Annotated in this window: 59 protein-coding genes and 1 tRNA gene (1 of these 60 cut by a window edge); 32 read left to right on the top strand and 28 right to left on the bottom strand. The window is 71.2% G+C overall.

The window, feature by feature from the left end:
- A protein-coding gene (locus ABT324_RS17505; RefSeq protein WP_351177991.1) for a TetR family transcriptional regulator crosses the window boundary here: on the bottom strand, positions 1-239 show its start. Its footprint begins 358 nt before the window's first position; only the first 239 of its 597 coding nucleotides appear in the window; it begins with the start codon at positions 237-239; its stop codon lies off the left edge, out of view.
- Between the two features lie 142 nt (positions 240-381).
- Complete coding sequence (locus tag ABT324_RS17500; RefSeq protein ID WP_351177988.1) at positions 382-621, bottom strand: hypothetical protein; 240 nt, start codon at positions 619-621, stop codon at positions 382-384.
- Positions 622-1,209: 588 nt separating this feature from the next.
- Here ABT324_RS17500 and ABT324_RS17495 point away from each other — a divergent pair.
- Entirely contained in the window at positions 1,210-1,677 is a 468-nt protein-coding gene (locus ABT324_RS17495) for a hypothetical protein (RefSeq protein ID WP_351177985.1), read from the top strand.
- Positions 1,678-1,775: 98 nt separating this feature from the next.
- Here the strand turns inward: ABT324_RS17495 and ABT324_RS17490 are convergent, their stop codons facing one another.
- The 3 genes from ABT324_RS17490 to ABT324_RS17480 are packed head-to-tail and all read right to left on the bottom strand — an operon-like array spanning position 1,776 to position 6,630.
- Positions 1,776-2,933 (bottom strand): acyl-CoA dehydrogenase family protein, encoded by a 1,158-nt coding sequence (locus ABT324_RS17490; RefSeq protein WP_351177982.1) that lies wholly within the window; start codon positions 2,931-2,933, stop codon positions 1,776-1,778.
- Positions 2,933-4,993 (bottom strand): ATP-binding protein, encoded by a 2,061-nt coding sequence (locus ABT324_RS17485; RefSeq protein ID WP_351178131.1) that lies wholly within the window; start codon positions 4,991-4,993, stop codon positions 2,933-2,935. The genes ABT324_RS17490 and ABT324_RS17485 overlap by 1 nt, the downstream gene beginning before the upstream one ends.
- A gap of 23 nt (positions 4,994-5,016) precedes the next feature.
- Positions 5,017-6,630: a carboxyl transferase domain-containing protein gene (locus tag ABT324_RS17480; protein WP_351177979.1), complete on the bottom strand. Its 1,614-nt coding sequence runs from the start codon at positions 6,628-6,630 to the stop codon at positions 5,017-5,019.
- Between the two features lie 87 nt (positions 6,631-6,717).
- On the opposite strand from ABT324_RS17480, the gene ABT324_RS17475 reads away from it, so the two are divergent.
- From ABT324_RS17475 to ABT324_RS17465, 3 genes are all read left to right on the top strand, one after another.
- On the top strand, positions 6,718-7,293 hold the full coding sequence (locus ABT324_RS17475) for an SACE_7040 family transcriptional regulator (protein WP_351177977.1): 576 nt from the start codon (positions 6,718-6,720) through the stop codon (positions 7,291-7,293).
- A 547-nt stretch (positions 7,294-7,840) separates the two neighbouring features.
- Complete coding sequence (ctaD, locus tag ABT324_RS17470; protein ID WP_502949753.1) at positions 7,841-9,541, top strand: aa3-type cytochrome oxidase subunit I; 1,701 nt, start codon at positions 7,841-7,843, stop codon at positions 9,539-9,541.
- Between the two features lie 34 nt (positions 9,542-9,575).
- The gene (locus ABT324_RS17465; RefSeq protein ID WP_351177974.1) at positions 9,576-10,037 is read left to right on the top strand and encodes a MarR family winged helix-turn-helix transcriptional regulator; all 462 of its coding nucleotides are present in this window, start codon (positions 9,576-9,578) and stop codon (positions 10,035-10,037) included.
- A 4-nt stretch (positions 10,038-10,041) separates the two neighbouring features.
- Here ABT324_RS17465 and ABT324_RS17460 read toward each other — a convergent pair whose 3' ends face one another.
- Complete coding sequence (locus ABT324_RS17460; RefSeq protein ID WP_351177971.1) at positions 10,042-11,448, bottom strand: arylsulfotransferase family protein; 1,407 nt, start codon at positions 11,446-11,448, stop codon at positions 10,042-10,044.
- Between the two features lie 391 nt (positions 11,449-11,839).
- Here ABT324_RS17460 and ABT324_RS17455 point away from each other — a divergent pair, with 391 nt between their 5' ends.
- Together ABT324_RS17455 and ABT324_RS17450 are read left to right on the top strand one after the other, a co-directional pair.
- Positions 11,840-13,036, top strand: a complete 1,197-nt coding sequence (locus ABT324_RS17455) for an MFS transporter (protein WP_351177968.1) — start codon at positions 11,840-11,842, stop codon at positions 13,034-13,036.
- Between the two features lie 181 nt (positions 13,037-13,217).
- Positions 13,218-14,048, top strand: coding sequence for an aldo/keto reductase (locus tag ABT324_RS17450; RefSeq protein ID WP_351177965.1), 831 nt, complete (start codon positions 13,218-13,220; stop codon positions 14,046-14,048).
- A gap of 60 nt (positions 14,049-14,108) precedes the next feature.
- Here the strand turns inward: ABT324_RS17450 and ABT324_RS17445 are convergent, their stop codons facing one another.
- Entirely contained in the window at positions 14,109-15,260 is a 1,152-nt protein-coding gene (locus ABT324_RS17445) for an FAD-dependent monooxygenase (protein WP_351177962.1), read from the bottom strand.
- 171 nt (positions 15,261-15,431) lie between these two features.
- Between ABT324_RS17445 and ABT324_RS17440 the strand changes: the two genes are divergently transcribed.
- Entirely contained in the window at positions 15,432-16,553 is a 1,122-nt protein-coding gene (locus tag ABT324_RS17440) for a 5-methyltetrahydropteroyltriglutamate--homocysteine S-methyltransferase (RefSeq protein WP_351177959.1), read from the top strand.
- Between the two features lie 139 nt (positions 16,554-16,692).
- On the opposite strand, the gene ABT324_RS17435 is transcribed toward ABT324_RS17440, so the two are convergent.
- On the bottom strand, positions 16,693-16,890 hold the full coding sequence (locus tag ABT324_RS17435) for a KOW motif-containing protein (protein ID WP_351177956.1): 198 nt from the start codon (positions 16,888-16,890) through the stop codon (positions 16,693-16,695).
- 152 nt (positions 16,891-17,042) lie between these two features.
- Here ABT324_RS17435 and ABT324_RS17430 point away from each other — a divergent pair, with 152 nt between their 5' ends.
- Complete coding sequence (locus tag ABT324_RS17430) at positions 17,043-17,666, top strand: YigZ family protein (protein ID WP_351177953.1); 624 nt, start codon at positions 17,043-17,045, stop codon at positions 17,664-17,666.
- A gap of 32 nt (positions 17,667-17,698) precedes the next feature.
- Here the strand turns inward: ABT324_RS17430 and ABT324_RS17425 are convergent, their stop codons facing one another.
- Positions 17,699-18,304 (bottom strand): TetR/AcrR family transcriptional regulator, encoded by a 606-nt coding sequence (locus tag ABT324_RS17425; protein WP_351177950.1) that lies wholly within the window; start codon positions 18,302-18,304, stop codon positions 17,699-17,701.
- Positions 18,305-18,482: 178 nt separating this feature from the next.
- Here ABT324_RS17425 and ABT324_RS17420 point away from each other — a divergent pair, with 178 nt between their 5' ends.
- Complete coding sequence (locus ABT324_RS17420; protein ID WP_502949752.1) at positions 18,483-19,556, top strand: DUF418 domain-containing protein; 1,074 nt, start codon at positions 18,483-18,485, stop codon at positions 19,554-19,556.
- On the opposite strand, the gene ABT324_RS17415 is transcribed toward ABT324_RS17420, so the two are convergent.
- Positions 19,557-20,345, bottom strand: a complete 789-nt coding sequence (locus tag ABT324_RS17415; protein ID WP_351177947.1) for a helix-turn-helix transcriptional regulator — start codon at positions 20,343-20,345, stop codon at positions 19,557-19,559.
- 101 nt (positions 20,346-20,446) lie between these two features.
- Between ABT324_RS17415 and ABT324_RS17410 the strand changes: the two genes are divergently transcribed.
- A complete protein-coding gene (locus ABT324_RS17410) occupies positions 20,447-20,857 on the top strand; it encodes a nuclear transport factor 2 family protein (protein WP_351177944.1) in 411 nt (136 codons plus the stop codon).
- Complete coding sequence (locus ABT324_RS17405) at positions 20,854-21,684, top strand: NmrA family NAD(P)-binding protein (protein ID WP_351177941.1); 831 nt, start codon at positions 20,854-20,856, stop codon at positions 21,682-21,684. Before ABT324_RS17410 ends, ABT324_RS17405 begins: the two co-directional genes overlap by 4 nt.
- On the opposite strand, the gene ABT324_RS17400 is transcribed toward ABT324_RS17405, so the two are convergent.
- Complete coding sequence (locus tag ABT324_RS17400) at positions 21,596-22,144, bottom strand: phosphatase PAP2 family protein (RefSeq protein WP_351177938.1); 549 nt, start codon at positions 22,142-22,144, stop codon at positions 21,596-21,598. The genes ABT324_RS17405 and ABT324_RS17400 overlap by 89 nt on opposite strands.
- A gap of 83 nt (positions 22,145-22,227) precedes the next feature.
- On the opposite strand from ABT324_RS17400, the gene ABT324_RS17395 reads away from it, so the two are divergent.
- A complete protein-coding gene (locus ABT324_RS17395) occupies positions 22,228-22,773 on the top strand; it encodes a chorismate mutase (protein WP_351177935.1) in 546 nt (181 codons plus the stop codon).
- A gap of 57 nt (positions 22,774-22,830) precedes the next feature.
- Complete coding sequence (locus tag ABT324_RS17390; RefSeq protein WP_351177932.1) at positions 22,831-23,730, top strand: LLM class flavin-dependent oxidoreductase; 900 nt, start codon at positions 22,831-22,833, stop codon at positions 23,728-23,730.
- Between the two features lie 246 nt (positions 23,731-23,976).
- On the opposite strand, the gene ABT324_RS17385 is transcribed toward ABT324_RS17390, so the two are convergent.
- Positions 23,977-25,134: a serine hydrolase domain-containing protein gene (locus ABT324_RS17385; protein ID WP_351177929.1), complete on the bottom strand. Its 1,158-nt coding sequence runs from the start codon at positions 25,132-25,134 to the stop codon at positions 23,977-23,979.
- A gap of 186 nt (positions 25,135-25,320) precedes the next feature.
- Between ABT324_RS17385 and ABT324_RS17380 the strand changes: the two genes are divergently transcribed.
- Positions 25,321-25,863, top strand: a complete 543-nt coding sequence (locus tag ABT324_RS17380; protein ID WP_351177926.1) for a flavoprotein — start codon at positions 25,321-25,323, stop codon at positions 25,861-25,863.
- 177 nt (positions 25,864-26,040) lie between these two features.
- Here the strand turns inward: ABT324_RS17380 and ABT324_RS17375 are convergent, their stop codons facing one another.
- The 7 genes from ABT324_RS17375 to ABT324_RS17345 form a co-directional block, all read right to left on the bottom strand.
- Complete coding sequence (locus ABT324_RS17375) at positions 26,041-26,502, bottom strand: hypothetical protein (protein ID WP_351177923.1); 462 nt, start codon at positions 26,500-26,502, stop codon at positions 26,041-26,043.
- Between the two features lie 124 nt (positions 26,503-26,626).
- Positions 26,627-27,562 carry a PDR/VanB family oxidoreductase gene (locus ABT324_RS17370; protein ID WP_351177920.1) on the bottom strand — a complete coding sequence of 312 codons (936 nt, stop codon included), beginning with the start codon at positions 27,560-27,562 and terminating at the stop codon, positions 26,627-26,629.
- Between the two features lie 13 nt (positions 27,563-27,575).
- A complete protein-coding gene (locus ABT324_RS17365; RefSeq protein WP_351177917.1) occupies positions 27,576-28,307 on the bottom strand; it encodes an SDR family NAD(P)-dependent oxidoreductase in 732 nt (243 codons plus the stop codon).
- Positions 28,304-28,807 (bottom strand): aromatic-ring-hydroxylating dioxygenase subunit beta, encoded by a 504-nt coding sequence (locus tag ABT324_RS17360; protein ID WP_351177914.1) that lies wholly within the window; start codon positions 28,805-28,807, stop codon positions 28,304-28,306. Before ABT324_RS17360 ends, ABT324_RS17365 begins: the two co-directional genes overlap by 4 nt.
- Positions 28,800-30,062, bottom strand: coding sequence for an aromatic ring-hydroxylating oxygenase subunit alpha (locus tag ABT324_RS17355; RefSeq protein ID WP_351177911.1), 1,263 nt, complete (start codon positions 30,060-30,062; stop codon positions 28,800-28,802). Before ABT324_RS17355 ends, ABT324_RS17360 begins: the two co-directional genes overlap by 8 nt.
- Positions 30,063-30,076: 14 nt before the next feature.
- Positions 30,077-30,457 (bottom strand): hypothetical protein, encoded by a 381-nt coding sequence (locus ABT324_RS17350; RefSeq protein ID WP_351177908.1) that lies wholly within the window; start codon positions 30,455-30,457, stop codon positions 30,077-30,079.
- 21 nt (positions 30,458-30,478) lie between these two features.
- Positions 30,479-31,603, bottom strand: coding sequence for an acyl-CoA dehydrogenase family protein (locus ABT324_RS17345; RefSeq protein ID WP_351177905.1), 1,125 nt, complete (start codon positions 31,601-31,603; stop codon positions 30,479-30,481).
- A gap of 234 nt (positions 31,604-31,837) precedes the next feature.
- Here ABT324_RS17345 and ABT324_RS17340 point away from each other — a divergent pair, with 234 nt between their 5' ends.
- The 4 genes from ABT324_RS17340 to ABT324_RS17325 all read left to right on the top strand — a co-directional run bounded on the left by ABT324_RS17340 (position 31,838) and on the right by ABT324_RS17325 (position 35,425).
- On the top strand, positions 31,838-33,301 hold the full coding sequence (locus ABT324_RS17340; RefSeq protein WP_351177902.1) for a PAS domain-containing sensor histidine kinase: 1,464 nt from the start codon (positions 31,838-31,840) through the stop codon (positions 33,299-33,301).
- A 114-nt stretch (positions 33,302-33,415) separates the two neighbouring features.
- Positions 33,416-33,925, top strand: a complete 510-nt coding sequence (locus ABT324_RS17335) for a flavin reductase (RefSeq protein WP_351177899.1) — start codon at positions 33,416-33,418, stop codon at positions 33,923-33,925.
- Positions 33,926-33,935: 10 nt separating this feature from the next.
- Positions 33,936-34,205: a hypothetical protein gene (locus ABT324_RS17330; protein ID WP_351177896.1), complete on the top strand. Its 270-nt coding sequence runs from the start codon at positions 33,936-33,938 to the stop codon at positions 34,203-34,205.
- Positions 34,202-35,425 carry an amidase family protein gene (locus ABT324_RS17325; protein ID WP_351177893.1) on the top strand — a complete coding sequence of 408 codons (1,224 nt, stop codon included), beginning with the start codon at positions 34,202-34,204 and terminating at the stop codon, positions 35,423-35,425. The genes ABT324_RS17330 and ABT324_RS17325 overlap by 4 nt, the downstream gene beginning before the upstream one ends.
- Before the next feature lie 843 nt (positions 35,426-36,268).
- On the opposite strand, the gene ABT324_RS17320 is transcribed toward ABT324_RS17325, so the two are convergent.
- A complete protein-coding gene (locus tag ABT324_RS17320) occupies positions 36,269-36,892 on the bottom strand; it encodes a response regulator transcription factor (protein WP_351177890.1) in 624 nt (207 codons plus the stop codon).
- A 37-nt stretch (positions 36,893-36,929) separates the two neighbouring features.
- Positions 36,930-37,487: a nuclear transport factor 2 family protein gene (locus ABT324_RS17315; RefSeq protein WP_351177887.1), complete on the bottom strand. Its 558-nt coding sequence runs from the start codon at positions 37,485-37,487 to the stop codon at positions 36,930-36,932.
- 311 nt (positions 37,488-37,798) lie between these two features.
- Between ABT324_RS17315 and ABT324_RS17310 the strand changes: the two genes are divergently transcribed.
- The 6 genes from ABT324_RS17310 to ABT324_RS17285 all read left to right on the top strand — a co-directional run bounded on the left by ABT324_RS17310 (position 37,799) and on the right by ABT324_RS17285 (position 43,292).
- A complete protein-coding gene (locus ABT324_RS17310; RefSeq protein WP_351177884.1) occupies positions 37,799-38,899 on the top strand; it encodes a mandelate racemase/muconate lactonizing enzyme family protein in 1,101 nt (366 codons plus the stop codon).
- Positions 38,900-38,931: 32 nt separating this feature from the next.
- The gene (gene catA / locus ABT324_RS17305; RefSeq protein ID WP_351177881.1) at positions 38,932-39,789 is read left to right on the top strand and encodes a catechol 1,2-dioxygenase; all 858 of its coding nucleotides are present in this window, start codon (positions 38,932-38,934) and stop codon (positions 39,787-39,789) included.
- A 2-nt stretch (positions 39,790-39,791) separates the two neighbouring features.
- Positions 39,792-40,073: a muconolactone Delta-isomerase gene (catC, locus tag ABT324_RS17300; RefSeq protein ID WP_351177878.1), complete on the top strand. Its 282-nt coding sequence runs from the start codon at positions 39,792-39,794 to the stop codon at positions 40,071-40,073.
- Between the two features lie 102 nt (positions 40,074-40,175).
- Positions 40,176-41,414, top strand: coding sequence for an NUDIX hydrolase (locus ABT324_RS17295; RefSeq protein ID WP_351177875.1), 1,239 nt, complete (start codon positions 40,176-40,178; stop codon positions 41,412-41,414).
- Between the two features lie 9 nt (positions 41,415-41,423).
- Entirely contained in the window at positions 41,424-42,524 is a 1,101-nt protein-coding gene (locus tag ABT324_RS17290) for a tetratricopeptide repeat protein (RefSeq protein ID WP_351177872.1), read from the top strand.
- 420 nt (positions 42,525-42,944) lie between these two features.
- Complete coding sequence (locus tag ABT324_RS17285) at positions 42,945-43,292, top strand: helix-turn-helix domain-containing protein (protein WP_351177869.1); 348 nt, start codon at positions 42,945-42,947, stop codon at positions 43,290-43,292.
- Between the two features lie 2 nt (positions 43,293-43,294).
- Here ABT324_RS17285 and ABT324_RS17280 read toward each other — a convergent pair whose 3' ends face one another.
- Positions 43,295-43,885: a ClpP family protease gene (locus ABT324_RS17280; RefSeq protein ID WP_351177866.1), complete on the bottom strand. Its 591-nt coding sequence runs from the start codon at positions 43,883-43,885 to the stop codon at positions 43,295-43,297.
- Positions 43,882-44,505, bottom strand: coding sequence for a ClpP family protease (locus tag ABT324_RS17275; RefSeq protein ID WP_351177863.1), 624 nt, complete (start codon positions 44,503-44,505; stop codon positions 43,882-43,884). The genes ABT324_RS17280 and ABT324_RS17275 overlap by 4 nt, the downstream gene beginning before the upstream one ends.
- Before the next feature lie 168 nt (positions 44,506-44,673).
- On the opposite strand from ABT324_RS17275, the gene ABT324_RS17270 reads away from it, so the two are divergent.
- Both ABT324_RS17270 and ABT324_RS17265 read left to right on the top strand, forming a co-directional pair.
- Positions 44,674-45,141 carry a hypothetical protein gene (locus ABT324_RS17270; protein WP_351177860.1) on the top strand — a complete coding sequence of 156 codons (468 nt, stop codon included), beginning with the start codon at positions 44,674-44,676 and terminating at the stop codon, positions 45,139-45,141.
- On the top strand, positions 45,138-45,443 hold the full coding sequence (locus ABT324_RS17265; RefSeq protein ID WP_351177857.1) for a winged helix-turn-helix domain-containing protein: 306 nt from the start codon (positions 45,138-45,140) through the stop codon (positions 45,441-45,443). The genes ABT324_RS17270 and ABT324_RS17265 overlap by 4 nt, the downstream gene beginning before the upstream one ends.
- Positions 45,444-45,482: 39 nt before the next feature.
- Here ABT324_RS17265 and ABT324_RS17260 read toward each other — a convergent pair whose 3' ends face one another.
- Complete coding sequence (locus ABT324_RS17260) at positions 45,483-45,872, bottom strand: hypothetical protein (RefSeq protein WP_351177854.1); 390 nt, start codon at positions 45,870-45,872, stop codon at positions 45,483-45,485.
- Between the two features lie 148 nt (positions 45,873-46,020).
- Here ABT324_RS17260 and ABT324_RS17255 point away from each other — a divergent pair, with 148 nt between their 5' ends.
- Positions 46,021-47,856: a caspase, EACC1-associated type gene (locus ABT324_RS17255; protein WP_351177851.1), complete on the top strand. Its 1,836-nt coding sequence runs from the start codon at positions 46,021-46,023 to the stop codon at positions 47,854-47,856.
- A gap of 363 nt (positions 47,857-48,219) precedes the next feature.
- A complete protein-coding gene (locus ABT324_RS17250; protein WP_351177848.1) occupies positions 48,220-48,705 on the top strand; it encodes a hypothetical protein in 486 nt (161 codons plus the stop codon).
- A gap of 166 nt (positions 48,706-48,871) precedes the next feature.
- Here ABT324_RS17250 and ABT324_RS17245 read toward each other — a convergent pair whose 3' ends face one another.
- Together ABT324_RS17245 and ABT324_RS17240 are read right to left on the bottom strand one after the other, a co-directional pair.
- On the bottom strand, positions 48,872-49,498 hold the full coding sequence (locus ABT324_RS17245) for a hypothetical protein (protein WP_351177845.1): 627 nt from the start codon (positions 49,496-49,498) through the stop codon (positions 48,872-48,874).
- Between the two features lie 374 nt (positions 49,499-49,872).
- Positions 49,873-49,948: transfer RNA gene (locus tag ABT324_RS17240), tRNA-Lys, on the bottom strand.
- Positions 49,949-50,212: 264 nt separating this feature from the next.
- On the opposite strand from ABT324_RS17240, the gene ABT324_RS17235 reads away from it, so the two are divergent.
- Positions 50,213-50,809, top strand: a complete 597-nt coding sequence (locus tag ABT324_RS17235; RefSeq protein WP_351177842.1) for a DUF4232 domain-containing protein — start codon at positions 50,213-50,215, stop codon at positions 50,807-50,809.
- Between the two features lie 779 nt (positions 50,810-51,588).
- Here ABT324_RS17235 and ABT324_RS17230 read toward each other — a convergent pair.
- Together ABT324_RS17230 and ABT324_RS17225 are read right to left on the bottom strand one after the other, a co-directional pair.
- On the bottom strand, positions 51,589-52,173 hold the full coding sequence (locus ABT324_RS17230; RefSeq protein ID WP_351177839.1) for a tetratricopeptide repeat protein: 585 nt from the start codon (positions 52,171-52,173) through the stop codon (positions 51,589-51,591).
- Positions 52,174-52,329: 156 nt separating this feature from the next.
- On the bottom strand, positions 52,330-53,256 hold the full coding sequence (locus ABT324_RS17225; RefSeq protein ID WP_351177836.1) for a DMT family transporter: 927 nt from the start codon (positions 53,254-53,256) through the stop codon (positions 52,330-52,332).
- 165 nt (positions 53,257-53,421) lie between these two features.
- On the opposite strand from ABT324_RS17225, the gene ABT324_RS17220 reads away from it, so the two are divergent.
- The 3 genes from ABT324_RS17220 to ABT324_RS17210 all read left to right on the top strand — a co-directional run.
- The gene (locus tag ABT324_RS17220; protein WP_351177833.1) at positions 53,422-54,051 is read left to right on the top strand and encodes a superoxide dismutase family protein; all 630 of its coding nucleotides are present in this window, start codon (positions 53,422-53,424) and stop codon (positions 54,049-54,051) included.
- An 87-nt stretch (positions 54,052-54,138) separates the two neighbouring features.
- The gene (locus tag ABT324_RS17215; protein ID WP_351177830.1) at positions 54,139-54,747 is read left to right on the top strand and encodes a TetR/AcrR family transcriptional regulator; all 609 of its coding nucleotides are present in this window, start codon (positions 54,139-54,141) and stop codon (positions 54,745-54,747) included.
- Positions 54,744-54,940: YqeB family protein (locus ABT324_RS17210; protein ID WP_502949751.1), on the top strand; the 197-nt coding region annotated here is incomplete at its 3' end. The genes ABT324_RS17215 and ABT324_RS17210, both read left to right, overlap by 4 nt.

The following is a 54,940-nucleotide window of genomic DNA, read 5'->3' as shown; positions in this document are numbered from 1 at the left end:
AGGCCGCGCCCCAGCCATTCCCGCCGCAGGGCGGCGAGTCCGGCCGCGTGGTCCTCGACCAGCGCTTCGGCCACCGCTCCCTTGGAGGTGAAGTGGAAGTAGAACGCGCCCTTGGTGGTCCCGCTGCGCCGCAGGATCGCGTTCAGCGCGGCGGCTTCGTAACCGACCAGGTCGAACTCCGTCGCCGCCGCGGTCAGGATCGCGCGGCGGGTGAGCTGCGCCCGGCGCTGCTGTGGCATGGCTCGGCTCCGGCGGGCATTCGTTCGCCGACCTAGCTCTTCCGAGCGATGAGACCCACGAACGGTTGATCAACATTGCCACCGGAAGTTACTCCGGTTCGGAGTGTCGCGCCCGCCGGGCGACGCCTCCGCGCAGCCCCGGTCAGCGCGTCACCGGCGGCTGCCCGTCGTCGTCGGGAGCCAATCCCAACATGTCCAGCAGGAGTCTGCAATCCTCGGCGCTCTCCGCGCTGCGGGCGACCGCCATCCTCGCCTTGTGCACCTGCTCCGGCGAAATCCGCGAGGGCTCACCGGCCCGCGGGGCGGGCACCGCGGGCGACTGCCGCGAGGTCCCGTCTTCCTGCTGCCACAAGAACTTCCGCACATCCAGCGACCCGTACATGACGCCTCCCCGGCCTCGGGTTCCCGGCGCAGGCTATCCACAGGTTGTCCACACCCGCAGCCCCCCAGAGAGTGATTTGAGTTCGACTCTGAGTAATCACCCGCTGGGGGCACGATCCACTTCGGAGAGCCGCGCGGCGGACTGGATCATCCACACTGGACCTCGCCGCAACTCGCCCTGCGCGGTCCGCAAGATCAGGAGGCGGGCACGCCGCCCACGATCTGCGGCGGCCGACCACCGGGCCAGGTCGGCCACCGCGGCGAGCACCGGGCGGACGAGCGCGAGCGGGGCCCGTGCGAGGGCTCCCACCAGGCAATTAGCACGGCGAACCGTTGCGCGAGACCGCCGACCGGGCCTGCCCGAGCAGCGCCGGACGCACGAATCATGCGTCGAAAGCTCCCCAAAGCGGCTAGTCGCGTGCCACAATCGGGGCGCTGACACACCCCCGGTCAGCACCTGTGGAGATCCCCTCCGGCCCCCGCGTTCGTCCCCCTGACGCGGGGGCCCTCCGCACTTCAGGCCACCCGCGGGCCGGTGACAGCCCTCACAGCGATTCGCGCATCGCAACCTGACCGTTATCGTGGGCGCGTGGCTCTAGGACGAACCAAGACCAGCCGTCGGCAGAAGGCGGAAGAACCGGCCGAACCCGATCACGAGTTCGAGTCGTACCTCGCTGCGCTGGCCCCGGAGGAAGACGTCGAGTCCACCGGGTCCGGTCGGCGCTTCGGCGCGGCGCAGGTCCACCAGCTCCGGCTGCCCCTGATGGCCAACGAGCGGCTCAAGGAGCTCGCCGCCAAGCAGGGCACCTCACCGGCCTCGCTCGCCCGCGACTGGGTGCTGCAGCACCTCGCCATGGAGGACGAGCCGGCGCCGGTCGCCCCCGCTGCCCCGCAGGCAGCACCGATGCCGCACGCGGCTCCGCAGGACGCGCCGCTGTGGCCCGACCAGGACACCCAGCAGGACTTCCGGCCGGTGGGACCGGTCCAGCACGGCGCGTACGGCGACGTCGAGCAGACCGAGGAGATCACCGTGCCGCAGAACCGCTTCCGGCACTGACCGGCGCAAACGCGAGTTCGCGAGGAACCGACCGGTGGCGGTCGACCCCTCGCGAACCCGTCGAACCACCGGCCCCGCCCCCCTGGGGCCGGTGGGGATCAGGCCGGTAGGCCGAGCTCCCGGGCGATCAGCATCCGCTGGACCTCGCTGGTGCCCTCGCCGATCTCCAGGATCTTGGCGTCCCGGTAGAACCGGCCGACCGGCGTCTCGTTCATGAACCCGTAGCCGCCGAAGATCTGGGTCGCGTCGCGGGCGTTGTCCATCGCCGCGTTCGACGACGCCAGCTTCGCGATCGCGGCCTGCTTCTTGTACGGCTCCCCGCGCAGCATCCGCGACGCCGCGTCGTAGTAGGCCAGGCGCGCGGTGTGCGCGCGCAGCTCCATGTCGGCCAGCTTGAACTGCATCGCCTGGTACTCGCCGATCTTGCGGCCGAACGCCTCGCGCTCGTCGAGGTAGCGCACGCACTCGTCCACGCAGCCCTGGGCGAGGCCGACGCCGAGCGCCGCGATCGCCACCCGGCCCTCGGTGAGGGTGGCGAGGAACTGCGCGTAGCCGCGGCCCCGCTCGCCGAGCAGGTTCGCGGCGGGCACCCGGCAGTCGTCGAAGGACAGCTCGTGGGTGTCCGAGGCGTTCCAGCCGACCTTCGAGTACTTCTTGGCGACGGTGAACCCGGGGGTGCCCGAGGGCACGATGATCGTGGAGATCTCCTTGCCGCCACCCGGCTTCTCGCCGGTCACCGCGGTGACCGTGACCAGGCCGGTGAGGTCGGTGCCGGAGTTGGTGATGAACGCTTTGGAGCCGTTGATCACCCACTCGTCGCCGTCGAGCACCGCCGTGGTGCGGGTGGCGCCCGCGTCGGAGCCGCCGCCCGGCTCGGTCAGGCCGAAGGCACCGAGGACCTCGCCGCGGGCCAGCTTCGGCAGCCAGGTGCTGCGCTGCTCGTCGTTGCCGAAGCGGTAGATCGGCATGACGCCCAGCGACACGCCCGCTTCCAGGGTGATGGCCACTGAGGAGTCGACGCGGGCCAGCTCCTCCAGGGCCAGGCAGAGGGCGAAGTAGTCGCCGCCCATGCCGCCGTGCTCCTCCGGGACCGGCAGGCCGAACAGACCCATCTCGCCCATCGTGCGCACCAGCGGGTACGGGAACTCCTCGCGCTCGTAGTACTCGCCGATGACCGGGGCGACTTCCTTGCGGGCGAACGTCTGCACGCTCTCGCGCAGCGCTTCGTGCTCTTCGCTGAGCCGGTGGTCCACCATCACTGGGCCTCCTTCGTAGTCCCGGTCTCGTCAGACGGGGTGGTGAGGACAGCCAGCGGCTGGTCGAGCCCGACCGACTGCCCCTTCCTCGCGTGCACTTCGGCGACGACGCCGTCGATCGGGGCGGTGACGGTGTGCTCCATCTTCATCGCCTCGACCACGAACAGCCGCTGCCCGGCGGTCACGTGCTGACCTGCGGAAACCTCGGCGACCAGCACCGTGCCCGGCATCGGGCTGGTCACCACGCCGTCGGAGCGGCCGCCGGCGGCGCCGCGGTCGGCGAGCAGCTGGTGCTCGGCGAGCGCCCAGGTGCGGCCGTCGGCGGCCAGCCAGGTGGTGCCGTCCACGTGCGCGTACCGGTAGCGGCGGGACCGGCCCCGGTAGGAGACGACCAGCTCGTCGCCGCGCACCTCGGCCGCGGCCCGGGCGGGCGCGACCTCCACCGGAGCCGCATCACCGGAGCCCGTCAGGACGGAGACCTCGGCGGCGTGGGCACGGCCTCGGACGCGCACCTCGACCTCTCCGCCGTCGGCCGCGAAGCGCCAGGTGCTCCACGCCGGTTCGCCGAGCCGCCAGCCGTCCGGGACGTCCCACGGGTCGACGGCGGGGCCGGTGGGCTCCGCCGCGATCAGGCGCTCCAGGGCCGCAGCGACGTGGACCTCCTCGGGGATGTCCTCGGTGACCAGCGCGTCGAGGTCGCGCTCGACCAGGCCGGTGTCGAGGTTGCCCGCCTGCACCTGCTCGTGGTGCAGCAGTGCGCGCAGGAACGCGACGTTGGTCTGCAGGCCGAGGACCGCGGTGTCGGCCAGGGCCTTGTCCAGGCGGCGCAGCGCGTCGGCGCGGTTCGGGCCCCAGGCGATGACCTTGGCCAGCATCGGGTCGTAGTCCGAGCCCACCCGGGCCCCCGGGCGGACGCCGGAGTCCACCCGCACGCCGGGGCCGGACGGCTCGTGGACGGCGAGCACGTCGCCGCCGGTGGGCAGGAAGCCGCGGGCCGGGTCCTCGGCGTAGACGCGGGCCTCCACCGCGTGCCCGTCGAGGGAGAGGCTTTGCTGGGTCCAGGGCAGCGGTTCGCCCGCCGCGACCCGGACCTGCTGCTCGACCAGGTCGATGCCGCGCTGCCCGGCGGCGGTGGCGACCAGCTCGGTGACCGGGTGCTCGACCTGCAGGCGGGTGTTCATCTCCATGAAGAAGAACTCGTCCGGCCGGTCCGCGGACACGATGAACTCCACCGTGCCCGCACCGACGTAGCCCACCGCGCGGGCGGCGTTCACCGCGGCCGACCCGATGCGGGCGCGGGTCCCGGCGTCCAGCAGCGGCGACGGTGCCTCCTCGATGATCTTCTGGTGGCGCCGCTGCAAGCTGCACTCGCGCTCCCCGAGGTGCACGACGTTGCCGTGCGCGTCGGCCAGCACCTGGACCTCGATGTGCCGGGGGCGGGACACGAAGCGCTCCACGAACAACGTGTCGTCGCCGAACGCGGCACGGGCCTCCCGCCGCGCCGAAGCGATCTGGTCGTCCAGGGTGGACTCGTCGGGCACCAGCCGCATGCCCTTGCCGCCGCCACCGGCGGAAGGCTTGAGCAGCACCGGGAAACCGATCTCCAGCGCCGCCCGGTGCAGGTCGGCGTCGGTCATGTCCGGCTCGCTGCGGCCGGGCACCACCGGGACGTCGGCGGCCGAGACCGTCCGCTTGGCGCGGATCTTGTCGCCCATCGACTCGATCGCCGCCGGTGGCGGGCCGATGAACGCGATGCCCGCCGCGGCGCACTCCTCGGCGAAGGCCGCGTTCTCGGCCAGGAAACCGTAGCCGGGGTGGACCGCCTGGGCACCGGTGCTGCGGGCGGCGTCCAGGATCCGCTTGCTGTTGAGGTAGCTCTCGGCGGCCGCGCTCGGCCCGATGTGGACGGCCACGTCGGCCTCGCGGACGTGCCGGGCGTCGCGGTCGGCGTCGCTGAACACCGCCACCGAGCGGATGCCCAGCTCGCGCAGCGTCCGGATCACCCGGACCGCGATCTCGCCCCGGTTCGCCACCAGCACCGCGTCGAAGTGCTGCATCATCATCCCTTCGCCTGGCACGCCACTCACATCCGGAAGACGCCGTAGGAGATGTCCTCCAGCGGGGCGTTCGCCGAAGCGGAGATCGCCAGGCCGAGGACCGCGCGGGTCTGCCTGGGGTCGATGACCCCGTCGTCCCAGAGCCGGGCCGTCGCGTAGTACGGGTGGCCCTGGTGCTCGTACTGGTCGCGGATCGGCTGCTTGAACGCCTCCTCGTCCTCGACCGACCAGTGCTCGCCGCGCGCGTCGAGCTGGTCGCGGCGGACCGTGGCCAGCACCGAGGCCGCCTGCTCGCCGCCCATCACCGAGATCCGCGCGTTCGGCCACATCCACAGGAACCGCGGCGAGTACGCCCGGCCGCACATCGAGTAGTTGCCCGCGCCGAAGGAACCGCCGATGACCACGGTGAACTTGGGGACGCGGGCGCAGGCCACCGCGGTGACCATCTTCGCGCCGTGCTTGGCGATGCCGCCCGCCTCGTACTCCTTGCCGACCATGAAGCCGGAGATGTTCTGCAGGAACACCAGCGGGATGGAGCGCTTGTCGCACAGCTCGATGAAGTGCGCGCCCTTGAGCGCCGACTCGCTGAACAGGATGCCGTTGTTGGCGATGATCCCCACCGGGTGCCCGTGAATGCGGGCGAACCCGGTGACCAGCGTCTGGCCGTAGTCCTGCTTGAACTCGGCGAACCGGCTGCCGTCGACGATCCGCGCGATGACCTCGCGCACGTCGTAGGGGGTGCGGCTGTCGGTGGGGACCACGCCGTAGAGCTCGTCCGGGTCGACCGCGGGCTCCTCGACCGGCGCGACGTCCCAGGGCCGGGGCGCGCGCGGTCCGAGGGTGCTGACGATGGAGCGGACGATGCGCAGCGCGTCGGCGTCGTCGGCGGCCAGGTGGTCGGTGACGCCGGAGGTGCGGGAGTGCAGCTCGCCGCCGCCGAGCTCCTCGGCGGTCACCTCGGCGCCGGTCGCAGCCTTCACCAGCGGCGGTCCGCCCAGGAAGATGGTGCCCTGCTCGCGGACGATCACCGCCTCGTCGCTCATCGCCGGGACGTAGGCACCGCCCGCGGTGCACGAACCGAGCACCGCGGCGATCTGCGGGATGCCGCGGGCGGACATGGTCGCCTGGTTGTAGAAGATCCGGCCGAAGTGCTCGCGGTCCGGGAACACCTCGTCCTGCCTGGGCAGGAACGCGCCGCCGGAGTCGACCAGGTACAGGCAGGGCAGGTTGTTGTGCAGCGCGACTTCCTGCGCGCGCAGGTGCTTCTTGACGGTGACCGGGTAGTAGGTGCCGCCCTTGACCGTGGCGTCGTTGGCCACCACCACGCACTCGCGGCCGGACACCCGTCCGACGCCGGTGATGATGCCCGCCGACGGCGCTTCGTCGTCGTAGAGGCCGTGCGCGGCCAGCGGCGAGAGCTCCAGGAACGGCGAGCCGCGGTCGAGCAGCGCGTCCACCCGGTCGCGGGGCAGCAGCTTGCCGCGCTCGACGTGCCGGATGCGGGCCTTCTCCGGGCCGCCGAGGCGGGTGCGGGCGAGCTGGGCGTTGAGGTCCTCGACGAGCTTCGCGTGCTGCTCGGTGTTGCGGGCGAACTCCGCCGAGTCCGGATCCGCGGTCGTGCGCAGGGCGGGCGCATCCATGCGGGGCACACCTTCCACCGGAGTTAGTCATCGTTAACGCGACCGATGTTAACGACGGCTAACGCGTTTCGTCTAGTATCGACTGCGATGCCCACCGACCCAGCCAAGCCGTCCCGCCGCGAGCAGATCCTGGCCGCGGCGGCGGAGAAGTTCGCCCGCGCTGGCTTCCACGGAGTCGGCATCGACGACATCGGCAGCGCCGTCGGCATCTCCGGGCCCGCGCTGTACCGGCACTTCCGCAGCAAGGACGCGATGCTGGCCGAACTGCTCACCGGCATCAGCGACCGGCTGCTGCGCGGCGGGCAGGACCACGTCGGCAAGGCCTCCGACCCGCACGACGCGCTGGACCGCCTGGTGCGCTGGCACGTCGAGTTCGCCCTGGGTAACCCGGCGCTGATCACCGTGCACATGCGCGACCTGGACAGCCTCGCCGAGGCCGATCGGCACAAGGTCCGCGAGCTGCAGCGCAGCTACGTGGAGGTCTGGGTGGACGTGCTCTGCCAGGCCCGCCCGGAGCTGCCGCGCCCCACGGCCCGAGCTGCGGCGCACGCGGTGTTCGGGCTGATCAACTCCACGCCCTTCAGCGCGCACCTGGACGTCGAGGCGATGTCCCGCCTCCTGCGCTCCATGGCCCTCGGCGCCCTCGACCGCGCCACGACCTGACATCCCCGCCCGGCCCGACCACGACCCGAGCTCCCGCCCCGGGATGAGCAGCCGCTGCGCACTCCCCCTGCGCGGTCTGGCCCACCGCCGTGCGACCTCCGCTCGGCCTGTCTCCGCATCCCGTTGCGCAACCTCCCCGAGGCGCGACCTGAGGCGCTCGACTTCCACCGAACTGGTGACGGGTGCCCGTTGTGCACCGGCGCGGTGGAGGGCGACACGCCCGTGAAGTCGCAGTTCCAATTGAAACTGCCGATGCACGCCCCGTCCGAGATCGTGTTCCGATGCGAGCACTTCATCGGAATCGCATCGCAGGCCCGACCCCTTCCTAGGCAGCCGCTCCGAGCCCGGCGCTTGACCGAGGTCCGTGGTCCGGCTCGGGCGGAGGCCGCAGTTTCAATTGAAACTGCGATCCGTAGCCACGACGAACCGCAGTTTCAATTGAAACTGCGAACCCGCCGGGTGGTGGGTGGTTGCTCGGGTTTGGGGGTGGGTACCGAGAGGGGCACGGTCGGCTGTGCGGTGTTCGGTTGGGGAGCTGGAGGCGGAGATGGCCACGACCCGGATCCAACCCGGTCCGATCCCCACGCGGGCCCGGACGACGCGGCGGATGCGCAAGGGCGAGCACCTGGTGCCCTGGCTGCGCACCACCGACCCCAAGCAGATCGGGATCATGTACCTGCTCGCCTCGTTCTTCTTCTTCGTCGTCGGCGGGGCGATGGCGCTGCTGGTCCGCGGCGAGCTCGCCGTGCCGGGACTGCAGTTCCTCTCCCAGGAGCAGTACAACCAGCTGTTCACCATGCACGGCACGGTGATGCTGCTGCTGTTCGCCACCCCGGTCATCTTCGGCTTCGCCAACGTCATCCTGCCGCTGCAGATCGGGGCACCGGACGTGGCGTTCCCGCGGCTGAACGCGCTGTCGTTCTGGCTGTTCCTGTTCGGCGGGCTGACCGTGCTCAGCGGGTTCCTGCTGCCCAACGGCGCCGCCGACTTCGGCTGGACCGCCTACCCGCCGCTGTCGCGGGCGGAGTTCAGCGCGGGCCCCGGCGGGGACCTGTGGGCGGCCGGGTTGATCGTCAGCGGGCTGGGCACCATCCTCGGCGCGGTCAACATGATCACCACGCTGGTGTGCCTGCGCTGCCCGGGCATGACGATGTGGCGGCTGCCGATCTTCTGCTGGAACATCCTGGCCACCAGCCTGCTGGTGCTGATGGCCTTCCCGATCCTGACCGCGGCGCTGTTCGGGCTGCTGGTCGACCGGCACCTCGGCGGGCACGCGTTCGACCCGGCCAACGGCGGCGCGATCCTGTACCAGCACCTGTTCTGGTTCTTCGGCCACCCGGAGGTCTACATCGTGGCGCTGCCGTTCTTCGGCATCGTCACCGAGATCCTGCCGGTGTTCAGCCGCAAGCCGCTGTTCGGCTACACCGGGCTGGTGTTCGCGACGCTGATGATCATGGGGTTGTCCATGCTGGTGTGGGCGCACCACATGTTCGCCACCGGCGCGGTGCTGCTGCCGTTCTTCTCCTTCGCCACCTTCCTGATCGCGGTGCCGACCGGCATCAAGTTCTTCAACTGGATCGGCACCATGTGGCACGGGCAGGTCACGTTCGAGACGCCGATGCTGTTCTCCTGCGGGTTCCTGGTGACGTTCCTGCTCGGCGGGCTGACCGGGGTGATCCTGGCGTCGCCGCCGCTGGACTTCCACGTCACCGACACCTACTTCGTGGTGGCGCACTTCCACTACGTGCTGTTCGGCACCATCGTGTTCGCGGTGTTCGCCGGGGTGTACTTCTGGTTCCCGAAGATGACCGGCCGGATGCTCGACGAGGTGCTGGGCAAGCTGCACTTCTGGCTGACCTTCGTCGGGTTCCACCTGACTTTCCTGGTGCAGCACTGGCTGGGCGCCGAGGGGATGCCGCGCCGCTACGCCGACTACCTGGTCTCCGACGGGTTCACCACGCTGAACGTGGTGTCCACCATCGGCGCGTTCGTGCTGGGCGGCTCGATGCTGCCGTTCCTCTACAACGTGGCCAAGAGCTACCGGTTCGGCGTGGTGGCCGGGGTGGACGACCCGTGGGGGCACGGCAACTCGCTGGAGTGGGCGACGTCCTGCCCGCCGCCGCGGCACAACTTCACCTCGCTGCCGCGGGTCCGGTCGATCCGACCGGCGTTCGAGCTGCACTACCCGCACATGTCCGAGCGGATGAAGGTGGAGGCGCACGCCGGTCTGCGGCGCGCCCGGCAGTGATCGGCAGCCACCCAGCTGGTGGTTAGATGCTCGCGTGGCCGCAGAGTCCATGGGGATCGGTTTCCTGCTCAGCCAGCTGGGCGCGCACGCCGCGGCGCAGTTCGGCACGCGCGTCGAGGCGCTGGGGTTGACACCGCCGCTGGTCGGCGTGCTCCGGATGATCTCGGTCCAGCCGGGCCTCAGCCAGCAGCAGCTGGCCGGGGAGCTCGGCTTGCTGCCGAGCAGGGTGGTGGCCTTCGTCGACGAGCTGGAGGACCGCGGCCTGGTCACCCGCACGCGCGGCACCCGCGACCGCCGCGTCCAGCACCTGACGTTGACCAGCGGGGGCACCGCGCTGCTGGAGGAGGTCCGCTCGGTGGCCGCCGAGCACGAGGCCGCCTTCTTCGAAGCCCTGGGGCCGGATGAGCGCGCGCAGCTCGAGGACTTCCTGGAGCGGTTGGCCCGCAGCCACCAGCTGACCCCGGGCGTCCACCCCGGCTATCGCACCCTGCGCTGACCCGTCACGACTCCGGCTCGACCGGCTCCGAGCGGGCCAGGACCTGGCCGTTGGCGTCGAGGGCTTCGACCGCGGCGTAGGCCTCGGCGGCCGGGAGGTCGGCGGCGGTTTCGAAGCCGGTCTTCGGGACGTCCAGGACCGGGGTGAGCTGGTCCGGGGTCGGGCCGGTCAGGACCCGCCAGGAGCGGACCTCGGTGGATCCGTTCCAGCTCGCGTACACCGCCGGCGTCCCGTCGTCGCGCAGCGCCGCCACCGGGGGTTCGGTGGGCGTGCCGGTCCAGGGCAGGCGGAAGGCCCGGTAGGAGGGCATGTCGTCGCCGAAGGAGCCGTGCAACGCGACCTCGCCGGTCTCGTCGAACTCGGTGAACTCGGGTTGCGATCCCCAGCCGACGAAGCTGTTGCCGCCCGGCAGCACCTGGTGGTTGCCCTGGCTGACGCTCGTGGGGCTGCCCGGGTTCGGGTGCTCGCGCACCACGTGGGCCGTGCGCGCCTGCTGGTCGACGGCGAGCACCAGCGCCCGGGAGGTCGGTCCGGGCTCGCTGGCCGCGTTGTCGAACAGGCTCATCGTGCCGTCCGGGTGCCAGCGCGCGTCGTGCTGGCGGGCGAACACCGCGCCCGGGTCCACGGCGAAGTCGCTGCGCTTGCCGCCCAGCCGCCACCGCACCTGGCCGGTGGCGCGGTCCAGCTGGTAGATCGCGTCGGTGTGCCGCGCGGAGATCAGCAGGTTGCCCGCCGCGTCCTCGGTGACCGAGTTGAGGTGGAAGTAGTCGTAGGGCTTGGCGGGGTCCTCCGGGAGCGGCGCCGTGGACTCGTCGACCGCCACGTGGTCCAGGCTGCGCCAGTCGAACAGGACCTCGCCGGTGGCGATGTCGACCTCCTGCACGACGCCCTCCACCACGGGCCGGTCCAGCTGCGCCGTGCGGTAGGCGATGAGCAGCGCGGTGTCGCGCGGCGTGATGACCATCTCGTGCAGGTCGGCGCGCAGGCCGCCACCTGCCCGGACCGCGGCGATCTGCTGGTAGGAGCGGTCCAGGACCACGTACTCGCCCTCGCCGTAGCCGGGGTGCGGCTCGCCCTGCCACCAGGTCAGCACCGGCTGGCCCTGGTAGGTCTGGGCCTTGAAGTCCATGGTGAACAGCCCGGCGCCGTCGCCGACCGGTTGGAACCAGACCGGTTCCCCGGTGTCGTCGATGATCATCGGGCCGCTCTGGGTGGCCGTGCCGTGCGGGGCGAGGAAGATGCTGCCGGGCTCGGTGCCGTGGGCCGGGGTGTCGATGCGCACCACCGGCGGGCTCAGGTCCGGCCTGGTGACGAACTGGTCCGGTTCCGGTGGTGCGGACGCGCCGGGCAGGGCGGTCGCCACCAGCAGTGCCAACGCCGCGAACACGACCGCGACGACCTTCGAGCGCATCGGCCCCTCCGTCCACCGGGGATCGGTCGCGTCGAGGGCTATCACCGATCAACTCGCGGCGAACAGACGGTTGCGAGAAGTTTCCACGTTTCACCGTTTGCCAGACCGCACAACGGCGGCGCCCGACCACTGTGCGCACCGCACCGCTTGAGTCCACAGAGGACGGAGAAGTTCCACGGCTGCACGGCTGGACTGGCGAAGCGGACGTGGCGCGCTTCATAACCAGTTCGGGAACAGCGGTGCGGCGGGATACTGTTGAACACGTCTGGGAGCGCCTGCGCCGCCGTCTCCTGAATCGTTTCCCCAGCCTGCAACGCAGCGAGCCGCTACGGCGTGCGCGCGGCTGGGGGCAGACCGCACACCGTCCGGCACGTCCGTCTGGGGGACTTCCTTGCCCATTGCCCTGTTGGCCCTGGCCATCGCCGCATTCGGCATTGGAACGACCGAGTTCGTGATGATGGGCCTGCTGCCCGAGGTCGCCACCGACCTGCAGGTGTCCATCCCGGACGCCGGTGGCTACATCTCGCTCTACGCGCTCGGCGTGGTGATCGGCGCGCCACTGCTGACCATCCTCGGCATGCGGGCCCGCCGCAAGGTGATGCTGCTGAGCATGCTGGTGCTGTTCACCGTCGGGAACCTGTTCTCCGCGTTCGCCCCGACGCACGAGCTGCTGCTGGCCGCCCGGTTCGTGGCCGGTCTGCCGCACGGCACGTTCTTCGGCATCGGCGCCGTCGTCGCGGCCGGTCTGGTCGCCGCCGACAAGCGCGCGCAGGCCATCTCGATGATGTTCATCGGCCTGACCGTGGCCAACATCGTCGGCGTGCCGATCGGCACGCTGCTCGGCCAGCAGCTCGGCTGGCGCTGGGCGTTCGGCCTGGTCGCGGTGATCGGCGTGGTCGCGCTGGCCGCGGTCGCCGCGCTGGTGCCCAACCAGCCCAAGCCCACCGACGTCAGCCTGCGCGGCGAGCTGCGCGCGTTCCGCCGCCCGCAGGTGTGGCTGGCCTTCGCGGTGGTCGTCTTCGGCTTCGCCGCGACCTTCTCCTTCTACAGCTACATCAAGCCGGTGCTCACCGACGTGACCGGCTACTCGCCGACCGCCGTCACGCCGCTGCTGGCGCTGTTCGGCGTCGGGATGACCGTCGGCACCGCGGTCGGCGGGCGGCTCGCGGACCGCAACCCGATGCGGACGCTGCACGTCTTCCTCACCGCGCTCGCCGCCTCCCTCGGCCTGTTCGTGCTCACCTCGCACAGTCCCGTGCTGGCGCCCGTCACGGTGTTCCTGATCGGCGCGACCGGCTTCGCGGCCATCCCCAGCATCCAGGCGCGCATCCTGGACCAGGCCAAGGAGGCCCCGGCGCTGGGCTCGGCGAGCATCCAGTCCACGTTCAACATCGCCAACTCGCTGGGCGCCTACCTCGGCGGCCTGGTCATCGCGGGTGGGCTGGGCCTGACCGCGCCGAGCTGGGTCGGTGCTCTGCTGGCCCTCGTCGGCCTCGGCTTCGCGCTGCTGTCCGGCTGGTTGGACCGGGGGCCGCGGACCGCCGCGACCCCCGCCGCGCAGCCGAGCGAGCACGCCGAAGTCCGCTGAGCCGCCACACGGGTCACACGCGGAACACTCCTTGGGCGACCACTCGGCGGGTCACATACGGTGGCCTGCGGCAAGGGCCACACCGCGGGGCGGGAATCCGGGATCAACTGGATCGGTTCCACCAGGTGCCGGTCCCGCGCGACCGGCGACGAACGCGATTTCGGCGGAGGACAACACCCACATGACACAGGTTCCGAACATCACGCTGAACACCGGCGCAGCGATGCCGCAGCTGGGCTACGGCGTCTTCCAGGTGCCGGCCGACGAGGTCGTCGAGCCGGTCAAGGCGGCGCTGGAGGCGGGCTACCGGAGCATCGACACCGCCGCCGTGTACGGCAACGAGGAGGGCGTGGGCCGGGCGATCGCCGAATCGGGCATCGCGCGCGAGGACCTGTTCGTCACCACCAAGCTCTGGAACGACGAGCAGGGCTACGACAACGCGCTGAAGGGCTTCGACAGGAGCCTGGAGCGGCTCGGCCTGGAGTACGTCGACCTGTACCTGATCCACTGGCCGGTCGCGGCCAAGGACCAGTACGTGGACACCTGGAAGGCCTTCCAGAAGCTGCACGCCGACGGCCGCGCCAAGGCGATCGGCGTCTCGAACTTCCAGATCCCGCACCTGCGGCGGCTGTTCGAGGAGACCGACGTGGTGCCGGCGGTCAACCAGGTCGAGCTGCACCCGAACCTGCCGCAGGCCGACCTGCGCGCCTTCCACGCCGAGCACGGCATCGCCACCGAGGCGTGGAGCCCGCTGGGCCAGGGCAAGGGCCTGCTGGAGGACGCGACGCTGGCCTCGCTGGCCGAGAAGTACGGCAAGAGCCCGGCGCAGGTCGTGCTGCGCTGGCACCTGCAGCTGGGCAACATCACGATCCCGAAGTCGGTCACTCCGTCGCGGATCAAGGAGAACATCGAGGTCTTCGACTTCGAGCTGGCCGACGACGACGTCGCGGCGATCACCGCGCTGGAGACCGGCATCCGCGTCGGCCCGGACCCGGACGCCTTCGGCGCCTGAGCCGACCTGCGACGGCCCGCCCCGCCACCACCGGCGCGGCGGGCCGTCGCGCGTCGCGGGTCAGGCGGCCTGGACCGCGGGGTGCGGGGAGCCGCCGCGCAGGACGTTGCTGCCGGAGCGCAGGGAGACCACCTGGCTGCGGGTCGCCAGCCAGCTCGGGAACTTCGCCAGCCGCTGCAGCGGCGTGCTGCGCTGGGCCGAGGTCAGGGCCGCCGTGCGGGAGACCTTGAGGGCGCGCGGACGCCGCTCCTGCTCGTAGGCGCGCAGCCGCGTGGCCAGGTCGCCATCCACATCGGACAGGTACTGGGTGAGCAGCCAGGCGTCCTCGAGCGTCTGGTTGGCCGCCTGCGCCACTGCGGGCGGCATCGCGTGCACCGCGTCGCCCAGCAGCGTGCTGCGCGGGCCGCCCCAGACGTGCGGGACCTTGTGCCGGACGTGCGGGAAGAAGCCCAGGTCGTCGTCACTGACCGAGGCCAGCAGCTGCTCCACCGGCTCCGGCCAGCCGCGAAAAGCCGCGCGCAGGTCGGCGACCGAGAGCACCGGGTCGCCCTCCCGCCACGGCATGTCGAACCACCAGTGCAGCAGCCCACCGCCGGTCGGGATCAGACCGCAGTGCGCGTTGCGGCCCGCGATGTTCACCGTCTGGTGACCGCGCGCGACGGGCAGGTCGCTGCGGGTCAGGCCCTGCCAGCTGGCCCAACCGGTGGGTTTGGCCGGCTCGCCGCCCACCAGCTCCCGCCGCACCACGGAGCGCTGCCCGTCCGCCCCGATCAGCAGGTCACCGGTGGCCCGGCTGCCGTCGTCGAACTCCACGACGACGCGGTCCGGGTGCTCCACGACGCGCACGCAGCGGCGGCCGAAGTGCAGCACGCCCGGCGGCAGCGCGGCGGCCATCTCGGCGATCAGCGCGCGGCGCGGGATCTGCACGGTCGGCGAGCCGAGGCGCTCGGTGACCTCGTCGAGGTCGGCCTCCCACAGCAACCGGCCGGTCTCGGTGAGCGAGCGCAGGCTGTGCAGCCGACGGCCGGACGGTTCGATGTCGATGCCGAGGTCGCGCAGCGCGGCGGTGCCGTTGCTCCACACCGTGATGCCCGCGCCGGAGGTGCGCAGCGAGTCGGCGTGCTCGAAGACCTGCACTTCGTGGGCCTTGCCGAGCAGCCCGTTGGCGATGGCGAGTCCCCCGACTCCGGCTCCGATCACGAGAACTCGCATCGTCTCCATCCGTCAGCCCCGACGTCAGTTGTCCTGGTCGATTTTATCCAGCAGCGCAGATGTACCGATTTGTCCTTGCTCACAGCTGCCACCCACGGCAGCGGCCGGAACTGGCGAAATGACCACCCGGATGGCTAGGCACGATCGCAATCGCAAACTATCTTGCTTCGCATGAGCCCTCGCGTCACACCACCGTTCCGCGCCGACCACGTCGGCAGCCTGCTCCGCCCGCAAGCCCTGCTCGACGCCCGCGACGAGCACGCCGCCGGGCGCATCGACGACGCCGAGCTGCGGCGCGTCGAGGACGAGGCGATCGCGCAGGTCGTGGCCATGCAGGAGGAGGTCGGGCTGCACAGCGCCACCGACGGCGAGTTCCGGCGCAGCTCCTGGCACATGGACTTCCTGTACCAGCTCGACGGGGTGGCGAAGGTCGAGGACTCCAGCCTCACGGTCCAGTTCCACAACGAGCAGGGCGACGTCGAGTTCGCCACACCGGACCTGCAGGTCACCGGCCGGATCGGGCTGAGCCGGACGATCTTCGAGGACGCCTTCACCGCGCTGGCCGAACGGGTCACCACCGCCACGCCGAAGCTGACCATCCCGTCGCCGGGCATGCTCTACTACCGCGGCGGCCGCGCCGCCATCGACCAGCACACCTACCCGGACCTGGCCGACTTCCGCGCCGACCTGGCCGCGGCCTACCGCGCCGAGGTGCGCGCCCTGGCCGACCTCGGCTGCCACTACCTGCAGCTCGACGACACCAGCCTGGCCTACCTCAACGACCCGGCGCAGCGCGCCCAGCTGACCGCGCGCGGCGACGACGCCGAGCGGGCCCACCTGCAGACCATCGAGCTGATCAACGAATCGCTGCGCGGGCGGCCGGACACCCTGGCGGTGACCACGCACATGTGCCGGGGCAACTTCCGTTCGTCGTGGGTCGCCGAAGGCGGCTACGACTTCGTGGCCGAGGCGCTGTTCAACGAGCTCGAGGTGGACGGGTTCTTCCTGGAGTTCGACGACGAGCGCTCCGGGGGCTTCGAACCGCTGCGGTTCGTGCCCAAGGGCAAGGCCGTGGTGCTCGGCCTGGTCACCACCAAACGCGGCGCGCTGGAGTCAAAGGACGCGCTCAAGCGCCGCATCGAGGAGGCCAGCCGGTACATCGACCTGGACCAGCTGTGCCTCTCGCCGCAGTGCGGCTTCGCCTCGACCAAGGACGGCAACGCCCTGACCTACGACGAGGAGGTCGCCAAGCTCCGCCTGGTGGTCGAAACCGCCACCGAGGTCTGGGGCTGATCCCTCGGGCGGGTGCGACTGCAGTGGAGGTCGGACGTCTGATGTCCACTGCGATCGCGAGACCCCCCGCGGTCGGGCGTGTCGGGCGCGTTGGAGGGGCACAGCTTCGGAGGAGGCTGCGCCGTTCGTGCTCGGCGGCTCAGGCGGCTTCGAGGAAGCGGCCCGCCACCAGGCCGGGTTCTTCCGCGTCGTCGAAGCGCACCCACAGGACGGGACCGTCGAAGACTTCGGGAAGACCGGTGGCGGTCTCCACCACCGTGCCGACCTTGTCGCGGAACCGGCCGAACGTGGCGCGGACCCGCGCGCCTGGTTCAAACGGGCTCGAGGACTGCTCCATGAGGGGGGACGTTACGTGCCAGCGGGCCGCAACGGAAATCGCCATCCCCCGATCGTCGCCGCACCGCGCTGACCTGCACCATTGCTGCAATGGGAGGATGGCGGGAGCGGACCCGCGGGGCCGTGAGCAACGCCACCTTCCGAAGGGACCAGATGCGCACCATCAAGCAGTCCGGTGAGCACGAGCTCGAGGTGAAGAAGTCCCGCTTCCGGTGCGCGCTGGCCCGGGTCACCGACGAGGCGGAGGCCAGGGAGTTCATCCAGCAGCGCCGCAAGCTGCACCACGACGCGCGCCACCACTGCTCGGCGTTCGTGCTCGGCGACCTCGGCGAGGTCCAGAAGTCCAGTGACGACGGCGAGCCGGCGGGCACCGCCGGGGTGCCGATGCTGGAGGTGCTCCGGCACAACGAGGTCACCAACGCGGTGGCCGTGGTGACCAGGTACTTCGGCGGGGTGCTGCTCGGCGCTGGTGGGCTGGTGCGCGCCTACGGCGGCGCGGTGTCGGCCGCGCTGGAGCACGTCGGCCTGGTCGAGCGGCGCCCGGTGCGGACCGTGACGACCGCGGTGGACTACCTGGTGGCGGGCAAGTTGGACAACGACCTGCGGTCGGCCGGTTACCAGGTGGTCGACACCGAGTACCAGGACGTGGTCCGCTTCCACATCAACGTCCCGGTGTCCGAAGTGGACGCCTTCCACACCTGGCTGGCGGAGATCACCGGCGGCACCGCGCAAGCCACCCTCGGCCCCCTCACCCACGCCGAGGTCAACCCCTCGTGAGCGGCAACGGTCGCAACAGCCACCATCCCCACTCACGAGGGTTTGGTGAAGAGGCCGTCCAGGTAGTAGTCGATCGCGGCGATCGCCGCTTCTCCCGTTCGGTGGCCGAGCAGGAGGCCCACTGAGAGACCGTCCGGGACGGCGAGCAGGAGCTCCGCTTCGCGGAGCGGGTCCCGGTCGGGCCGAAGCTCGCCCGCTTCCTGCGCCTTGCGCAACTCGTCGGCCATCCACCGCTCCAGCTCCGGCCACCACTCCTGGTACATGGCGGCGAGCTCGGGCGAGCCGAGGGCGCGCATGAAGAACGCCAGGTGGGTCAGGAACTCCATGCGGCTGTCGTCGGTGAGCGCCAGCATCTCCAGCAGCACCGTGCGCACGACCTCCCGCGCGGACGGCTGGCGACCATGCGCGATCAGCGCCGTCCTGATGCGCTCACCAGCGCGTTTGGTCACGTGGTCCATCGCGTGCAGGAGCATCTGCTCCTTGCTCCTGAAGTAGTGCTGCACCGCACCCATGGAGATGCCCGCTTCGGCGGCGACGTCGCGCAGGCTCACCGCCTCCAGCCCGCCGCGACTGGCCAGGCGCAGCAGCGCCTCGGCGATCTGGGTGCGTCGAGCCTCGTGATCGACCTGCTTCGGCACGTCACCAACCTTTCCAATGCAACCGCATTGCAAAACAAGCGATCAGCCGTTTACCATGCACCTGCATCGTAACCCTCCGTCATCAACGGAGTGCTTCCGACAACTGGGGGAACCCGTGACAGCACTGCACCAGGCACCCGCCACGACGCGGATAGCCGCACTCGACGTCATCCGCGGCGTGGCAATCCTAGGCACCCTCGGCACCAACATCTGGATCTTCACCAGCCCGCAGGGCCCGGCGGCCGCCCTGAACACCACGCTCGACGGCGGACTCGCGCAGGTCGAGGCGGTGCTGCGCTGGCTGGCCAACGGCAAGTTCCTCGCCCTGCTCACCCTGCTGTTCGGCATCGGGCTGGAGCTGCAGCACCGCTCCGCGCGGCGGCGCGGCGGCAGGTGGCCCGGCTGGTACCTGTGGCGGGCCGCGCTGCTGTTCACCGAGGGCCTGCTGCACTACGTGCTGATCTTCGAGTACGACGTGCTGATGAGCTACGCGGTGACCTCGGTCCTGGTCGCCTACCTGGTCGGCCGCAGCGACCGCGCGCAACGCGGCTGGATGATCGCGATGGGCACCGTGCACGTGCTGTTCGTCAGCTTCGTCACCCTCGGGATGTTCCACGGCGAAGTGTCGTTGGACGAGCCGCCAACCGACCTCTACTCGCACGGCAGCTACCTGGCGCAGGTCTCGGAGCGCCTGGTCGACTGGGGCGCCTACCGCTCCGAAGCCATCTTCATCATCCCGCTGTCGACGCTGCTGTTCCTGGCCGGAGCGCGGCTCCACCGCGCCGGAGTGTTCGACGTCGACCGCCAGCAGCTGCGGAACCGGTTGATGATGTTCGGCTTCGGCATCGGCGTGCCGCTGAACCTGGTGACCACCTTCGCGGGTCCGAACTGGTTCATGGTGGACCGCTACGTCCTCCCGCCGGTGATCGCGCTCGGACTACTCGGCCTGATCCCGACCGTGCTGGCTTCGCTGCGCGGTGAACCCGGTGTGCTGCGCCGCGGTTTGACCTCGGTCGGCCGAACCGCCCTGTCCTGCTACGTCTTCCAGAACCTGGCGGGCGCGGTCCTCTGCTACGGCTGGGGTCTGGGGCTGGCCACCCGGTTCGACTGGGCTCGACCGTGGTGGGTGCTGCTGGCCTGGGCGGCGATCTGCGCGTCGTTCATGACGTTGTCCACGTGGTGGCTCCGCCGCTTCGAGCGCGGACCGCTGGAAGCGGCCTGGAACTGGGCCTACCGCCTCCCCCAGCGCTGATCAGCGGGCCGCGTGCAGAGCTTCGTGCGTGGGCGTTCCCGGCTCCGCCGTCAGGAAGACCAGGCGGTGGCGGCTGGTGGGGGACTCGAGGACCTGGGCCTCCAGGTCGAGGCGTCCCAGGTGCGGGTGGTCGATGTACTTGCGCAGGGTGGGTCGGGGTTGCACCTCGTGGTCCGTCCAGGACGCCGCGAAGCCCGCGTCGAAGTCGGCATATTCGCTGGTCAGCGCGGCGAGTTGGCGGTCGCCCGGGTGGCGGGCCACGGCCCGGCGCAGGTCTGCCGCGGCTTGCCTGGCGAACTCCTCGCCCGGCGAGGAGCAGTGTGCCCCGCGCATCGACATCCGCAGGACGTTGCGGTCCTCCGGCGGCATCGCGGCGAAGTCCGCGATCAGGTTTACCGCCAGCGCGTTCCACGCGACCACGTCGTAGCGCTCGTCGACCACGTACGCCGGGACCGGGCCGAGCCGGTCCAGCAGGCGCAGCACGCCATCCGGGACCGGCTCGTCGCGCACCGGTGGGGCCTGCCCGGCCAGGCGGGCCAGGTGCTCGCCCTCCGCCTCGGTCAGCCGCAACGCTCTGCCCAGCGCGGCGAGCACCTGGGTGGACGGGCGCGGGGCGCGGGCCTGCTCCAGGCGTTCGTAGTAGTTCGTGGACACCCCCGCCAGCCAGGCCACTTCCTCGCGGCGCAGGCCCGGCGTGCGGCGGCGTCCGCTCACCCGCAGGCCGACCTCCGCTGGGCGCCGGGCCTCCCGGCGGTGACGCAGGAACTGGGCGAGCTCGACCTTGTTCACCGGTCCAGCCTGGCACGCCCCGCACCGCTGAGCCACGGACTGCTGGTCCGGGGCGACCGCGCCCCTGCCACCCGTAGCCGACCAGCGGGAACCTGCCTGGTGTGGAAGCTGTGGAACTGTTCCAGCGGGCGTTGGACCTGCTGCTGGCCAAGGACATGGACGGGTTCGCCGACCTGTTCACCCCCGACTGCACCGTCGAGTTCCCGTTCGCCGAGACCACCCCGGCTCGGCTGACCGGACGCGACGAGCTGCGCGCGTACCTGGCGAACTACCCGGCGAGGATGGACATCACCGGGTTCCCGTCGGTCGTGGTGCACCGGAGCACCGACCCGGCGACGCTCATCGTCGAGTTCACCGCGCACGGGCGGACCGTGTCGACCGGGGCCGACTACGAGATGCGCTACGTCTGGGTCGGCGTGGTGCGCGACGGCGCCTTCGCGGAGCTGCGCGACTACTGGAACCCGGTGCGCGCGGCGCAGGCCGCGGGCTCCCCCGAAGAGGTGCCCGCATGACCGTGCTGATCACCGGCGGCACGGGCAACACCGGGCGCCCGCTCGCGGCGCTGCTGCGCGCTCGAGGGGTCGCCGTGCGGGTAGCCAGCCGTCACCCCGCTGCCGACCCCGACCACGTGCGGTTCGACTGGTCCGATCCGCGCACCCACGGACCCGCGCTGGACGGCGCCGAGCAGGTGTACCTGGTGCCACCGATCGGCACGCTGAACCCGTTGCCGCTGGTCGAGCCGTTCCTGCAGGCTGCCGAGGGACGCCGGGTGGTGCTGCTCGGGGCGCTGGCGGTGTTCCCCGGGCACACCGAGCTGCGCGACCGCGTGGCGGCGATGGCCGGTTCCACCGTGCTGCGCCCGTCGGGGTTCATGCAGAACTTCACCGGGCCGCACCCGGTCGCGGTGGACCTGCGGGAACGCGGCGTTCTGCGCACCGCCACCGGCAACGGCCGGGTCGGTTGGATCGACGCCGCCGACATCGCCGCCGTCGCCGACGCCGTGCTCGCCGCGGACGAGGTGGCCGACGAGTACCTGCTCACCGGCCCGGAAACGCTGAGCCACGCCGAAGCCGCGGCGATCCTCACCGAGGTCACCGGGCGGCCGGTCCGGCACCAGCAGATCAGCCTGGAGGAGCGGGCCCGGCAGCTCACCGCCGCGCTGCCCGCGGACTTCGCCACCGCGCTGGCCGCCGTGGACCTGGACATCAGGCGCGGGTCCGAGGACCTGGTCACCACGGCGGTGCCGGACCTCACCGGGCGTCCGGCACGCTCGTTCCGCGAGTTCGCCCGCGCGCACCGAGCCGAGTGCACACCACCGCCAGCACCCCGCCCAGGATGAACCCGGCCAGCACGTCGTGCGGGTAGTGCACCCCGATGAAGATCCGGGTGAAGCCCTCCAGGACGGCGATCGCCGCGACCAGCAGCGCGATCCGCCGCCACTGGAGGGCAAGTGCGACCGCGAACCCCGCAGCAGCCGCCGAATGGCCGCTGGGCAGCGAGAAGGTGCTGACCTCCGCGCACGCCTTGATCGTCTCGACCGGCATGGCGCTGCACGGGCGCGGCTGCTGGAACCAGTGCTTGACCAGCCCGGCGGACACGTAGGCGAGGCCCCCGGACAGCAGCGGGACCAGGTGCGCTGGTCGGCGCTCCGCGCGCCACCAGGACAGCAGGGTCAGCGCGGCCAGCACCGCGAGCAGGGCCTGCGTCGCGACCAGCGCGACCTGGTGCAGCCACGGCGGGGCGCTGGCGGCCCAACTCGCGATGGCGCGGTACCAGTCCGCGCTGAGGTCGGTCAGCACCGCACCGAGGATACCGACCTGGTCGCAGGCGGCCCGGTGCGCAATACTGCTCCGCGGCCTGATCGATGACCCGGAGGTTCGTCGTGCGATCGCTGCTCGTCGCAGGTGCCGTCATCGTCGCGCTCGCCGCCCCGGCGCACGCCGACCCCAGCTCGCTCGACCCGCTGCTGCGCTCGGCCGCCGAGCGCGTCGCGACCTCCGACCAGGTGGCGGCGGCCAAGTGGGGCACCGGGCAGCCGATCGACGACCCCGCCCGCGAGCAGCAGGTGCTCGACGCGGTGGCGCGCAAGTCCACCGAGCTCGGCCTGGATCCGGCGAAGTCGAAGCAGATCTTCCGCGACCAGATCGAGGCCAGCAAGGTGGTGCAGCGCGCGCTGCACGGCTACTGGGCGGCGCACCCCGAGGAGCAGCCGACCGAACGCCCCGACCTGGGCGAGGTGCGGCCGATCATCGACCGCCTGAACAACGAGATCCTGCTGGAGCTGCGCGACACCCAGCAGCTGCGCGAGCACCAGTCCTGCAGCGGTCGGCTGGCCGGGGCGTTCAACCAGACCCGGACCGACCTGCGGCTGGACCACGTGCACACGACCGGGCTCGCGCGGGCGATCCCGTCGCTGTGCCGGTCTTGACCTCCAGCGCGCTCGAAGTCCGACGCTGTCGGGGAGCAGCAACCCCAGGAGCAGCAGATGGCTATCGACATCGGGATCTTCCTGCCGCACGCGGAAGTTCCGCCGCTGGAGGTCCGCGAGGCGGCCTACCACGCCGTGGACGCCGAACTGGACTCGATGTGGTGCGGCGACCACCTGGCCCGCGGTGTCCCGGTGCTGGACGGCATGCTGGTGCTGGCGACCGCGGCGGCGGTGACCGAGTGCATCGACATCGGGTTCGCCGTGTACCTGCCCGCACTGCGCTCGCACGTGTGCGCGGCCAAGCAGATCGCAACCCTGCAGGAGCTGACCGGCGGCGACCGGCTGCACCTCGGCATCGGCGTCGGTGACCAGGGCAGCGGGTGGGACGCGGTGGGCGTGGACCCGGCGGCGCGTGAAGCGCGGACCGACGAGTTCCTGCAGCTCCTGCCGTCGTTGCTGGGTGGTGAGGTGACGGAGCTGCCGGATGGGTCGAGCACCCAGCTCGCGCCGTCAGTGCCCGTGCCGCCGGTGTGGATCGGCGGGGTGTCGGACGCTGCGCTGCGCCGGGCGGCCAAGTACGGCGACGGGTGGATCGCCGCCCGGCAGGGCCCAGCGGAGATCCGGGCCAAGTCCGAGGTGCTGCGCTCACTCGCGGAGGAGCAGGGACGTCCGGTGCCCCGGCTGGCGGCCGTGGTGCACTGCGCGCTGAGCAAGCGGCCGGACCCGAGACTGGCCGACGGCCTGGCGCGGGAGGTCGCGGAAACCTTCGGAGTCCCGGTCGAGGTGGCGAGGGGGTGCGTGGTCGCCGGGAGCCCCGGCCAGGTGGCGGAACAACTGGCGGCCTTCGCCGAAGTAGGTGTGGAGAAGCTCGCGGTAGCGGTGAACGGCGACTGGCACCAATCCTGCGACCTACTGGGCGAGGCCCGAGCCCTCCTCGCCCCCCAACCCCGCTGCTAACCCCTGCCCCCGACGAAGACTCGCCCTGCCACGCCCGCCAAACCACCCACCGTCCACAACAGACCCCGAGCAGCCACTCCCAAACCCGCGTGGTCGTGAGTGCGAAACAGGGCTAGAACACCGTTACGCACTCACGACCCCAGGCAAGAACAGCTGCAGGTGGCTGGGGCTGCTGTGGTTCGGTTGGGGGTCGTGAGTGCGAAACAGGGTTGGAACACTGTTACGCACTCACGACTAGTGGGGTTGTCAGGTGAGGGATTGGTAGGTGGTGGTCGTGAAGTCCTGGAGGTAGGCGGGGTTGGTTCGGGAGTCCATCGCCCTCTGGGTCAGGAGGACTCCGGCCAGGTCTTCTGCTGGGTCCGCGAAGGCCGTCGTGCCCAGGCCCCCTGACCAGGTTTGGGTGCCCGGGGTGGGCATGCCCGCTCGGTCGGTGATGACCGCGTGGCCGAAGGCCCAGCCCATGCCCTCGTCCAGCACCGGTCCCGCCCGGCGCTTCTGCTGCTCGGTGAGGTGGTCGGTGCGCATCAGCTCGACCGCTGCTCGGGAGAGGATGCGGTCCGCTCCGACGCGGCCCCCGTTCAGGAGCATGCGGTAGAAGGCCAGGTAGTCGTCGGCGGTCGAGACCAGACCGCTGCCGCCTGCCGGGAACGCCGGGGGCGCCGTGCGGGGGTCGTCGCGCAGGACCGGCTCGCCGGTGGGGCCCGCCAGGTAGCTGGCGGCGACCCGGTGCGCTTGGTCGGCGGGCACGTGGAAGCCGGTGTCGCGCATGCCGAGCGGCTCGAAGATCCGCTCCCGCAGGAACTCGGGGAACGGTTGGTCGGCCGCTCGCGCGATCAGCACGCCCAGGACGTCGGAGCCCGTGTGGTAGAGCCACTGCTCGCCCGGTTGGTGGGCCAGCGGGAGCTCGCCGAGGCGACGCATCCACTCCGCCACCGGAAGCGCCGGGTTGCCCGGCCCTGGGGCGAGCCCCGCTTCGGCCATCGCCTGGAAGATCGGTGGCTCACCCGGGACGTAGCCGAGGCCGAAGCGGAAGGTCAGCAGGTCGCGCGGGGTGATCGGCCGGTGTGCGGGAACCGTCTCGGTCAGCGGGCCGTCGAGCCGGGTCAGCACCCGGCGGTCGGCGAGCTCCGGGAGCAGCGGATCCACCGGGTCGTCCAGCCGCAGCGCGCACTCCTCCACCAGGACCAGCGCCGCCGCGGCGGTGATCGGCTTGGTCATGGAGGCGATGCGGAAGATCGAGTCCCGGCGCATCGGCGGGCCGTCGAACGACTGCGCGCCGATCACCTCAACGTGCGTCTCGCCGCCCCTGCTCACCGCGGCCACCACGCCGGGCAACGCTCCGCTGTCCACGTACCTGGACAGCACCTGCCGCAACCGTGCCAACCGTGCTTCGACAAACCTCACGACTCCTCCTGAGTTCCGCGTCCTGCACAGGTGGACCCGTCGGCGGAGGAGAACTCGTCGCTGGGGCGCCTGCTCGTTCCGCCGCCGACGCGAGGCTCAGCGTGTTTCCGCTGGTCAGGGGTCGTGAGTGGCGTTGGTTGTTCCTACCACCAAAAACACTCACGAGGTGGTCGGCATACTGGGGCGATGCGGACTCTCGGGGTGATCGGGTGCGGCGCCGGTGGGGTGGAGGAGTTGCGGACCGCGCTGGTCGAGCCTGCCATCGCGCGCGGTTGGCAGGTGGCCGTGACGTTGACCCCGACCGCTGGCGGGTGGTTGCGGGCGGTCGGTGAGGTAGAGCGGATCTCGGGGGTCACCGGGTTCCCGTGCCGGGTCGAGCCCCGGCTGCCCGGGCAGGGGCGGCCGCACCCGGACATCGACTGCTATCTGGTGTGCCCAGCGACGGCGAACACCGTCGTCAAGCTCGCGCTCGGGATCGCCGACAACCAGGCCCTGACCACGCTCGGCGAGGCCATCGGGACGCCGGGGGTGCCGGTGGTGGTGTTCCCGAAGATCAACGCGACGCAGGTGCGGCACCCCGCATGGAAGTCCCATGTGGACACCTTGCGCGCCGCCGATGTTCGCCTGCTGCTCGACGAGGAGTTCGCGGCGCACGGACCGCGCAGCGGCGGCGCGCCCGCGATCCCCTGGGCCGAAGCCCTCGACACCGTCGAGCGCACCACCGGCTAGGCACCGCCCCGGGCGCCAGCGGGTCAACATCACCCGGGCGCTCAGCGGGTGGCCTGCGGTGCTGCTGGTTGATGAGCCCACTGCTGCGAACTCCGCTGAGTTGGCGTGCCCAGTCCGCCCAGGCCGCCACCACAGATGGCGCGACCTCGCCATTGCTCGACGCCAAGTCCCCGGGCGTCACTTGCCGGTGGCGTTGTGCCAGTAGGCGGCGACGTCGCTGGTCTGCTTGAGGACGCGGTCCGGGGCGGGCGGGGCGGGCCAGAACTGGAGCAGGTAGCGGTCCACCTGGGGTTCGTCGTCGAGGCGCGTGTCGACCTCGTTCGCTTCGTCCATCCGGAGCGCGTTGTAGCGGACCCGGCAGTCGGTTCCGGTCAGGTCGAGCGGCCAGCAGGAATCCCCGCCCCAGGAGACCAGCGCCACCTCGCCCGCGGGCCGGTACGCGGCCTCGACGACCTCCTCCCAGGTGTCGTCCACCGGCGGGGCGTGCTCGCGGAGTTCGACGGTGAGCCCGACGTAGCCGCTGTGCAGGCCGGTGATCAGGTACAGGACGCCGGGGAACGCGGCTCCGAGCAGTCCGTTGTGCTGCTCGGCGAAGGACGCCTGCAGGTCGGTGGGCGCCACGTCGCCCTGGACATACATCTGTCCATAGTGGACCGGAATTGGCCGTCGTGCAGGGTGCTCGTCATGGCCGCGATCCTCGCGCGGCCCCCTGACGGTCGTGAGCGGCGGTGGTTGCTAGGACCACCACCGCCGCTCACGACCATCAGTACAGCTCGATCACCAGCTTCTCGGTCCGGGCGCGGGAGACGCAGAGCGCCATCTGGTCACCGGCCGCCTGCTCCGCCTTGGACAGGCAGTTGTCGCGGTGTTCGGGCACGCCCTCGAGGACCCCGGAGACGCAGGAGCCGCAGATCCCCTCCTCGCAGGACTTCGCCACGTCGACACCGCCTTCCTCCAGCACCGACAGGATCGAGCGGTCCGCCGGGACCTCGAAGACCTCCCCGGTGTCGAGCTCCACGGTGAACGGCACGTCACCGCTGGTGTCGACCTCGGCGGCGGTGAAGTGCTCGACGTGCACGTGGTCCGCGCCGACGACCGGGGCGAACACGCCGGTCACCTGCTCCATGAACCCCTCGGGGCCGCAGGTGTAGACGTGCGCGGCCGGGGTCAGCTCGGCGGCGACCCCGGCGAGCAGCGCCGGTTGCTCGCCGCGGGGCACGCCGAGGTGCAGGTGGACGCGGAACTCGGCTTCGAGCAGGTCCGCGAAGGCCGCCTCCGCCCGACTCCGGGCGAAGTAGTGCAGCTCGTAGTCGGCACCGGTGCGGTGCAGCTCGTGGGCCATGCCCAGCAGCGGGGTCACGCCGATCCCACCGGCGACCAGGACGTGGCGGTCCGCGTCGTCGGCCAGGGACAGCAGGTTCCGCGGGGTCCCGATCTCCAAGTGCTCGCCGACGGACACTTGGTGCAGCGCCGCCGAGCCGCCCCGCGATCCCGGTTCCCGCTTCACCGCGATGAGCAGCGACTGCCGGTCCGCGGGCGGCCCGCACAGGGAGTACTGCCGCAGCAGACCGGTCGGGCCGGTGACGTCCACGTGCGCGCCCGCCCGGTGGGCGTCGAACGGGGCGCCGTCCGCGCGGACCAGCCGCAGCGCGCGGACCCCGGCGGCCGCCTCCACCACCTCGACGACCTCGACCTTCATCCCGACTCCCCCCTCACCGCAGGTAGAGGCCGCCGTTGGCGTCCCAGCAGGCCCCGGTGACCGAGGCGGCCTCGGGCGAGGCCAGCAGCGCCACCATCCGGGCGATGAACGCCGGGTCCCCGAGCCGCCCGACCGGGATGCCCGCCGCGAAGCTGTCGAGGGCGTCCGCCCCGACGATCTCCCGCACCATCGGGCTGTCCTGCGGCCCGGGCGACACCGCGTTGACCGTGACCCCGCGCGGCGCGAGCTCCCGGGCGAAGACCTTGGTCGCGGACAGGATCGCGCCCTTCGACGAGGCGTAGTGGCCGCCGGTCGCGGTGCCACCGTTCTGCCCGGCCAGCGAGGCCATGTTGACGATCCGGCCGTAGCCCTGCTCGGCGAAGTGCGCGCCGAAGACCTGGCAGGCGGTGAAGGTGCCGGTGAAGTTCACCGCCATCACGGCGTCGAGCTCCTCCGGCGTGATCTCCAGCAGCGGCGTCGCCTGGGTGCGGGCGGCGTTGTTCACCAGCACGTGCACCCCGCCGAAGTCGGCGACCACGTCGGCGAGCAGCTGCTGCAGGGCAGCCCGCTCCCGGACGTCGACGTGGTAGCCGCGCGCCGTGGCGCCCAGTTCCGCGGTCAGCGCCGAGGCGTCCGCCACGTCGGCCACCGCGACGCGGTAGCCGTCGGCGTGCAGGCGGCGGACGATGTGCTCGCCCAGCCCGCTGGCCCCGCCGGTCACCACCGCGACCTGCGCCGCGCTCACAGCAGGAACCCCGCGGCGGGCACGGCGTCCTCGCTGTCCACGAGCCGCACGACCTTCTGCGCGATCCGGTCCCCGGTGTCGGCCAACCGGATCCGGTGCACCAGGTCGCCCGCCCAGATGTCGTGGCGACCGCGCTTGTAGGCGACGAGGACCTGCGCCGACCGCAGCACCACCTCGTCGTCGGAGACCGACTCGGGCACGAACCGGGACACCGTGCGCACGGTGCGGGCCGCGTCGACAGCCGCGATCGCGTAGCCCTCGATCATCCGGGCCACGCGCATCTGCCGCATGCGGGCGTCGTCGTAGACCATGTTCAGCGTGTTCGCGAAGTCCTCGGTGCGCGGGTCGATCGGGATGACGTAGTACCCGTCCGCCGCGAACAGGTCGTTCCAGGCGGTGTAGTCCTTGCGGTCGAGCAGCTCGGCCTCCCGCCACACCAGCTCGATCGCCCGGACGACGCGGGGGTCGGTGGTGGACAGCGCCGCGGTCGCGTCAGTCATCGCCCATCATCTCCTTCCACTTGCGGTAGGCCGCGCGCATCCCGGTCTCGTCGGTGACGTGCGCCGTCGGCCAGCCCTCCGGGCTGCGGGTCTCCCGGCCGATGCCGCGGTTGACCAGGATCGGCATCTCCGGGGCGCCCTGCGCACCGCGCTGCACCCGGTCCCAGCCCTCGGCGTCGTCGGGCGTGCCGAACCCGAACGGGCCCTGGAAGTGCTCGTGGATGCGCAGCCGCTCGCGGTTGACCGCGTCGACCTCGGGCGGGCCGTCCGGGCCGATCGCCACGTGCTCGATCCAGGTCTCGTCGACCGAGACGGGGCGCAGCACCCGGAAGAACGCCGAGGACATCGAGACGTTCGGGAACAGGTTGAGGTTGAACCCGGTGCCGTGCATGGCGCGGACCAGCTTGCGCACCTGCGCGTCGTCCAGGGTCTTCGACAGCTCGGCCACCAGGTCGTCGAACCGGCCCTGGAGCGGCTCGGTGCCGTCGTCGGCGTCGAGGTCGGAGTGCTCCGGAACCATCTGCATCACGCTGTGCCCGTTGCCGAGGTCGTGGGTGATGGCGGCCGGGTCGGTCATGAACGACATCATGTCCGCGGTCTCGGCGTCCACCGAGGCCATCCACGACCGGTGCACGATCGGGAAGTGGTAGCCGTCGGTGGTGTTCTCCAGCTGAATCTTCCAGTTGCCGCGGAACTTGAACTGGTGCTTGCCCAGCACCTTGATCGGGTAGCCGCCGCCCTGCTTCATGAACCGGTCGATCCACAGCCGGGCGTCGCCGAGGAACTCCTCCAGCGGCTCGGCGTCCTCGTTGAAGGTGGCGAAGACCAGCCCGCCGTAGCTCTCGGTGCGCAACTTCTTCAGCGACAGCTCGGACTTGTCCAGCACGCCCTCGTAGCCGTCCGGGTACGGGATGCCGCGCAGCTGGCCGTTGAGGCCGTAGGACCAGGCGTGGTAGGGGCAGGTGAAGCCGTTGGCCTTGCCGCTGGGCTTCTCGCAGATGCTGGCCCCGCGGTGCCGGCAGCGGTTGAGCAGGGTGCGCAGCTCGCCCTTGCGGTCGCGGGTGACGATCACCGGCTGCTTGCCGACGTGCGTCGACTTGAAGGTGCCCGGCCCGGGCAGCTCGCTGTCGTGCGCCACCCACACCCAGGTGCGCTCGAAGATCCGGGTCAGCTCCTGGTCGAAGATGTCCGGGTCGGTGTAGAGGCGGCCGGCCACCCGGTCCCCGGCGGCCAGCTCGGCGGTGTTGTCGGTCATCGGGTCCTCCCAGGTCAGTCGGGCAGCTCGACGTCGTCGCGGACGGTCAGCGCGCGGCCCATCCGGGCCTCGACCTTGGCGAAGCGCCACAACTTGGCGCGGCCGTCGGCGACCGGCGTGGTGCGGAAGAGGTTGCAGGCGGCCTTGACCGTCTCCTGGGTGTCGACGTCGGCGAGGAGGTAGCAGGTCCACGGCCACCCGTCGGACGGCCCGACCAGGTGCGAGTCGTCGTCCATGTCGCCGATGAAGTCCACCCCGGGCAGCGCCTTGAGCTGGTCCATCATCGAGACGAACGCCTGCCACACGTCACCGACCTCGATGCCGTCGGTGGGCAGGTCGAAGAAGTTCTGGTTGATGCCGATGCAGAACAGCACGCGGAGCGGCTGCGCCGTCATGCGCACCTCCTTCGTCGTTGATCAGCGGAAACCCGGGGTGGTGGGCGGCAGTCCCATCAGGACCGCACCGGCCGCGTCGTACATCGACGGGCCGAGGAAGGCGTGCTGCTTGGGCACCAGCGCGTCGCCGTGCAGCTGCTGCAGCGGGTGGGCGCGGTGGATCGGGGCGGTGCCGGAGATCTCCAGCAGGCGGGCCACGACGTCCGAGGACGTCTTGGCCAGGTGCGCGGAGGCCAGCCGCAGGTTCGCGTTCTGTTCGTCGGTGGCCTCGTCACCAGCCAGGACGGTCTGCCAGACCTCGTCGCTGAGCTCGTAGAACCAGGACCGGGCCGAGCGCAGCGCGGCCTCCGCACCGGCGATCTCGGTGCGGTAGTAGGCGCGGTCGGCCAGCTTCGGGGCCCCGGTGACACCGGCGTACCCGGCGCCGACCTCCTCGGCGTAGTCGAGCGCGGCGCGGGCGACACCGGCGCCCACCACGGCCAGCACCTGGGCGGCGTAGGCGATCGCCGGGTAGCGGAAGAGCGGTTCGTCCACAGTGGGCGATCCACCGCGGATGAAGGTCCACTCGCGGGGGACTTCCACGTCGCGCACCACCAGGTCGAACGATCCGGTGCCGCGCATGCCCACCACGTCCCAGTCCTGGACGATCTCCACCTGCTCGGGCCGCAGCACCGCGGTCCGCGGCTTGCCCCCGGTGGTCTCGTCGCCCGGGATGCCCACGCCGAGGACGTCGGCGCCCATGCAGCCGCTGGCGAACTTCCAGCGCCCGTCGACCCGGAACCCGGCCTCGGTCGGCTCGGCGGGCTGGACCGGGAACAGGCCGCCCGCGAACGCCACGTCCGGGCTGTCCCGGTAGAGCTCGGCCTGGGTGTCCAGGGGCAGCGCCGCCAGGTACACCAGCGACGACCCGAAGCTGGCGACCCACCCGGTGGAGCCGTCCACCACCGAGATCCGCTCGATCCGCGCCAGGAACTCCGCCGGGGGGAGCGGTTCGCCGCCGAACCTCGCCGGGGTCGCGGCGCGGTAGATCCCGAGCTGCTTGAGCCGGGCGATGAAGTCCTTCGGCACGTAGCGCTGCTCACGGAACTCGACCCGCCGCTCGGCGAGCTCGGCCAGCACCGCTTCGAAGGTGACGCCATCGTGCATCTGAAGCTCCTTCGTCGTTGCCGGACGGAGAACGACGGTACGAACGCACCCGCCTCGCGGGAATTGGTATTGCCTCTGCCCCCGTAGGGGATTCCTTCAGTGCGCACCCGCACAAGGGTGCTGTTGGTTGCGCTGCGAGCGTGGTTCCGCAGCGGAACCTGAGCGCTTCCCTGGACTGCGGGTGCCCCTCCTGATGTATGACAGCTCCGCCGACAGACCCCTTACGCTGGGACGATGCAGGCAGACCCCCGTGCCCCGGAGCTGACGGCGCAGGACTTCGTGGCGATGGCGCACGCCAGCCGGATGTGCTTGCTCCTGCACGACGCCGCGTCCAAGGACATCCTCTGGGCCAACCCCGCCGCGTGCGAGATGCTGGAGTGGAGCGTCGCCGAACTGCGCCCGCTCAAGGCCAACGACATGAGCAGCTCCGCGCAGCAGTACGACCGGGTGATCGGGCGGGCGTGGCTGCAGGAGGCGGTGGACAAGGGCGCCAGCCGGATCGAGTGGCACTACCGCGCCAAGTCCGGCCGGGTGATCCCGACCGACGCGGTCGCGGTGCGGGTCGAGCTGGAGCGCGGGCCCGCGGTGCTGGTGCAGTTCCGCGACATCGAGCGCGAGCAGGAGGTCGAGCGCCAGCTGCGGCTGACCACCTCGTGGGTGGACGCGCTCGCCCACCACACCTCGACCGTCGCGCTGATGCTGGACGCGGCGGGCACCATCCGGTTCGCCACCAACACCGCGCTGCCGCTGCTCGGCGCGACCGCGGGCGAACCCCTGGGCCCGCTGACCGAGCACGCCCGGCTGCGGCTGCGCGGCCGGGTGTCCACGTGGGACGAAGTGCTGGCCGGGGCAGACCCGGTCACCCCGGTGCAGCTGGAGGTGGACCGGCCGGGGCAGGAACCGGTGTGGCTGGAGGGCAGCCTCGAACGGCTGCAGGAAACCGGCGGCGACGCGCTGCTGATGATCCTGCACGACGTCTCCGAGCGGGTGCACGGCCAGGTGCGCCGGGAGCGGGAGATGCACAAGGAGAACTACCTCGCCCGCTACACCGCGATGGGCGACATGGCGATGGCCATCGCGCACGAGCTCGGCCAACCGCTGGCTGCGGCGGCGAACTTCCTGGTCGGGGCCCGCGCCGCCGGGCAGGCCGACGCGCGGGTCGGCTACGGCATCGACAACGCGGTGCGGCAGATCGACCGGGCCGCCACCATCGTCAGCTCGGTGCGCGCGTTCGTCGGCCACCTGGAGCACGTCCAGCAGGTCGCCGACCTCAACGACATCCTGGAGGAATGCCTGTACTTCGTCGGGCTGCGCGCCGGACCAGCGGGCGTCGACGTGCGGGTGCGGCGCAGCGCGCAGCCGGTGCCGGTGCGCTGCGAGCGGGTGCTGACCGGCCAGGTGGTGCTCAACCTGTGCTTCAACGCGATCGACGAGATGGTGGCCTGCGATCCGCAGCGGCGGCAGCTGACCATCACCACCCGGATCGACGACGACGCCGGGGTGCTCACCGTCGACGACCAGGGCCGGGGCATCCGCCACGACCCGTTCGAGCGGACCTTCACCGACAAGGAGCACGGCAGCGGCATCGGCCTGGCCCTGAGCTACCGGATCATCACCCGCCAGCACGGCACCATCTGGGCCGAGTGCCGCGACGAGGGCGGATCCCGCTTCGGCTTCACCCTGCCGCTGGCGGGGTGAGCGCCGCGTAGGGGAAATCCTCAGGCGGGCGCGGGGAAGTCTCGATTCCCGCCGGACCGCCTGCTGCGTACCGTCGGAGCAGTGCCGGAAACCGTCGGAGCCCCAGGAGGAATCGTGCCCGAGCTGACCCCGGCCCAACGCGACTTCCGAGCCGCGATGGCGAACCTCTCGGCCGCCGTCAACGTCGTCACCACCGACGGGGAGCACGGCCTGGCCGGGATGACCGTCAGCGCGGCCTGCTCGGTGACCGACTCGCCGCCGACCGTGCTGGTGTGCGTCAACCGGTCCAGCCGGTCCCACGACGTCCTGGTCGCCAACGGCCGGATCTGCGTCAACGTGCTCGGCGCCGACCAGGCGGACCTGGCGCTGCACTTCGCCGGCGCCACCAAGGTGCCGACCGCGCAGCGGTTCGGCGCGGACTGCTGGGACCTGGACACCGAGGGCGTCCCGGTGCTGCGCGACGCGCCCGCCTCGCTGGTCGGCCGGATCACCGCCGAGCGGGCGCAGGGCTCGCACTCGGTGATGTTCGTCGAGGTCGACAAGGTCATGACCCGCTCGGACAGCGGCGCCCTGGTCTACTTCCAGCGCCAGTTCCACAGCCTGACCGCACCCCTGAGCGCCTGAGGAGAGCCGCATGGCAGCCGAACCCACGCGGATGACCCTGACCTGCTACAACGACACCCACGGCTACGGCTGGCGGCACGTCGACCTGTTCGTGCACGACGCCTGCGGGCGCGAGCTGAACTGGGTCCACTGGGAGGTCGCGGAGGACGGGCCGGACGCGGCGGACGCGGTCACCGCCGAGGTGGAACCGCTGCTGCGGCGGACCTCGGAGTGGCGGCACGGCGTCAGCGCCAGCGGCATGGACTACTGGGTCGCCGACGCGGCGTGGGAGCAGCCGTGAACCACTGGCACTGGCAGCCCTGGTCGCTGCGCTCCGCGACCGCGGCCGAAGCGCACCACCGCTCCCGCGCGCGCATCGCCGAGACCGAGCGCGAACTGGAAGCCTGGGTGGAGCTCGACCCCTGCGCGGACCCCACCGGCAGCGGACCGCTGGCCGGAGCGCCGCTCGCGGTCAAGGACATCATCGACGTCGCAGGCCTGCCCACCCGGTGCGGCTCGCAGCTGCGCGCCGACGCACCGCCCGCCGATGCCGACGCGGTGATCGTGGCGGCCTGGCGGCGAGCCGGGGCGATCCCGGTCGGCAAGACGGTGACCACCGAGTTCGCCTACTTCTCCCCCGGCCCGACCCGCAACCCGGCCGCGCTCGACCACACGCCCGGCGGCTCCTCCAGCGGCTCGGCGGCCGCGGTCGCCGCGGGCCACGTACCGCTGGCGCTGGGCTCCCAGACCGCGGGATCGGTCACCCGCCCGGCGGCGTTCTGCGGCGTGGCGTCGCTGGTCCTCACCCCCGGCCGCTTCCCGGTGGACGGGGTGACCGGGCTGAGCCCGACCCTGGACAGCCACGGCTTCTTCACCGCGGGCGTGGCGGACCTGGCGCTGGCCTGGTCGGCCCTGACCGGCGAACCCGACCCGGCGCTCGCGGCGGACCGCCCACCACGCCTGCTGCTCTGGACGCCCCCGAACCTCGAATTACCGATGCGGGACGCGCTGACCAGCGCGAAGGAGAAGCTGCGCACCGCCGGGGCGACGATCGACCCGTTCCCCGACGACCAGCTGATCGCCCAGGTCACCGCGGCGCACCCGGTGATCATGGCTTACGAAGCGGCCCGAGAACGTGCAGCGGAACTCGCGCACGCCCCACGCCTGAGCGAGCAGCTGGCCACCCTGCTCCGGACGGGGGCCAACACCCTGCGGCAGGACTACGAAGCGGCCCGCACGTTCGCGTCGACGGCAGCCGACCGCCTGGCGGAGGTGTTCACCGACTACGACGCGGTCCTCGGCCCAGCAGCCCTCGGCCCGGCCCCCACCGGCCGCCAAGCCACCGGGGACCCGGTCCTGAGCCGTCCCTGGCAAGCCATGTCCCTCCCCGCGGTCGCCGTCCCAGGTCTCCGCACCACCACCGGCCTCCCCCTGGGCCTCCAACTCATCGGCCCCCACAACCGGGAGTCCGCCCTCCTCACCACAGCCACCTGGACCGAAACCACCCTCCTCCCCACCTGACCACCCAACCCGCAGTTTCAATTGAAACTGCGAATCCCACGAGGCTCGAACCGCAGTTTCAATTGAAACTGCGCCAACCCAGGTCCCCCGAACGGTGCCCTCCGGACCGCCCCCGAGGCTCGATCCGTCCTCCACACCACAGTTCCAATCGAAACTTGCCCCCCGGGGTCTCCTAACCGGCACCATCCGGACGCCCCGACCCCGAGGTCAACTCCTCCACACCACAGTTGCATTGAAACTGTAACGACTTGCGTCTCCCCGCACCCCGCGAGAACCCAGGACTCCCGGCACCAGAAGTGGGCTCAGGACTTCCGGGCGAGACGTTGACCAGGACTCGTGGACATCGGAGGTTGATCCTCCGGTCCGCCGGGGCACGTCCCTCCGGGTTACAGTTTCAATTGAAACTGTGATTCCACGGTGTGTCGGGCGCCCGACACGCCGAGGAGTGTCGTCAGGCCGTCGCCGATGAGGTGCCCCACTCGCGATTTCAACGGAAATTGGGATGCGATTCCCTTGAATCGCGTCATCCAGAGCCGAAGCCGGGTCGGGGTGATTCCGAGACCGAGGCCAGGGACGAGGTCCGGAGGCGCAGTGGGAGCCGGGACCCGGAGGCTGAAGCGGGACTCGGAGGTTGGAATGGGAACCGGGGCCCGAAGATTCGGCCGGGGCCCGAAGATTCGGCCGGGGCCCGAAGATTCGGCCGGGGCCCGAAGGTCGAGCCGGGGCCCGGAGGTCGAGCCGGGGACCCGGAGGCTGGGCCGGGTCCGAGGTTGGAGTGGAAGCCGGGTCCGGAAGTTGGGCCGTGGTCGAGAGGGACCGGGGTCGGGAGTCGGAGGGGGAGGGTTAGACGTCGACTCGGTGGAGGAGGATGTCCCTGACCAGGGCTGCGAGGCTTTCCGCTTCGGCTTTGGCCTTGATTCGGGCTCGGTGGACGTCCACCGTCTTCACGCTCGTGCCCAGCTTTCCCGCGATCACCTGGCTCGGCAGGCCTTCGATGACCAGGCGCAGCACCTCTCGCTCGCGGGGGGTCAGGGCTTCCAGGCGGGCCGCGACCGCTCGGCGGTCGGCGTGTTCGGCGAAGCGCTGGCGGGCAACGTCGAGCTGGGCTTGGACCAGTTCCACCATGCGCTGCGGTTGGTAGGGCTTCTCCAGGAAGTCGACGGCGCCGCGGGTGACGGCGCGGACCGACATCGGGATGTCGCCGTGGGCCGAGCAGAACACCAGGGGCGCCGGGTAGTCCATCTCCAGCAGCCGTTCCTGCAGCTGGAAGCCGCTGATGCCGGGCATCCGCACGTCGACGATGACCACCGCGACCTCGGCGGGGTCGAACTCCTCGAGGAAGGTGGTGGCGTCCGGGTAGGTCAGCACCTGCACCCCGATGCTCTCCAGCAGGAACACCAGCGACTGCCGCAGTGCCGCGTCGTCGTCGACGATGTGCACCACCGGTTCCGCGTCCGTCGAAGTCACCGGATCTGCCTCCTCCGCATCGCCACCACCCGCCCGCCTACGGCTTCATCAGCACCGACGCGGTCGGGTGGTCGCTGACCCAGTCCGCGGCGAGCGGCGCGATGAACACGTTCTCGGTGCGCGTGCGCACGATCTTCCAACCATCGGCGGTCCTGCGGAAGGCGTTGTTCAGCCGACTGGAGCGCAGCAGGGCCTTGCCGTCGGAGAACAGCCAGGGCTGCACGTGGATCCACTGGCCGGTCGCCTCGCCGCCGTCGACGTGGATCTGCTCGGAGGTGAGGTAGTGCGCGTTGAGCAGCAGCGCCGGGTCCTGCTCCTGCCCCCAGAACGCCTCGAAGTGGGCGCGGATCGCGGCGGCGCCTTCGGCCCGGCCGAACTGGTTGTCGTAGTACTCGCCCACGCCCTCCCAGACGGCGTCCTCGGTGTAGAGCTCCATGATCAGGTCGATTCGGTGGGCGTCGTCGCGGACGCCGTGCTCCGGGCAGGGCGTGTCGCACAGGAACATGTAGCGCGCCTGGATCCGGCGGATCTCGGCTTCGGCCTCCAGCACCTCGACCCGGCGGGCCAACTCGGCGACGGTCTTCTCCAACGACAAGGTGTTCCCCTCACGTGGTGTCGGGTTCGGTCGAGGTCAACGCCCTCCGCGACGCCGGTTCGGCACAGCATAAGCGCCGACCCCACCCAGGTCCAGGAATCCACAGTGGACCGCACAGGCGGATTTCCGGCTCCGCGGGCGGTTTTCGACCACCGGACCAGAGCGGCCCGCGAACTGCATGGTGCACCGCCGCGGAACCCGGGGCAAGCGGCTAAAGGATTCCCCTACGCCAGCAGGGGCACTACCAATTCCGCACCGCCGGCCCGGATCCATACGCTCGGCAACCAGCCAGCCACGGCGGGAGGATTCGCGTGAAGATCACCGAGGTGGAGGCGATCCCGTTCGCCATCCCCTACGCCAAACCGCTGAAGTTCGCCTCCGGCGAGGTCACCACCGCCGAACACGTGCTGATCCGCGTGCGCACCGAGGACGGCGTCGTCGGCGCGGCCGAGGCCCCGCCCCGCCCGTTCACCTACGGCGAGACGCAGGCCGGGATCGTCGCCGTCGTCGAGTCGCTGTTCGCCCCGCAGCTCACCGGGCTCCGGGTGACCGAGCGCGAGGTCGCGCGGGCCCGGCTGAACCGCACCGTCGGCAACCCCACCGCCAAGGCCGCCATCGACATGGCGATGTGGGACGCCTTCGGCAAGACCGTCGGGCTCGGCGTCACCGACCTGCTCGGCGGCTACACCGACCGGCTCCGGGTCTGCCACATGCTCGGCTTCGACGAACCGGCCGCGATGGTGGCCGAGGCGGAGCGGGTGCTGGCGACCCACGGCATCCGCACCTTCAAGGTCAAGGTCGGCCGCCGCCCGGTGGACCTGGACGTCGCCGTGGTCCGCGCCCTGCGCGAGGCGTTCGGCGACGCCGTGGAGCTCTACGTCGACGGCAACCGCGGCTGGACACCGGCGGAGTCCGCGCGGGCGATGCGCCAGCTCGCCGACCTGGACCTGCTCTTCGCCGAGGAGCTCTGCCCGGCCGACGACGTGCTGGGCAGGCGCTGGCTGGTCGGGCAGCTGGACGTGCCGTTCATCGCCGACGAGTCCGCAGTGACCCCGGCCGACATCACCCGCGAGGTCCTGGGCGGCTCGGCCACCGCGATCAGCATCAAGACGGCCCGCACCGGCTTCACCGGCTCGCAGCGCGCGCACCACCTCGCCGAGGGGCTCGGCGTCGAGGTCGTCATGGGCAACCAGATCGACGGCCAGCTGGGCACCGCCTGCACGATCGCCTTCGGCGCCGCCCACCAGCGCACCGCGCACCGCGCGGCCGAGCTCTCCAACTTCCTGGACATGACCGACGACCTGCTCACCGAACCGCTGCGGATCCGGGACGGCGAGCTGCGGGTCCGGCCCGGTGCCGGGATCGGGGTCGAGGTCGACCCGGACAAGCTCGCCCACTACCGCACCTCGTGAGCGCCACCGCAACGACAGGATCGGAGAACCAGATGAGCACCGCTGAGGAGACCGCCACCGCGGCCGCGTCCGGAGCTGCCGCGACCGAGCGCTTCCACCACGACAAGTCGCCCTACGAGGCGGTCAAGGACACCCCGCCGGAGCGGGTCGACCTGCTGGCCCGCGAGGTCCTCGGCGCGGTCCACCGGACGATCCGCGAGCACCAGGTCACCTACGACGAGTACAACGCGCTGAAGGCATGGCTGATCCAGGTCGGCGAGGACGGCGAGTGGCCGCTGTTCCTGGACGTGTGGGTGGAGCACGTGGTCGAGGACGTGGCCACCGCCGACCGCCGGGGCAGCAAGGGCTCGATCGAGGGCCCGTACTACGTGCCGGGCGCGCCCGAGCGCGGCGCGGACGCCGCGCTGCCGATGCGTGACGGCGAGGCGGGCACCCCGCTGCTGTGGGAGGGCGCGATCACCTCGGTCGACGGCGCGCCGCTGGCCGGGACCGTGGAGCTGTGGCAGGCCGACGCCGACGGCTACTACAGCCAGTTCGCCCCGGGCCTGCCGGAGTGGAACCTGCGCGGCACCTTCACCACCGGCCCGGACGGCGCGTTCCGGATCCGCACTATCCAGCCCGCGCCGTACCAGATCCCCACCGACGGGGCCTGCGGCAAGCTCATCGCCGCCGCCGGTTGGCACGCCTGGCGCCCGGCGCACCTGCACGTCAAGGTCACCGCACCCGGTCACCAGGAGCTCGTCGCGCAGCTGTACTTCCCGGGTGATCCGCACAACGACGACGACATCGCCAGCGCGGTGAAGCCGGAGCTGGTGCTCGACCCCGTCGTGCAGGACGATGGCACCGCCAAGATCACCTACGGCTTCCAGCTCGACCCGCAGGAGGACTGATCATGCTGTTCCAGGTGCGGATGGACGTCCACCTGCCGCCCGACCTCGCCCCGGAGGCCCGGACCGAGCTGCTGGCCAGGGAGAAGGCCTACTCCCAGGAGTTGCAGCGCGCTGGCAAGTGGCCGCACATCTGGCGCGTCGTCGGCGAGTACGCGAACATCTCGATCTTCGACGTCGACTCCAACGACGAGCTGCACACGCTGCTCTCCGGCCTGCCGCTGTTCCCGCACATGGACATCCACGTCACGCCCCTGGCCACCCACCCGTCGGACGTCAGGGCCTGACCGGGGTTCCGCGGGAGCCCACCTCCCGCGAAACCCTCCCCAGGGCGGGCGCGGCTGTCCTACTGTGATCGAGTTTCGGAACTCGATCTTCGGGGGTCTCGGTTGCGCAAGTTGCTGCGCCGCGCGCGTTCCAAGGCCGACTACACGTGGTTCCTGGCGGTCCGCGAGTGGCCCGTGCTGGTGTCCGCGCTCGGTGTGCTGCTCGGCGCGATCACCATCCTGCCCAGCGCGGTGGGGGTCGCGATCTCGGTGGTCGCCCTGCTGCTGGGCACCGCAACCTTCGCCCGCGACTTCCGCAACCTGCGGCAGCGCTGGTCCTCCCACGAGTTCTCGCTGATCGCGGCCCCGTTCCCGCACGAGCAGCTGCCGCCTCCGGCCGCCTATCCGGACGCCGGATACAGCTACCTGCCCAACCGCGGCACCGCGCTGCTCAGCGACGAGATCGACCGCACCCTGCGGGAGCGGACCTTCACCGTGCGGGTGGCCGACGAGCCCTACCGGCTCCCGCCGGTCCTGCGCGCCACGGCCCCGCACGTGCTGCCGATAAGAGCCCGCGGGCGCCTGCTGTTCAACGGCCCGGTGGTGGGGTTGCGCACCGACCCGCTGCCGGGGTCCGGGGAGGCCGAAGTGCTGCTGCACCGCGCGCGGTTCTTCGACTTCCAGTGCTCCAACGAGCTGTGCGCGATGCGCATCACCAACCGCGAGACCGGCGAGGACCTCGACCCGCGCCGCCAGCTCCTCACCGACGCCTCGGGTCGCATCCGCCCGTTGACGGCCAGCATCCTGTCCGACGTCGTGGGCATCTCCACCCTGGCGTTCACGACCGACGGGAAGCTGCTGCTGGTGAGCCAGTCCGACCGCAACACGGCCAGCCCGCTGCTGCTGGCCCCGTCCGGCAGCGGCTCCCTGGAGCCGCGCGACCTCGTCGACGCCGACGGCGCCCCGCGCACCACCCTGGCCGAGGTCCTGCGCACCGGCATGGAACGCGAGCTGTGCGAGGAGACGGGCCTTGCCCCGGAGGTGGTCGCGGGCACCGACATGACGGGCTTCGCCCGCTGGATGGAGCGCGGCGCGAAACCGGAGTTTTTCGCGGTGACCACCCTGTCGGTGTCGAGCGCCGAGGCCCGCGGCACGGGCCCGCGCGGAGCGGAGCGCCTGTACAGCTCCGACGTCACCATCCTGGACGTGGACCTGCCCGCGCTGAGCGAGGAACTCCGCGCCGGAACCCCGGTCCTGGAAGCCCCGAGCCTCCCGTCGGTGATCCGCGACGTCGGCTCCCTCCCGCTCCTCCTGGCCCTCCGAGCCGCAGCCCGCGCGGCCTGTCGGCCGGCCCTGCCATGATGCGCCGCGATGAACCGATTGCAGACCGACCACGCACTGCTGGACACCAACGGGTTCCCGCTGCCGCTCCCGCCCGACCCGCTGAGCCCGATTCCGGGCGAGGTCGAACTCGGCCTGACGGCCTACCGCGCGGGCGATGTCGCGCAAGCACGTGCTTCGCTCGGCACGATCGCCGAATCGGGCCGCACCGCCGTGTCCGGGCACGCGGCCATGGCGCTGGCCGGTGTTGAACTCTCCGAGAACGGCCTCAGCGCGGGGTGCGAGACGTGGCTGGAACAGGTCGCCGCAGGTGAAGACCCATGGCTGGGCCCCCTGGCCGTGGTGATGCTCTCCGCGGACTTCGAGGAGTACATCGCGGGCCCCGAACCGCTGCTCGACCACCTCGCCGGCCAGCTCACCGGTGACCTGGCGGCCGCCCGGGAGGGATTCGAACGATCCCTCGCCCGCCTCGAAGAGGCGTGGGAGAACGAGTCCGACGACACCGTCCTGGAGCAGCGGGACATCGCCAGGCTCCTGCTGGGCAACGTCCTGATCCAGAGCGGCGACTCCTCCGCCGCCCTCGAACCGCTGAGCAGCGCGCGATCGCACTGCGACGGCCTGCTCGCCGCCTACGCGGGTCACCTCGAAGGGCACGTGCTCATCGACCTGGGGAAGAACGAGCGCGCGAGCGAGGTGCTCAGCTACACCTTCGGCGAGTCCCTCCCGGCGAACAGCCGTGCTGACGGGATGACCCGGTGGGTCGGCATCCGGTTCGGCGAGCACCTGGCGGGCCACCCGTGGATGGACATCGTCACCGACCAGGTCGAGGACGTCCCCGCCGCGACCGAGGGCACCGTGGTCCGGGACCCGTTCGAAACCGCCTGCCAATTCGAGGCGTTGAGCCGCCCCGCGCTCGCCGACATCGGCTTGCACCTGTTCCCGGCCGGTGCGGATTTCGAACCGGTGCACGCGGCTCTGGAGCGGCTGAAGGCCTGGAGCGACGAACGGAACGACCGCGCCCGCAGGCTGATCCTCGTCCTCCACCAGTACGTCGATGACTGGCGGGACGAGGAGAAGACCCGAGCCCTGGCAGAGCTGCGGAAGCAACTCGGCCTCCCCAACCCCCGCTGACCGCTGCCGGGGAAGCAACCGACTTCCCCGGCAGCCGCTCGCGGATCAGCCTGGCAGGAGTGTGGTTCCGGGTTGGGTTCGTCCTGCCGCCCGTCGGTCGTGCCTTCGCCACCCGCTTCCTCGCGGGCCGCACCGGCCTGCCAGAAGTCATCGAAGTCCGCAACTGCCCGCTGTGCCAATCAGCTGGGGCGAGCGGAGGACGCGTGGGATGCTGGCGGCATGTTCTCCGTGCCCGTCCTGCCCGGCCTGACCGAACTGCTCGTCATCTCCGGCGTCTTGGCCGCCCTGGTGCTGATCTTCGTGTTCGTCGTTCGCCAGATCAACAAGTAGCCCCCCAGCGCTTCCCGCCGGTCGGTACCCGGTTTCCGCTGGGAGCGGAACTGCCGCCCCGGGGTGCGGGATCGGTGTCAGGATGGCGGAATGGCGGACATTCTTCCCTTCCACCAGCGGCGCGCCACCGCGCCTGATCGAGAGCCGGAACCGCTGTGGCGCGAGGCGCTGGGGCGGAACCTGCGGGCGATCAGGGAGGAGCAGGGCGGGCGCCTCGTCGACGTCGCGGAGCGGGCCGGTATCTCGCCGCAGTACCTCTCCGAGATGGAGCGCGGCCGCAAGGAGCCGTCGAGCGAGATGATCGCCGCGGTCACGGGTGCGCTGGGTGTCGACCTGGACGACCTGCTGATCGGCATCGCCAGCGACATCCGGCGGATCCGCGGCACGGTCCCCGCAGCCGGGCGCCGCCCCGCGGGACCCGTGCTCATGGCCGCCTGAGCTCAGGTTCGGCGGTCCAGAACCCGGTCGGCGAGTCCGTATTCGACGGCGCCCGCCGCGTCGAAGACCCGGTCGCGGTCGGTGTCGTGGCGCAGGTCCACGACCGCGCGGCCGGTGTGCGCCGACAGGATCTCCTCCAGCTGGGTGCGCACCCGCACCACCTCGTCGGCCTGGATGATGAGGTCCGGGATCGCGCCGCGGCCCTGCGCCGCGGGCTGGTGCAGCACCACCCGGGTGTGCGGCAGCACCGACCGCCGCCCGGCCTCGCCCGCGGCCAGCAGCACCGCGCCCGCCGCGACCGCCTGCCCCACGCACGTCGTCGCCACCGGGGCCTTGACGTAGCGCATCGTGTCGTACAGCGCGAGCATCGCGGACGGGTCGCCGCCCTCGGAGTTGATGTAGAAGTTGATCTCGCGGTCCGGGTTGTCCGCCTCCAGGTGCAGCAGCTGGGCGATCAGCGCGTTCGCCACGCCCGAGTCGATCGCGGTGCCGAGGTAGACGATCCGCTCCGACAGCAGGTGCGAGTAGACGTCCATGATCCGCTCGCCGGCCGCGCTGCGCGTGATGACGTTGGGGATGGTGTAGGTGCTCATTCGCCGCCTCCGGCCGTCGCACCGATCCCGACCTGCTGCCGGGCGGGCACGACCTGGTCGAAGCTGTCCACGACGTGGTCGATGAAGCCGTACTCCCGCGCCTGCGCGGTGGTGAACCAGCGGTCGTGCAGCGAATCGGTGAAGATCCGCTCGATCGGCTGACCGGTGTCCGCCGCGATGAGCCCGAGCACCGTGTCCCGGGTGTGCCGCAGGTCGTCGGCCTGCACCTCCACCTCGACCGCCGACCCGCTGATCCCGGACGAGCCCTGGTGCATCAGGATCCGCGCGTGCGGGAGGGCGAAGCGCTTGCCCGGCGTGCCCGCGGACAGCAGGAACTGCCCGGCGCTGCACGCCAGCCCCAGCGCGAGGGTGGCCACGTCGCACGGCACCAGCCGCATCACGTCGCGGATGGCCAGCATCGCGGGGACCGAACCGCCCGGCGAGTGGATCCACAGCGCGACGTCCTTGCGCGGGTCCTCGCTGGCCAGGGACAGCAGCTGGGTGGTCAGCACCGTCCCGTTGTCGTCGTCGAGCGGGCCGTCGAGGACCAGCACCCGCTGGTTGAAGAGCCGTTCGCGGAGCCGGTGGTCGAACATCCGCTGCTTGTCGTCATCGGTCATGCCCCGACCATGCCGCCGCCCAGGTGCGCTGCACCGCTCCCGCCGCTGTGAGCAGTTCTGCCCACAGCAGATGGGAGTCCTCTTCGGACGGACACCGGGACGGTTGCGCCCACTTTCACATCTGCGTACTCTTGCAGTATTGCAAGTACATGCAGAGGAGCGATGGACATGACCGGAACGCCCGAACTCGACCAGGTCGCCGCCGCCCGGCGGCAGCTCGCGACCCACGCCCAGTTCCCCGCCGCCTACTGGGGGCTCTACGGGGTCGTCCTGGTGCTCCTGGCCGGCCTGCCGATCTGGAACACCTGGCTGGGCCCGGACAGCGGCCCCTACGTGTCGGGGGCGCTCGTGGTGGTGGCCGCCGGTTCGGTGGCCTACTCGGCAGCCCGGCGCCGCCGCAGCGGGGTCCACCTCCGCAAGCGGATCACCGCCTACCCCAGTGCCTGGCCGTTCTGGCTGGTCGGCATCGCGGTCACGGCGCTCGGCCTCTTCGGCATGCAAGCGCTGGTCAGCAGCGGGCACCGCGACACCGCGTTCCTGGTGCTCCCGGTCGTGGCGGTGGCGGTCTTCCTGGTCCAGCTCAAGATCCGCTCGGCGATGCGCCGGGACATCGAGGAAGGCCGGGTCAGGTCGTGACCGAGCAGGACGCGCCCGGTCGGGACCCGATCTTCGAGACCGGCCCCAGGCTGGGGTTGTGCGCCCTGCTGCAGGGCGCTGAGTGGGTCGACTTCGCCACGGCCCGGGACATGCTGGGCGCGACGGACTCCGCGATCTCCCGGCACAGCCGCGCTCTCGAGGACGCTGGCTACCTGGAGGTCCGCAAGGGCTCGGTGGGCCGCCGCCCCCGGACCTGGTTCCGCCTCACCCGGACTGGCCAGGCGGCGATCAAGGGCCACCTCGACTGGCTCGCCCAGCTGCACCAGAACCTCGGACCCTGAACCCGGGCACGGAGGTCCACAAAGGACGGATCGGCGCACCTACCGGCGCAGGCGCCGGCGGACGGCCGCACCGACCATGAGGACCGGGACGACCAGCGGCAGCAGCGCCAACGGCCAGAACAGGCCCATCAGCGCTGGCAGCGCGATCAGGACCGACCCGAAACCCATGGTGAAGGTCAGGTCGCCGTCCTGGTCGTCGTGGGGGTGCCTGATGAACACGGCGACCAACCCGGCCACGGCCAGGACCACCAGCACCCGCAGCCCCCACAAGCCCACCCAGGCCGTGACCGGCGCGAGCACCACCAACGGGAGGAAGACCGCGAGGTACACCCACGGACCAACGACGCACATGCGCGCTGCGAGCAGAGCGCGACCATCCGGCCGCCCCTTGGCGCTGGGCGGCTTGCGCCACCACACGATCATCGGCATCGCGACTCCCCTCCCCTCCGAACCTTGTCAGACCCCCTCCCCGGCATCCCCGGCCCCCGGCGCGCCCAACGGACCGTGATCGGTTCGCTACGCTCTAGTGCTGGGCGCGCTGAACAACCGGTTGCCGAGGTTCTGGGGTGGTGTGGTCTTGACTGGAAAGCGCCGGGCACTGCTCATCGCCACCGACAGCTACTCCGACGCCACCTTCCAGCAGCTGCGGGCACCGCGCGCCGACGCCGACGCACTGGCGTCCTTGCTCGCCGACCCGGGCATCGGTGGTTACGAGGTCCAAGCGCTGCACAACCCCGCCGCGCACGTGGCCAGCCTGGCGATCGAGGACCTGTTCGCCACGGTCGGGCTGGAAGACCTGGTCCTGCTCTACGTCTCCGGGCACGGCATCAAGGACGACCACGGCCAACTGCACCTGGTGATGGCCAACTCCCGGCACGACCGGCTCAACGCGACCGCGATCAGCGCCCAGTTCGTGCGCGACCAGATGGACAACACCAGGTCGAGCCGCGTGGTGGTCATCCTGGACTGCTGCTTCGCTGGCGCTTTCCCGCCCGGGTCGACGCACCGGTCCGGGGAGAACGCCGGGGTCCTCTCGCAGCTGAGAGGGCGCGGCAGCGCGGTCATGACGTCCTCGTCCGCGCTGGAGTACTCCTACGAAGCGGGGGAGTCCGCCAGCACGACGCTCGTCGGCGCGGCGAGGCCGTCGGTCTTCACCGGAGCCCTGGTCGACGGCCTGCGCGGTGGAGGCGCCGACCGCAACGACGACGGCCTGATCGACGTGAGGGAGCTGTACGACTTCATCTACGACGAGGTCGAGCACGCGGGCAAACCGCAGACCCCGGGCCTGGCCAGCGACACCCACGGCAGCCTGATCGTCGCCACCAGCCCGAACGCGACCAACCTCCCACCCGAGGTCGTCCAAGCCATCCGCAGCCCCCTCCCAGCGGTGCGGTTGGCGATCGTGGGCGAGCTGTCCGCGCGGCTGACCTCGGGCAGCGCCAACGCGGCGCAAGCCGCCCGCACCGCGCTGTCGAACCTCACCAGGGACGGCGCCAGCTCCGTCGCCGCCGCCGCGCGCGCCGCCCTGGCCCGCGCCGAGACCGCCACCTCGCCGAGCGCCACGACGGTGGTGAGCAACGAGGTCATCCAGCAGATCTCCGCTGCTCCGCGCGCCGGAGGGGCATCGGCGGCGTTCAACCTGACCCACTACTACGGGACAGCCCCGCCGCACGGTGGCGGCCAACAGCAGGAGCGGTCACCCGAGACGCGGAAGGCCCTGATCAGCACAGCGATCGGGGTCGTCGCGCTTGCCGCAGCAGTGATCACCACGGTGTCACTGCTGCCCGACCCCGCGCGGTCCAACGGCTCGCCGCAGGCCGAGCAGGTCCCGCCGGGCTTCGTCGCTCCGCCGACGCGGCCGACTCCGCTGCCCGACACGGTCACGTGCCACTACGAGCCGGACGGGAAGGCACCGGTCCGACAGGTGGAACCACCGGCCACCGGCGAGGTCCCGGCGACGGGCCTCGTGCGGGCCACCCTCAACACGAGCATCGGCCCCATCCCGGTGGTCCTGGACCGGTCGCTGGCCCCGTGCACGGTCAACGACTTCATCCACCTGGTCGAGCAGGGCTTCTACAACGACTCCACGTGCGGCAGCGCTTCCATCCCGTACGTGGAGTGCGGACCCGCTCCCTCCAGCGGGGAGGGCAGCCCGGGCTACAAGTGGACCGACGAGAGCATTCCCGAGTTCCAGGACTACCGCCGCGGCTACCTGGTGATGCACCGCGAGTATCACGCGGACATCTCCCTGTACTTCGACGACCAACAGGACGACAGGATCGATGCCACGGTGTTCGGCTCGATCTCCGAAGAGGGCCTGAGGGCCATCGACGCCAAGCGCAGCGAGAGCAAGGAATCCGACAACGCCTCACTGGGCGACGTCACCATCACCAACGTCACCATCCAGGGCTGACCAACCGCACCGCAACGATCTGCTGGCACCGCAGCGCATTCCCGTCGACGTGCGCTGCCGAGAACCGCGCTGCCAGGGGCTGCTCCGCCGCCAATCGTCGATCAAGCCGTCGGCCGGTCCTGGCATGCTGCGCTGCAACGCTCCGACGACAGAAGGCACCGACATGACCGGCCCCCCTGCTGGACGACAACGGCCACGCACGGCCGCTACCGCCCGATCCGCTGAGCCCGGTTCCGGACGTCGTCGAACGCGAGCTCGCGGCCTACCGAGGCGGGCATCGAACTCGCCGACAACGGCTTCACCGGGGAGTGCAGGAGGTGGCTGGAACAGGTCGTAGGAGGTGAGGCCCCCTGGCTGGGCCTCTTGGCCGTGGTGGTGCTCTCCACCGACTTCACGGTGCACACCGCAGGCACCCAACCCTTGCTCAGCCACCTCACCGGGGACCTGGCGGCAGCCCGGGAGGGCTACGAACGCGCCCGCACCGAGCTCAGCAGGGCGTCGGCGACGTTCGACGAGGCCGACGGCGAGTACGACGACGACTTCGTGCGCACCACCTACGGACAGCTGGCGGAAGGGGCGGTGGTCGCGACTCCCTTCGAAACCGCGACGTGGTACCTGGAGTCGAGCAAGCCCGCGGTCGTCGATGTCGGCTACGGCGTGTTCGCCGAGGAGTGGGACCTGGTGCACTCGGCGTTGGAGCACCTGAGGACCTGGAGCGAAGAGCGCCACGAGCGCGCCCGCAGGCTGGTCCTCGTTCTCCACGAGTTCGTCAAGCACCACCACGACGCGGACACGACGCGAAACCTAGCTGCACTGCGGAACAAGCTCGACCTACCCAAGCCCAGCTGACCCCCCACCAGGCGGCCCCCCGGCTGCGGTTGGCTGCGGCGTTCAGCCCGGCGACGGCCAGGACCACCAGCTCCGTCAGGCCGTGACGCGCGCCAGCACGGTCACGGCCAGGTGCACCCACGGGTCAACGACGCAGCGCAGCCCCCGCGAGCACCTCACACGTGGCTCAACCAGCTCTGGTTTCCCGGACGCCGAGGCGAACGATCCGCGCGACGGTGAACACACCAACCCCGGCGAACAGCACGCCCCACGGGAAGTTGGTCATGAAGGCCCGGGGCGCGTCGGAGTGCGAGTCCGGGATGATCAGCGCCACCAGGTTCGCCTCGGCCCACGACTGGATCGCTGCTGCGACCACGCCGCCGATCACCACCCACCAAGCCAACCGCCGGAGCGAGGCCACCACGGGCTCGCTGAAGACGCGCTCCCGCCCGGCGATCCGCGACACCCCGAGGACCATCCACGAAGCACCCAGGAAGAGCACCACGTTCGGGAGGCTGCAGAGCAGGCCGAGGGCGATCGCCCCACCCGTGGGAGCGGTCGTGCACACCCGGGCGAGCTCGCTGCTCAGGTGCACCACGTTCGGCACCGGGCTGGTGTCGCTGCCGATCGGGATCTGGTACTCCGACGTGGTCAAGCAAACCTCTCCCGCGCCCACACCCAGGAAGCTGAAGTCGTCGCTGAACAGGGCACCGATCCCGAAGACCGCGAGCACGACCGCCCCGGAGTAGAACAACACGGCCGCAACGCGGGTGATGGGACGCAACGCATCCCGCTGATCGGTTTGATCTGCCATGACCGCGAACTCTAGAAAAACAAGATCACCACGTCGGCCAATTCGCGCAAACCCACCCCTGAACTGGGAAGACGCGAAGCTCTCCACCCATCGGGAATCGCTCACAGAAGCCTCCGAGCCTCAGCCAGCGAACCCGCACCAGCAGCCCGCGAAGACCACCGAGCCAGTTCGGGGCTGACGGCTCGTGTGATCGCTGACGAGAGCACTCGCGCGTGTCGATGACGCAGGACATCTACTTCGGTAGGGGCCAGCAGTCCCGCGCGAGCGCTGAAGCGCTGGCCTTCATCGGCGCCGAAGGGCGCTGAGGAAAGTGGGCAAGTTTTTTGGCAACCGACCCCACCAACGCAAAACCCCAGGTCTGTGACCTGGGGTTTTGGTGGGTCGCCAGGGGATCGAACCCTGAACCCGCGGATTAAAAGTCCGCTGCTCTGCCAGTTGAGCTAACGACCCGCGTGCCCAAGGTTACAAGGTCCGGACGATCTTGTGCGGCGATGGTGCGCGGTTTCTCCCCCGATGAAGGTCACAGGACTGACCAGGCGGGGCGGTTCACCTGTCCGGGTCATGTCCGGGTGGTCGGTGTCCGGTCTGGGTGGTTCTCGCCCTCGCTGGTCGTGGACGACTAGTGGGGTTCGCGCAACCTCCGGTGGCGGCGCGCGTCTTGTGGGGCGAAGGGTGTTGGGACGCACCCGGTAGGAACAACGGAGGGGAACCACCATGCTCAACCGGACTCGTGCGCTGGGCGCCGTCGCTGCTCTCGCTGGCGGGATCGCGCTGCTCACCGGGTGTGCGCAGGGGGCGACGCCCGACCAGGGGGCCAACGCCCTGTCCGGGCAGGTCCAGCAGGCCAGTGGGGGCATCGGTCAGGCTCAGGAGGCCAGCTGCTCGGCCGAGGACGTCGACATGACGCTCACCGTGCAGCCCGACCGGCCCGGCATCCTGCTGCTGACCGCCGTGAACAGCTCGCAGCAGCCCTGCACCGTCGACGGCTGGGCCGGGCTCGTGCCGCTCGACATGTCGAACTCCGAGATCGAGGTGCCGACGCAGCAGGTCGACATCCCCGGCCCGCCGACCTCCACCCGCCTCGAACCGGGCGAGACCGCCTTCGCCGGGGTGAAGCTGGAGCTCGGCAGCAAGGACGACCTCGACGCGTACGTCGCCACCGGGTTCACCGCCTCGATGCCGGGCGGCGAGGGCACCACCAACGCCCACATCTCCTTCGACCAGAGCGCCGGGGAGCACGCCGAGTTCCCGGTGAAGTCGATCCAGATCGGGTCCTTCCAACCGTCCGCGCAGGGCGTGACCGTCTTCTGACCCGGACCGTGGGAGGGCGCCTCACCACACCGGGGAGGCGCCCTTCCGCTTGCTCAGGGCGCGGTGCAGGTCACGCGGATCTGGCCGGCCGCGACGTGCGCGCCCTCGCCGCCCTTCCAGTCCTCGCCGCGGTTGTGCAGCTTGGCAGCGGCTGGACCAGCTGGCCGGGGACCTGTTCGACCTGTCGCGCATCCAGTCCAACTCGTTGACGCTGTCGCTGACGCCGTGCGGTCACCGCCTGACGTAGATGTCCACTGTGGCCACTTAGGGGCCCATCCGGCGGGCCGCCTGGGAATGCGCGGTGCCGTCCGCGATCCAGCGCAGCCCTTCCTTGGCGACTCGGTCGTTGATCGTTGTTGCCGCGTCGGCGGTTCCGACTCCGGCGGCGGTTGCCGCTCCGGAGTTGCCCGCGATCGGCCAGGTGATCGAGACCTACCAGTCATGCCGAATCGAATCCACTGTGGACACAAATGGGACGCCGTGGGATCAGGCGCAGCTCCAGCCGGAGCGGGCTTGGGTGCACGGGAACGGCTCCGGGGGGGGTGACGGTTGCGTGGTCGGCAGCGGGGTGGAAGCGACGTCACCGGCGTTGCCCGGGCGGGTGCGCGGGGCCGGTCCGGACTGCCTGGGCTTCGGGACCTTCGTCGCGGGCACCATCGCCGCCGCACCCTGGCGGTGGCTTCTCCGGGGTGGCGCCGGGCGCCAGATCCGGACCGGGGCAACACCACCGCGGACGACCTGGCCACCGGCATCCGCAGCGCGGTGACCGGTGGCGCGCGTCATCTCGGTGGCTGCCGCCACTGCGGAGCGGAGCGGCGGACGAGGTTTGCCAGGGTGGTTCTCGCCTGCTGGGTTTCGGGGTGGTCCTCGCCGAGCAAGCGCTCCCGCAGCTTCACCAGGACCCGCAACCACTCCTCAGCCTCTGGAAAGTTCTCGCGCTTCTCCAGGGTGGCGGCCAGGTCACCCACCGCGCGGACCGTGTCCGGGTGGTCGTCACCGAGCACCCGCCTGCGCACCTTCACCAGGGAGCGCTGCGAGTCCTCCACCTCGGCCAGGCGCACCGCCCTCCGCGTCCGGTTCCGGAACTCGTCGAGCAGCGCGACGTCGTCCTCCCGCGCCAGTTCGGAGCCGCGCAGCTTCGCCAGCATGGCCATGCCCGCCGCCCGCTTCTGCGGCGAGTCGTCCAGCGCGTACTCCGCAGCCAGCGAGAAGCGCTGGCGCCACTCCTCGCGGCGGGCGGCCAGCTCCCGCTGCGCCGTGGCCCGGTCGGCTCCGCGGACCGTGTGGCGGACACCGAGGTAGGCCCCACTGGCGGTCATCAGGCCGACCAGCAACGACACTGCCGCCTGCCACCAAGTGGCCACGACCAAGTCCCCCCAACACCGCAGTCGACGGAGGGCCGATCATAGCGCAGCTGAGGGGGCCGACGACATCAACTCGCCACTGATTTCCTAGCCACAGCGGGCAAGAACGACCACCCTCCCGGATTCCACTTTGGACTGGAACAGACCCGGATCGGCTCACCGACTGGGCACGGCCTCCGGTGCCTCGACGACCTTCACGCGGCTGACCCGCTCGTGCCAGCCGAGGCCCAGGACCATCGCGACCACCAGCGCGAACCCGACCCACTGCGTCGCGCTCAGCTCCGCGCCCAGCACGAACACCCCGACGATCGCCGCCGTCGCCGGGAACGACAGCTCCGCCAGCGTCGCGCGGGCCGCCGGGGTGGTGCTCAACCCGACGTAGTACAGGCCGAGCGCGATCAGCCCGGGGATCAGCGCCAGCAGGACGAGGCCGAACGCGTTGTCCCAGCCGACCGCCACCGGCGATCCGGTGGCCAGCAGGACCACCGCGGCCGCGGGCAGTCCGATGGAGAAGCGCAGCGCAGTCACGTCCCGAGCGGGGATCCGGCTGCTGACGTACCGGCCGAGCACGGTCCCCGCCGCCCACAGCGCCGCCGCGCCCAGCGCCAGCAGCGCGGGCACCACCTGCGAGACCTCGATGTGCAGCGGGTCCTCGAACGCCAGCAACCAGGCCCCGACCAGCGCCGGGACCGCGAAGGCGAAGTACCGCGCGCTCAGCCGCTCGCGGAGCAGCGCGTAGGACGCCACCGCTGCGAAGATCGGCTGCAGCTTCTGCAGGACCAGCGGCGTCACCGGGTCACCGACCTGGAACGCGGTGGTGAACAGCGCGGTCGCCAGGGCCGACGAGCCGACGCCGACGATGATCATCGCGATGCGCTCGCGCCACCCGCACGCCGCCAGCGCGCGCCACGCCCGCGGCAGCAGCGGCACCAGCAGCGCCACGATGATCACGTGCTCCCAGAACACCACGCTCGCCGAGGGCAGTGACGTCGCGAGCGGCTGCCGCCACAGGGCGTCCGTGCCCCACATCGCGGTGGCCAGCGCCACCAACCAAGTCCGGTCCGAACCCCGCGCCCACGCCATGCGGCCAAACCTATCCGCGAGTCGCCCTCATGTTCGCCCCCGTCCACCTGGCAGGACCCGACCGGGGCGACTCCGCCGCCACCCACCTGTGCCCGTGGCGGTGAAATCGACATCACGGGCAGAATCGACGTCACTACTACCAGTGACGGACAAGGACGGATACCCATGCTCCAGCAGCGGACCCGACTGCTCAGCTCGATCGTCGGCGCGTGCGCAGCGGTTGCCGTGGTCGCCGGGTGCGGCGGCCAGCCCGAGGCGCCGCCCGCAGAGGAGGGCACCAGCCAGGAACAACCGCCGGGCAACGAGCAGACCGCCTCGGCCAAGCGGACAGCGACGACGTACGGGGCCTTCGCGCCGGACGCCAAGGCGGTCACCTACGACCCCGCCCTGGTCCCGAACGGCGCCAAGGTCGACCTGACCTCGGAGCGCACCAACGGCCAGACCAAGATCACCGTCAACCTGGAGGGCCTGGTCCCGGACCACCAGTACGGCGCCCACGTGCACACCAAGCCGTGCGGCGCCACCGGCGAGGACGCTGGCCCGCACTTCCAGGAGAAGGCGGACCCGGTCAAGCCGTCGGTGGACCCGGCCTTCGCGAACCCGCAGAACGAGGTGTGGCTGGACTTCCACACCGACGCGCAGGGCAACGGCACCGCCACCGCCGAGGGCACCTGGTCCTTCGACACCCGCCAGGACGCGAAGTCCTTCGTGATCCACGAGACCCCCACGCACACCGAGCCCGGCAAGGCAGGCACCGCCGGAGGCCGCCTGGCCTGCCTCAACGCCGAGTTCTGAGCCGACCGGGGGCGCTCGCCGACGCGGGCGCCCCCTTCGGGCACCATTCTTTAACTGACCAATCAGTTAATCTGTTAGCCTGGTCGCATGGCACGGACCGTCGACCACGAGCGCGCCGCCGCACGACGCGAGGCGATCATGCGCGCCGCAGCGGTGCTGTTCGCCGAACGCGGCTTCGAGAGCACTTCGGCCGCGGAGATCGCGAAGGCCGCCGGGCTCAGCTCGGGCAGCGTCTTCTACTACTTCACCGACAAGCGGGCCGTGTTCCGCGCGATCTTCGAGCAGGACCTGCCCACCGCGCGCGAGCTCGTCGCGCGGCACGGCGCCGGGGACGACCCGGTCGCCTCGATCCTGGCGGTGGTGGACGCGCTGGCCGCGGAGACGATGGACCCGTTGGCCCCCGGGATCCTGGTCGAGGTGGTCCGCCAGGTCGGCAAGGACCCGGAGCTGGCGCAGGTCATCGCCGAGACCGAGGCGGTGCTGCACGAAGGGTTCGCGGCGCTCGTCGAGCGCGGCACCCGCACCGGCGCGATCGACCCGGACCTGGACCCGGGCGAGACCGCCCGGTGGATCCAGATCGTCCTCGACGGCGCGTTCCTCAACGCCGACCCCGACCACGACCCGCGCCCGATGCTGCGCCGGATGATCACCCGGCTGCTCTCCCGGCAGCGCGACGACGCAGGAGACACCGCATGACCACCACCGGCACTTCCACCACCCTCCGCATGCCGAACTCGGTGCTCTGGGCGTTGGGGACCGGTTGCGGCGCTCTCGGCCTCGGCCTGGGCTTCCTGGTCAAACCCCTGGTGAACTGGATCGTCGACCTGCTCGGCGACGCCCCCGGCCCGCTGCGCCTGGCCGCCGCCCTGCCGACGGCTTGGGCGGTGCC

Source organism: Saccharopolyspora sp. NPDC000359 (assembly GCF_040300525.1).
In the GTDB taxonomy this organism is placed as follows: Bacteria; Actinomycetota; Actinomycetes; order Mycobacteriales; family Pseudonocardiaceae; genus Saccharopolyspora.
This window is presented reverse-complemented; position numbering and strand designations above follow the sequence as displayed.

Coding starts and splice junctions, on each gene's coding strand:
- ABT324_RS17480 (WP_351177979.1), bottom strand. CDS start 6,630: ATGGATGCGCCCGCCCTGCGCACGACCGCGGATCCGGACTCGGCGGAG.
- ABT324_RS17360 (WP_351177914.1), bottom strand. CDS start 28,807: ATGACTGACGCGACCGCGGCGCTGTCCACCACCGACCCCCGCGTCGTC.
- ABT324_RS17485 (WP_351178131.1), bottom strand. CDS start 4,993: ATGATGCAGCACTTCGACGCGGTGCTGGTGGCGAACCGGGGCGAGATC.
- ABT324_RS17350 (WP_351177908.1), bottom strand. CDS start 30,457: ATGACGGCGCAGCCGCTCCGCGTGCTGTTCTGCATCGGCATCAACCAG.
- ABT324_RS17280 (WP_351177866.1), bottom strand. CDS start 43,885: ATGAGCACCTACACCATCCCCAACGTCATCACGCGCAGCGCGGCCGGC.
- catC (WP_351177878.1), top strand. CDS start 39,792: ATGCTGTTCCAGGTGCGGATGGACGTCCACCTGCCGCCCGACCTCGCC.
- ABT324_RS17450 (WP_351177965.1), top strand. CDS start 13,218: ATGACACAGGTTCCGAACATCACGCTGAACACCGGCGCAGCGATGCCG.
- ABT324_RS17285 (WP_351177869.1), top strand. CDS start 42,945: ATGGCGGACATTCTTCCCTTCCACCAGCGGCGCGCCACCGCGCCTGAT.
- ABT324_RS17355 (WP_351177911.1), bottom strand. CDS start 30,062: ATGACCGACAACACCGCCGAGCTGGCCGCCGGGGACCGGGTGGCCGGC.
- ABT324_RS17460 (WP_351177971.1), bottom strand. CDS start 11,448: ATGCGCTCGAAGGTCGTCGCGGTCGTGTTCGCGGCGTTGGCACTGCTG.
- ABT324_RS17435 (WP_351177956.1), bottom strand. CDS start 16,890: ATGGAGCAGTCCTCGAGCCCGTTTGAACCAGGCGCGCGGGTCCGCGCC.
- ABT324_RS17215 (WP_351177830.1), top strand. CDS start 54,139: ATGGCACGGACCGTCGACCACGAGCGCGCCGCCGCACGACGCGAGGCG.
- ABT324_RS17330 (WP_351177896.1), top strand. CDS start 33,936: ATGGCAGCCGAACCCACGCGGATGACCCTGACCTGCTACAACGACACC.
- ABT324_RS17475 (WP_351177977.1), top strand. CDS start 6,718: ATGCCCACCGACCCAGCCAAGCCGTCCCGCCGCGAGCAGATCCTGGCC.
- ABT324_RS17440 (WP_351177959.1), top strand. CDS start 15,432: ATGAGCCCTCGCGTCACACCACCGTTCCGCGCCGACCACGTCGGCAGC.
- catA (WP_351177881.1), top strand. CDS start 38,932: ATGAGCACCGCTGAGGAGACCGCCACCGCGGCCGCGTCCGGAGCTGCC.
- ABT324_RS17340 (WP_351177902.1), top strand. CDS start 31,838: ATGCAGGCAGACCCCCGTGCCCCGGAGCTGACGGCGCAGGACTTCGTG.
- ABT324_RS17260 (WP_351177854.1), bottom strand. CDS start 45,872: ATGCCGATGATCGTGTGGTGGCGCAAGCCGCCCAGCGCCAAGGGGCGG.
- ABT324_RS17390 (WP_351177932.1), top strand. CDS start 22,831: ATGGCTATCGACATCGGGATCTTCCTGCCGCACGCGGAAGTTCCGCCG.
- ABT324_RS17375 (WP_351177923.1), bottom strand. CDS start 26,502: ATGTATGTCCAGGGCGACGTGGCGCCCACCGACCTGCAGGCGTCCTTC.
- ABT324_RS17235 (WP_351177842.1), top strand. CDS start 50,213: ATGCTCAACCGGACTCGTGCGCTGGGCGCCGTCGCTGCTCTCGCTGGC.
- ABT324_RS17405 (WP_351177941.1), top strand. CDS start 20,854: ATGACCGTGCTGATCACCGGCGGCACGGGCAACACCGGGCGCCCGCTC.
- ABT324_RS17290 (WP_351177872.1), top strand. CDS start 41,424: ATGAACCGATTGCAGACCGACCACGCACTGCTGGACACCAACGGGTTC.
- ctaD (WP_502949753.1), top strand. CDS start 7,841: ATGGCCACGACCCGGATCCAACCCGGTCCGATCCCCACGCGGGCCCGG.
- ABT324_RS17500 (WP_351177988.1), bottom strand. CDS start 621: ATGTACGGGTCGCTGGATGTGCGGAAGTTCTTGTGGCAGCAGGAAGAC.
- ABT324_RS17380 (WP_351177926.1), top strand. CDS start 25,321: ATGCGGACTCTCGGGGTGATCGGGTGCGGCGCCGGTGGGGTGGAGGAG.
- ABT324_RS17270 (WP_351177860.1), top strand. CDS start 44,674: ATGACCGGAACGCCCGAACTCGACCAGGTCGCCGCCGCCCGGCGGCAG.
- ABT324_RS17370 (WP_351177920.1), bottom strand. CDS start 27,562: ATGAAGGTCGAGGTCGTCGAGGTGGTGGAGGCGGCCGCCGGGGTCCGC.
- ABT324_RS17275 (WP_351177863.1), bottom strand. CDS start 44,505: ATGACCGATGACGACAAGCAGCGGATGTTCGACCACCGGCTCCGCGAA.
- ABT324_RS17225 (WP_351177836.1), bottom strand. CDS start 53,256: ATGGCGTGGGCGCGGGGTTCGGACCGGACTTGGTTGGTGGCGCTGGCC.
- ABT324_RS17445 (WP_351177962.1), bottom strand. CDS start 15,260: ATGCGAGTTCTCGTGATCGGAGCCGGAGTCGGGGGACTCGCCATCGCC.
- ABT324_RS17220 (WP_351177833.1), top strand. CDS start 53,422: ATGCTCCAGCAGCGGACCCGACTGCTCAGCTCGATCGTCGGCGCGTGC.
- ABT324_RS17490 (WP_351177982.1), bottom strand. CDS start 2,933: ATGGTGGACCACCGGCTCAGCGAAGAGCACGAAGCGCTGCGCGAGAGC.
- ABT324_RS17245 (WP_351177845.1), bottom strand. CDS start 49,498: ATGGCAGATCAAACCGATCAGCGGGATGCGTTGCGTCCCATCACCCGC.
- ABT324_RS17430 (WP_351177953.1), top strand. CDS start 17,043: ATGCGCACCATCAAGCAGTCCGGTGAGCACGAGCTCGAGGTGAAGAAG.
- ABT324_RS17345 (WP_351177905.1), bottom strand. CDS start 31,603: ATGCACGATGGCGTCACCTTCGAAGCGGTGCTGGCCGAGCTCGCCGAG.